Source organism: Pedobacter jamesrossensis, assembly GCF_042650905.1.
GTDB lineage: Bacteria > Bacteroidota > Bacteroidia > Sphingobacteriales > Sphingobacteriaceae > Pedobacter > Pedobacter jamesrossensis.
Map to the genome: position 1 here is coordinate 1 of NZ_JBHSBY010000146.1, position 57,671 is coordinate 57,671.

54 protein-coding genes and 1 tRNA gene (1 of these 55 running past the window's edge) are annotated in these 57,671 nt (G+C 35.1%); 35 read left to right on the plus strand and 20 right to left on the minus strand.

The features are described 5' to 3' along the window. Nucleotides 1-202: 202 nt before the first annotated feature. The gene (locus ACFOUY_RS20685) at nt 203-718 is read right to left on the minus strand and encodes a DinB family protein (protein ID WP_378963190.1); all 516 of its coding nucleotides are present in this window, start codon (nt 716-718) and stop codon (nt 203-205) included. A gap of 452 nt (nt 719-1,170) precedes the next feature. Here ACFOUY_RS20685 and ACFOUY_RS20690 point away from each other — a divergent pair, with 452 nt between their 5' ends. Next, a complete protein-coding gene (locus ACFOUY_RS20690; RefSeq protein WP_378963191.1) occupies nt 1,171-2,031 on the plus strand; it encodes an alpha/beta fold hydrolase in 861 nt (286 codons plus the stop codon). A gap of 34 nt (nt 2,032-2,065) precedes the next feature. On the opposite strand, the gene ACFOUY_RS20695 is transcribed toward ACFOUY_RS20690, so the two are convergent. Beyond that, on the minus strand, nt 2,066-2,647 hold the full coding sequence (locus ACFOUY_RS20695) for a hypothetical protein (protein WP_378963192.1): 582 nt from the start codon (nt 2,645-2,647) through the stop codon (nt 2,066-2,068). A 239-nt stretch (nt 2,648-2,886) separates the two neighbouring features. On the opposite strand from ACFOUY_RS20695, the gene ACFOUY_RS20700 reads away from it, so the two are divergent. Together ACFOUY_RS20700 and ACFOUY_RS20705 are read left to right on the plus strand one after the other, a co-directional pair. Next, a complete protein-coding gene (locus tag ACFOUY_RS20700; RefSeq protein WP_378963193.1) occupies nt 2,887-5,397 on the plus strand; it encodes a zinc-dependent metalloprotease in 2,511 nt (836 codons plus the stop codon). 146 nt (nt 5,398-5,543) lie between these two features. Continuing rightward, complete coding sequence (locus ACFOUY_RS20705) at nt 5,544-5,768, plus strand: CDGSH iron-sulfur domain-containing protein (RefSeq protein WP_056087622.1); 225 nt, start codon at nt 5,544-5,546, stop codon at nt 5,766-5,768. Nucleotides 5,769-5,813: 45 nt separating this feature from the next. Here ACFOUY_RS20705 and ACFOUY_RS20710 read toward each other — a convergent pair whose 3' ends face one another. Continuing rightward, nucleotides 5,814-6,110 carry a Dabb family protein gene (locus ACFOUY_RS20710; protein ID WP_378963194.1) on the minus strand — a complete coding sequence of 99 codons (297 nt, stop codon included), beginning with the start codon at nt 6,108-6,110 and terminating at the stop codon, nt 5,814-5,816. A 706-nt stretch (nt 6,111-6,816) separates the two neighbouring features. Between ACFOUY_RS20710 and ACFOUY_RS20715 the strand changes: the two genes are divergently transcribed. From ACFOUY_RS20715 to ACFOUY_RS20725, 3 genes are all read left to right on the plus strand, one after another. Further along, a complete protein-coding gene (locus tag ACFOUY_RS20715; RefSeq protein ID WP_378963195.1) occupies nt 6,817-7,032 on the plus strand; it encodes a hypothetical protein in 216 nt (71 codons plus the stop codon). Between the two features lie 116 nt (nt 7,033-7,148). After that, nucleotides 7,149-7,583, plus strand: a complete 435-nt coding sequence (locus ACFOUY_RS20720) for a MarR family winged helix-turn-helix transcriptional regulator (RefSeq protein WP_378963196.1) — start codon at nt 7,149-7,151, stop codon at nt 7,581-7,583. 17 nt (nt 7,584-7,600) lie between these two features. Continuing rightward, the gene (locus tag ACFOUY_RS20725; RefSeq protein ID WP_378963197.1) at nt 7,601-8,860 is read left to right on the plus strand and encodes an MFS transporter; all 1,260 of its coding nucleotides are present in this window, start codon (nt 7,601-7,603) and stop codon (nt 8,858-8,860) included. A 138-nt stretch (nt 8,861-8,998) separates the two neighbouring features. Here the strand turns inward: ACFOUY_RS20725 and ACFOUY_RS20730 are convergent, their stop codons facing one another. Next, on the minus strand, nt 8,999-9,208 hold the full coding sequence (locus tag ACFOUY_RS20730; RefSeq protein ID WP_378963198.1) for a DoxX family protein: 210 nt from the start codon (nt 9,206-9,208) through the stop codon (nt 8,999-9,001). Between the two features lie 266 nt (nt 9,209-9,474). On the opposite strand from ACFOUY_RS20730, the gene ACFOUY_RS20735 reads away from it, so the two are divergent. Together ACFOUY_RS20735 and ACFOUY_RS20740 are read left to right on the plus strand one after the other, a co-directional pair. Then, the gene (locus ACFOUY_RS20735) at nt 9,475-9,867 is read left to right on the plus strand and encodes a winged helix-turn-helix transcriptional regulator (protein ID WP_378963199.1); all 393 of its coding nucleotides are present in this window, start codon (nt 9,475-9,477) and stop codon (nt 9,865-9,867) included. 115 nt (nt 9,868-9,982) lie between these two features. After that, nucleotides 9,983-10,504: a hypothetical protein gene (locus ACFOUY_RS20740; protein ID WP_378963200.1), complete on the plus strand. Its 522-nt coding sequence runs from the start codon at nt 9,983-9,985 to the stop codon at nt 10,502-10,504. 199 nt (nt 10,505-10,703) lie between these two features. Here ACFOUY_RS20740 and ACFOUY_RS20745 read toward each other — a convergent pair whose 3' ends face one another. The 6 genes from ACFOUY_RS20745 to ACFOUY_RS20770 all read right to left on the minus strand — a co-directional run bounded on the left by ACFOUY_RS20745 (nt 10,704) and on the right by ACFOUY_RS20770 (nt 20,099). Beyond that, nucleotides 10,704-11,585 carry a glycoside hydrolase family 16 protein gene (locus ACFOUY_RS20745; protein WP_378963201.1) on the minus strand — a complete coding sequence of 294 codons (882 nt, stop codon included), beginning with the start codon at nt 11,583-11,585 and terminating at the stop codon, nt 10,704-10,706. Between the two features lie 68 nt (nt 11,586-11,653). Continuing rightward, nucleotides 11,654-13,075, minus strand: coding sequence for a PKD domain-containing protein (locus ACFOUY_RS20750; protein WP_378963202.1), 1,422 nt, complete (start codon nt 13,073-13,075; stop codon nt 11,654-11,656). Between the two features lie 11 nt (nt 13,076-13,086). Further along, nucleotides 13,087-14,595 (minus strand): RagB/SusD family nutrient uptake outer membrane protein, encoded by a 1,509-nt coding sequence (locus ACFOUY_RS20755; RefSeq protein ID WP_378963203.1) that lies wholly within the window; start codon nt 14,593-14,595, stop codon nt 13,087-13,089. Between the two features lie 12 nt (nt 14,596-14,607). After that, nucleotides 14,608-17,964 carry a TonB-dependent receptor gene (locus ACFOUY_RS20760; protein WP_378963204.1) on the minus strand — a complete coding sequence of 1,119 codons (3,357 nt, stop codon included), beginning with the start codon at nt 17,962-17,964 and terminating at the stop codon, nt 14,608-14,610. 217 nt (nt 17,965-18,181) lie between these two features. After that, a complete protein-coding gene (locus tag ACFOUY_RS20765) occupies nt 18,182-19,354 on the minus strand; it encodes a FecR family protein (protein WP_378963205.1) in 1,173 nt (390 codons plus the stop codon). A 166-nt stretch (nt 19,355-19,520) separates the two neighbouring features. Continuing rightward, the gene (locus ACFOUY_RS20770) at nt 19,521-20,099 is read right to left on the minus strand and encodes an RNA polymerase sigma factor (RefSeq protein ID WP_378963206.1); all 579 of its coding nucleotides are present in this window, start codon (nt 20,097-20,099) and stop codon (nt 19,521-19,523) included. Between the two features lie 174 nt (nt 20,100-20,273). Between ACFOUY_RS20770 and ACFOUY_RS20775 the strand changes: the two genes are divergently transcribed. The 3 genes from ACFOUY_RS20775 to ACFOUY_RS20785 all read left to right on the plus strand — a co-directional run bounded on the left by ACFOUY_RS20775 (nt 20,274) and on the right by ACFOUY_RS20785 (nt 22,705). Further along, entirely contained in the window at nt 20,274-20,576 is a 303-nt protein-coding gene (locus tag ACFOUY_RS20775) for an ArsR/SmtB family transcription factor (protein ID WP_378963207.1), read from the plus strand. Nucleotides 20,577-20,588: 12 nt separating this feature from the next. Further along, the gene (locus tag ACFOUY_RS20780; protein ID WP_378963208.1) at nt 20,589-21,689 is read left to right on the plus strand and encodes an NADH:flavin oxidoreductase; all 1,101 of its coding nucleotides are present in this window, start codon (nt 20,589-20,591) and stop codon (nt 21,687-21,689) included. 125 nt (nt 21,690-21,814) lie between these two features. Next, the gene (locus tag ACFOUY_RS20785) at nt 21,815-22,705 is read left to right on the plus strand and encodes a pirin family protein (protein WP_378963209.1); all 891 of its coding nucleotides are present in this window, start codon (nt 21,815-21,817) and stop codon (nt 22,703-22,705) included. A 3-nt stretch (nt 22,706-22,708) separates the two neighbouring features. Here the strand turns inward: ACFOUY_RS20785 and ACFOUY_RS20790 are convergent, their stop codons facing one another. Together ACFOUY_RS20790 and greA are read right to left on the minus strand one after the other, a co-directional pair. Then, nucleotides 22,709-23,110, minus strand: coding sequence for an HIT family protein (locus tag ACFOUY_RS20790; RefSeq protein WP_378963380.1), 402 nt, complete (start codon nt 23,108-23,110; stop codon nt 22,709-22,711). Between the two features lie 80 nt (nt 23,111-23,190). Further along, nucleotides 23,191-23,664: a transcription elongation factor GreA gene (greA, locus tag ACFOUY_RS20795; RefSeq protein ID WP_378963210.1), complete on the minus strand. Its 474-nt coding sequence runs from the start codon at nt 23,662-23,664 to the stop codon at nt 23,191-23,193. Nucleotides 23,665-23,920: 256 nt separating this feature from the next. On the opposite strand from greA, the gene ACFOUY_RS20800 reads away from it, so the two are divergent. Next, nucleotides 23,921-25,798, plus strand: coding sequence for a M1 family metallopeptidase (locus ACFOUY_RS20800; protein ID WP_378963211.1), 1,878 nt, complete (start codon nt 23,921-23,923; stop codon nt 25,796-25,798). 82 nt (nt 25,799-25,880) lie between these two features. Here the strand turns inward: ACFOUY_RS20800 and ACFOUY_RS20805 are convergent, their stop codons facing one another. Both ACFOUY_RS20805 and ACFOUY_RS20810 read right to left on the minus strand, forming a co-directional pair. After that, nucleotides 25,881-26,357 carry an OsmC family protein gene (locus tag ACFOUY_RS20805; protein WP_378963212.1) on the minus strand — a complete coding sequence of 159 codons (477 nt, stop codon included), beginning with the start codon at nt 26,355-26,357 and terminating at the stop codon, nt 25,881-25,883. A gap of 117 nt (nt 26,358-26,474) precedes the next feature. Then, the gene (locus ACFOUY_RS20810) at nt 26,475-27,404 is read right to left on the minus strand and encodes an NAD(P)-dependent oxidoreductase (RefSeq protein WP_378963213.1); all 930 of its coding nucleotides are present in this window, start codon (nt 27,402-27,404) and stop codon (nt 26,475-26,477) included. 220 nt (nt 27,405-27,624) lie between these two features. On the opposite strand from ACFOUY_RS20810, the gene ACFOUY_RS20815 reads away from it, so the two are divergent. The 4 genes from ACFOUY_RS20815 to ACFOUY_RS20830 all read left to right on the plus strand — a co-directional run bounded on the left by ACFOUY_RS20815 (nt 27,625) and on the right by ACFOUY_RS20830 (nt 32,376). Then, the gene (locus ACFOUY_RS20815; RefSeq protein ID WP_378963214.1) at nt 27,625-30,117 is read left to right on the plus strand and encodes a TonB-dependent receptor domain-containing protein; all 2,493 of its coding nucleotides are present in this window, start codon (nt 27,625-27,627) and stop codon (nt 30,115-30,117) included. Nucleotides 30,118-30,189: 72 nt separating this feature from the next. After that, the gene (locus tag ACFOUY_RS20820; RefSeq protein ID WP_378963215.1) at nt 30,190-30,744 is read left to right on the plus strand and encodes an NUDIX domain-containing protein; all 555 of its coding nucleotides are present in this window, start codon (nt 30,190-30,192) and stop codon (nt 30,742-30,744) included. 368 nt (nt 30,745-31,112) lie between these two features. After that, entirely contained in the window at nt 31,113-31,574 is a 462-nt protein-coding gene (gene tnpA, locus ACFOUY_RS20825) for an IS200/IS605 family transposase (protein ID WP_378963216.1), read from the plus strand. Nucleotides 31,575-31,638: 64 nt separating this feature from the next. Continuing rightward, a complete protein-coding gene (locus tag ACFOUY_RS20830; protein WP_378963217.1) occupies nt 31,639-32,376 on the plus strand; it encodes a lysophospholipid acyltransferase family protein in 738 nt (245 codons plus the stop codon). Between the two features lie 186 nt (nt 32,377-32,562). On the opposite strand, the gene ACFOUY_RS20835 is transcribed toward ACFOUY_RS20830, so the two are convergent. Together ACFOUY_RS20835 and ACFOUY_RS20840 are read right to left on the minus strand one after the other, a co-directional pair. Beyond that, the gene (locus ACFOUY_RS20835; RefSeq protein WP_378963219.1) at nt 32,563-33,312 is read right to left on the minus strand and encodes a LytR/AlgR family response regulator transcription factor; all 750 of its coding nucleotides are present in this window, start codon (nt 33,310-33,312) and stop codon (nt 32,563-32,565) included. A gap of 59 nt (nt 33,313-33,371) precedes the next feature. Beyond that, nucleotides 33,372-34,406, minus strand: a complete 1,035-nt coding sequence (locus ACFOUY_RS20840) for a sensor histidine kinase (RefSeq protein ID WP_378963220.1) — start codon at nt 34,404-34,406, stop codon at nt 33,372-33,374. A gap of 248 nt (nt 34,407-34,654) precedes the next feature. On the opposite strand from ACFOUY_RS20840, the gene ACFOUY_RS20845 reads away from it, so the two are divergent. From ACFOUY_RS20845 to ACFOUY_RS20860, 4 genes are all read left to right on the plus strand, one after another. Continuing rightward, nucleotides 34,655-34,915: a hypothetical protein gene (locus tag ACFOUY_RS20845; protein ID WP_378963221.1), complete on the plus strand. Its 261-nt coding sequence runs from the start codon at nt 34,655-34,657 to the stop codon at nt 34,913-34,915. Nucleotides 34,916-34,917: 2 nt separating this feature from the next. After that, entirely contained in the window at nt 34,918-35,826 is a 909-nt protein-coding gene (locus tag ACFOUY_RS20850) for an ABC transporter ATP-binding protein (protein ID WP_378963222.1), read from the plus strand. Between the two features lies 1 nt (nt 35,827). Next, nucleotides 35,828-36,625, plus strand: a complete 798-nt coding sequence (locus tag ACFOUY_RS20855) for an ABC transporter permease (protein WP_378963224.1) — start codon at nt 35,828-35,830, stop codon at nt 36,623-36,625. A 274-nt stretch (nt 36,626-36,899) separates the two neighbouring features. Further along, nucleotides 36,900-38,438, plus strand: a complete 1,539-nt coding sequence (locus tag ACFOUY_RS20860) for a M28 family metallopeptidase (RefSeq protein WP_378963226.1) — start codon at nt 36,900-36,902, stop codon at nt 38,436-38,438. A 133-nt stretch (nt 38,439-38,571) separates the two neighbouring features. Here the strand turns inward: ACFOUY_RS20860 and ACFOUY_RS20865 are convergent, their stop codons facing one another. Then, nucleotides 38,572-38,754 (minus strand): hypothetical protein, encoded by a 183-nt coding sequence (locus tag ACFOUY_RS20865; protein WP_378963227.1) that lies wholly within the window; start codon nt 38,752-38,754, stop codon nt 38,572-38,574. Between the two features lie 483 nt (nt 38,755-39,237). On the opposite strand from ACFOUY_RS20865, the gene ACFOUY_RS20870 reads away from it, so the two are divergent. Then, on the plus strand, nt 39,238-40,938 hold the full coding sequence (locus ACFOUY_RS20870; protein WP_378963228.1) for a glycoside hydrolase family 3 protein: 1,701 nt from the start codon (nt 39,238-39,240) through the stop codon (nt 40,936-40,938). A gap of 135 nt (nt 40,939-41,073) precedes the next feature. On the opposite strand, the gene ACFOUY_RS20875 is transcribed toward ACFOUY_RS20870, so the two are convergent. After that, nucleotides 41,074-41,601 carry a thioredoxin family protein gene (locus ACFOUY_RS20875; RefSeq protein WP_378963229.1) on the minus strand — a complete coding sequence of 176 codons (528 nt, stop codon included), beginning with the start codon at nt 41,599-41,601 and terminating at the stop codon, nt 41,074-41,076. A gap of 111 nt (nt 41,602-41,712) precedes the next feature. Here ACFOUY_RS20875 and ACFOUY_RS20880 point away from each other — a divergent pair, with 111 nt between their 5' ends. From ACFOUY_RS20880 to ACFOUY_RS20930, 11 genes are all read left to right on the plus strand, one after another. Continuing rightward, nucleotides 41,713-42,378 (plus strand): TatD family hydrolase, encoded by a 666-nt coding sequence (locus tag ACFOUY_RS20880; protein WP_378963230.1) that lies wholly within the window; start codon nt 41,713-41,715, stop codon nt 42,376-42,378. A gap of 73 nt (nt 42,379-42,451) precedes the next feature. Continuing rightward, complete coding sequence (locus ACFOUY_RS20885; protein ID WP_378963231.1) at nt 42,452-43,246, plus strand: tRNA threonylcarbamoyladenosine dehydratase; 795 nt, start codon at nt 42,452-42,454, stop codon at nt 43,244-43,246. 229 nt (nt 43,247-43,475) lie between these two features. Continuing rightward, nucleotides 43,476-46,712 carry a UvrD-helicase domain-containing protein gene (locus ACFOUY_RS20890; RefSeq protein ID WP_378963232.1) on the plus strand — a complete coding sequence of 1,079 codons (3,237 nt, stop codon included), beginning with the start codon at nt 43,476-43,478 and terminating at the stop codon, nt 46,710-46,712. Next, the gene (locus ACFOUY_RS20895; protein WP_378963233.1) at nt 46,713-49,571 is read left to right on the plus strand and encodes a PD-(D/E)XK nuclease family protein; all 2,859 of its coding nucleotides are present in this window, start codon (nt 46,713-46,715) and stop codon (nt 49,569-49,571) included. Between the two features lie 271 nt (nt 49,572-49,842). Then, nucleotides 49,843-50,301, plus strand: a complete 459-nt coding sequence (gene tnpA / locus ACFOUY_RS20900; protein ID WP_378963234.1) for an IS200/IS605 family transposase — start codon at nt 49,843-49,845, stop codon at nt 50,299-50,301. A 1-nt stretch (nt 50,302) separates the two neighbouring features. Beyond that, a complete protein-coding gene (locus ACFOUY_RS20905) occupies nt 50,303-50,860 on the plus strand; it encodes a GNAT family N-acetyltransferase (RefSeq protein WP_378963235.1) in 558 nt (185 codons plus the stop codon). Nucleotides 50,861-51,191: 331 nt separating this feature from the next. Beyond that, nucleotides 51,192-52,178: a pyruvate dehydrogenase complex E1 component subunit beta gene (locus ACFOUY_RS20910; RefSeq protein WP_378963237.1), complete on the plus strand. Its 987-nt coding sequence runs from the start codon at nt 51,192-51,194 to the stop codon at nt 52,176-52,178. Between the two features lie 111 nt (nt 52,179-52,289). Then, complete coding sequence (locus ACFOUY_RS20915; protein ID WP_378963238.1) at nt 52,290-52,718, plus strand: hypothetical protein; 429 nt, start codon at nt 52,290-52,292, stop codon at nt 52,716-52,718. 69 nt (nt 52,719-52,787) lie between these two features. Next, nucleotides 52,788-53,222, plus strand: a complete 435-nt coding sequence (locus ACFOUY_RS20920; protein WP_378963239.1) for a hypothetical protein — start codon at nt 52,788-52,790, stop codon at nt 53,220-53,222. 2 nt (nt 53,223-53,224) lie between these two features. Continuing rightward, the gene (locus ACFOUY_RS20925) at nt 53,225-53,659 is read left to right on the plus strand and encodes a low molecular weight protein-tyrosine-phosphatase (RefSeq protein ID WP_378963241.1); all 435 of its coding nucleotides are present in this window, start codon (nt 53,225-53,227) and stop codon (nt 53,657-53,659) included. Between the two features lie 47 nt (nt 53,660-53,706). Beyond that, nucleotides 53,707-54,477 carry a ThuA domain-containing protein gene (locus tag ACFOUY_RS20930; RefSeq protein WP_378963242.1) on the plus strand — a complete coding sequence of 257 codons (771 nt, stop codon included), beginning with the start codon at nt 53,707-53,709 and terminating at the stop codon, nt 54,475-54,477. Nucleotides 54,478-54,546: 69 nt separating this feature from the next. Here ACFOUY_RS20930 and ACFOUY_RS20935 read toward each other — a convergent pair whose 3' ends face one another. Both ACFOUY_RS20935 and ACFOUY_RS20940 read right to left on the minus strand, forming a co-directional pair. Then, the gene (locus ACFOUY_RS20935; RefSeq protein ID WP_378963243.1) at nt 54,547-54,951 is read right to left on the minus strand and encodes a hypothetical protein; all 405 of its coding nucleotides are present in this window, start codon (nt 54,949-54,951) and stop codon (nt 54,547-54,549) included. A 58-nt stretch (nt 54,952-55,009) separates the two neighbouring features. Continuing rightward, nucleotides 55,010-55,684, minus strand: a complete 675-nt coding sequence (locus ACFOUY_RS20940; protein WP_378963244.1) for a hypothetical protein — start codon at nt 55,682-55,684, stop codon at nt 55,010-55,012. A gap of 278 nt (nt 55,685-55,962) precedes the next feature. Between ACFOUY_RS20940 and ACFOUY_RS20945 the strand changes: the two genes are divergently transcribed. From ACFOUY_RS20945 to ACFOUY_RS20955, 3 genes are all read left to right on the plus strand, one after another. Beyond that, the gene (locus tag ACFOUY_RS20945) at nt 55,963-56,418 is read left to right on the plus strand and encodes a PA2169 family four-helix-bundle protein (protein ID WP_378963245.1); all 456 of its coding nucleotides are present in this window, start codon (nt 55,963-55,965) and stop codon (nt 56,416-56,418) included. Between the two features lie 113 nt (nt 56,419-56,531). Next, nucleotides 56,532-56,604 (plus strand) — tRNA-Thr (locus ACFOUY_RS20950). Between the two features lie 116 nt (nt 56,605-56,720). After that, nucleotides 56,721-57,671: the 5' portion of an amidohydrolase family protein gene (locus ACFOUY_RS20955; protein WP_378963246.1), read on the plus strand. 216 nt of this gene lie beyond the right edge of the window; the window shows 951 of its 1,167 coding nt (coding positions 1-951); its start codon is at nt 56,721-56,723; its stop codon lies beyond the right edge, outside the window.

Consider the following 57,671-nt stretch of genomic DNA (forward strand, 5'->3'; position numbering starts at 1 on the left):
ATTCTAAAGATAGTTCTCGGCTGAAGATGGCCTCCCTTAATTTTTCGATAATTAAAAATGAGGTTTTTTTTTGACATTAACTAATTGGTTATAAGTTAAATATAATAAAATAAACCCATAAAAACAAGTCAAATAGTTGATAATCAAATATTTAAATACTTAACTTAATGACATTGCGCGTGCGCCAGCGAAAGCAGATTACTTAAATCCCTCCGTTTTTCACTACGGCAACTGTTACCATCAACTGCCCAACATGGCGCATGGTGTGTTCAGCCGCATGAACCAGCAAACCTATAACGGTTGAAGGCAGACCTGCACGACCGATTCCACGAAAATCTGCTAATGTAGTTTCATCGGTAACTTTGAGTTGCTCTAAAGCGTTATTTACCTGATTATTAAAACGGCTAACTAAATCCTCAACGGAATATCCATCAAGCGAATCTTTGCCCTCTTCTGCTAATTGTTCAAATTGGAACTCTGAAAGCTTTTCTGACCTGGCATAGGTAAAAACTCTATCGAGCACACCACTTAAATGTTGTAGATGAAAACCTGTTGATGCCATTCCGGCAGGGCGTAACCAGAGTAATTCAACAGGAAATCCTTCCATATAATCGTTAATTTCTTCTCGGGCTTGGAGTAGCGCATGTGCAACAGGCTGTAATAAAGCTATAATTTCAGGCAATGGGCCGCGTTGCCAAACTTCTAATTTTTGCGACATATATCTTCAATTTTCTCTAAGATATAAATCATTTTAGCCAAAAATTAATGTAAGTGAGAATATCAGCAGTAACCATACAACAAGGCATAAAACAAATAAAGGTCTTGCTGTCAACTTACTTTTCTTTGCGCCCGCTATACTGGATAATCCAAATATGAATTCTAAAGCTAACTCTATCATATCAATGTTTTTAACCTAAGATATTAAAAACGAACAAGTTGTTACAAAAGCATTATCTTTTTACGATTGTCTCATTTCATCCCTTACTTTGTCTTAATCTAACCTATCTCGATTGATAAGCTTAACTTAAATTTGTTTAATATGCTGATAACCGATAATTTACGAAAAGTGTCGGGATGAACTATTAATTCAAATTGCTTAGATTATATCTTCATCAATCTAAAATTAATCATTAACTAATGAACAGATTGTTCTACCCAATAACTATTTTTATGTTAGTAGAATCGCTATTATTTTTATGGTCGACACCAGTGAATGCACAACAAAACAATAATACCGAAAAGTCGATAAAAGCTGGCTATGCCCCTATTAATGGCATTAAAATGTATTATGAAATCCATGGAGAAGGCAATATTCCGCTCGTTTTGATTCATGGCGGTGGTTCTACTATCGAAACCTCTTTTGGCAACTTATTGCCATTACTTTCAGATTATGGAAAAATCATTGCTGTTGAGCTTCAGGCACATGGACGAACAAGCGATAGAAATGCTCCGGAAACATTTGAGCAAGATGCAGATGATGTAGTCGCTTTACTAAAGTACCTTAAAATAGATTCTGCAAACATTTTGGGTTTCAGCAACGGAGGCACAACAACTATGCAAATTGCGATAAGACATCCTGAAATAGTAAATAAAATCGTTGTAATCTCAGCAAATTATAAACGAGTAGGTTTAATTGCCGGTTTTTTTGAAGGTATGCAACCTGCAAAAATAGATAACATGCCGCAGCCTTTAAAGAGCGCTTTTTTAAAATTAACACCAGATGAAGGCAAGCTTCAAACTATGTTTGAAAAGGACAAAAACCGAATGCTAAACTTTAAAGATTATACCGACAAAGATATTAGCTCAATTAAAGCTGATGCTTTGCTAATTGTTGCCCAAAATGATGTTATAACTATAGAACATACTTTGCAGATGGCTAAACTCATCCCAAGTGCACAACTGGTTGTTTTGCCTGGCAATCATGGTTCCTTTATAGGGGAGGCATGCACAATTGAAAAAAATAGTCAAACACCTAAAGCAACTGCAATTTTAATTACTGATTTTTTAAAAGATAAAGCAAAAGTACATTAACCTTCAATTTAATGCTTTTTATAGTAGAAGTTAGCTACTTTACGGTTACACTTTTCACCAAATAGCCTTTTGCCCTATTACTTGGATCGTGTATTACGGTAGCATTTATAATCACATTTGCAGCATATTGATAATCGGTTTGAAATTTTGGAATAAGCAACAACAAATCTTCAAGTTGCTTTTTCACCGCATCATTCTCTGGTCTTAATACATAATTTCCATATTCAAAAACCTGATTCCTATACGCAAAGGCAATGTTGCTTCCAAATAGACTATTATATTTTAATGAAATTGTGAAGAGCTCCGCATTATTAGATAGTGTTTTACTCAATACTTTTTCAAAAATAAACCAATTATCAGGCCCGTCTTGAGGCGGCTCTTTGGGGTAATAAGCTTTAGCGCTTACTTTATAGGTATAACCCAATTCGCGTTCACTAAATCCTTCCAAATAGGTGGTTATCTTTTCATTTTTTGGCAATAAATATATTCTTTGATTACCTGTTTCTTCATAATGATCAACAAATAACTCCACAATCTGCCCATTTTTTGGGTTTACAGCCTCTTTTGAACAACCAAAAGACAGGAGCATAAGAAATAAAATAGGTAGATAGCGCATAATTTAGTCTATATTAAGGTTTATACTTCACAAAACGATAGATATGTGAAAAATGCTACATCATAAAGCTAGAAATAAAGTTTTATTGCTTTAAAAAATCAATTGCGCCATCAAAAAGTTACGTAGTTAAGTAATTGTTAATCATGGTTTAAATTATATTTGCTTATAGCACCAACATTTGGTATCTAACACTTATGTTGCGTTCCCTATTCCTAAACCCAAACCACAAATTATTCTTTATGATTAAAAATTTTTACGCTTTAGCCATTGTTGCCATTTTATCTACCTCGGATAAATTATTGGCTCAAACTACGCCAGCCGTTAACCGAACGCAAAGCAATGCACCTGCAACAAGTATTTCGACCTTTACTAAAGATTTTAAAAAATCTGAAGGCTATTTTAATTTCTATTATGATGAAAAAACCGGAAAAGTATTTTTAGAAATTAGCCAGTTCGATAAAGATTTTCTTTATTTCAGTTCATTAACTGATGGTGCGGGCAGAAATGCTGAGCGTGGGGGTGCTTCAACAAATGTTGCTCGTTTTATCAAAGTTGGCCCGAAAGTTTTTCTTTTAGAACCCAACCTTGCGTATCGGGCTGGGAATGGCAATCCTGATGAGATTAAAACGGTTGAAGGTTCTTTTGCTAAATCTATAATTTGGGGTTTCGCTCCTGTTGCTATTGAAGGTGATAAAACCTTAATAGATCTTACTCCTTTTATTATCCGGGATAGTCAAAATATTGGCGGAACCATCGGAGCACCCGCTTCTTCTGGAGGCGCAGGAGGAAGAGGTGCCGCAACCGGAGGAAGCACTTACCGTGTAGATGAAACCAGGTCTGCTGTTTATCTTCCAAACACAAAAAACTTTCCTAAAAACTCAGAATTTGAAGCCATGCTAACTTTTACTGGCGGAGCGCCAAGTGGTAGAGGAAATATTGCTCCCGATGCAAATGCTGTTACGGTAAGAATGCATCAATCTTTTGTTGAATTACCTGATGGAAATTTCAAGCAGCGCAAATTCGATCCTCGTTCTAGTTATCAACTTTTTAGTTATACCGATTTTTCTGCTCCAATGTCTGAACCATTGGTTAAGCGTTTTACACGCAGACATCGTTTAGAGAAAAAAGACCCGAATGCTAAAATTAGCGAGGCTGTAGAACCGATTGTGTATTATATAGATCGTGGCGCTCCTGCTTCTATTAAGAAGGCTTTAATAGAAGGTGGCGCTTTCTGGAACGAAGCCTTTGAAGCTGCCGGCTATAAAAATGCCTTTCAGGTTAAAGAATTACCTGAAGGTGCAGACCCGATGGATATTCGTTACAATGTAGTTAACTGGATTACCAGAGCTGGAAGTCCGAGGGCATTTTCTTATGGTTCGTCTTATAGCGATCCGAGAACGGGCGAAATTATAAAAGGTGTAGTAACTTTAGGTTCCGATCGTCATCGTCAAGATTATTTAATTGCCGAGGGCTTATTGCAGCCTTACACAGACGGAAAGCCAGTTAGTAAAGTAATGGAAGAAATGGCCATTTCGAGAATACGGCAATTATCGGCTCATGAAATTGGGCATACGCTTGGCTTAAATCACAATTTTGCAGCTAGTATGAAAGAGCGTGCTTCGGTTATGGATTATCCCTTCCCACGCATCAAGCAAAAAGCAGATGGTAGCATCGATTTATCTGATGCTTATGCAAAAGGAATTGGAAGCTGGGATAAAAGAGCCATAATGTGGGGTTACAGCGATTTCCCTAAAGGAGTTGATGAAAGTGCTGAACTGGATAAAATCATGAATGAAACCTTAAAACAAGGCTTTCAGTATATTCCTGATATTGGCGGCTATACGCACCCTAATGCAAATCAATGGGAAGATGGCGAAAATACAATTACAGAACTTAATAGATTGATGAAAATCCGCAGACAAGTTTTGGATAACTTCTCTGAGAAAGCAATTGTAAAAGATGCACCAATGGCAACCATCGAAGAAGTTTTAGTGCCAATTTATTTATTGCATCGATACGAAATAGAAGCCGTTGCGAAAAATATAGGAGGTCTTTATTTTACCCACTCAGTAAAAAATGATGGTCAAAAACCTACAAAAATGGTTGAACCTGCACAACAATGGGCTGCATTTGATGCTTTAGTTGCTACAATTAGCCCAGATGCTTTGGCTTTGCCAGAAAGTTTAATACAAAAAATACCTCCTCGCCCATCCGGGTACCCTGCTTCCACAGAAACTTTCAGCGGTTATACCGGCCCAACTTTCGACCCAATTGCAACAGCCGAAGCTGCAGCAAATGAAACTATTTCTTCTCTTTTAAATCCAGAGCGGGCATCTCGTTTAGTAGAATATAATTCAAGAGATTCTGAACAACCAGGTTTGATGGCGGTTATTGAAAAATTGATAAGTAAAACTTGGAAAGCAGCTCCTGTTAATGGATATAAAGGCCAATTACAAGTTATGGTTAATAATTTAACCTTAAAGTACCTGCTGCAACTTGCAGCAAATGAAAAAGCTTCAGAGAGCGTTCGCGGTGAAGCGCTATTAGAAATTTCTGAACTAAAATCATGGATGAGTGGAAAACTTCGTGATTCAGAATCTAAACAAAAAGCAAACATTCTTTATGGTTTATCTCAAATAAAAGATTTTGAAGAATCGCCAGCTAAATTCCAACCCGCACCAGCACAGGTAATGCCGCCGGGTGCACCAATTGGTATGGGTGGCATGGATTTTATTGATGATTGGAAATAAAAATTAGGTACAAGCTAAAAAGCATCAATCAGTAATGGTTGATGCTTTTTTAGTTAATTACCCCAAAAGACTGTTTCTAAATTAACATTTTAAGCGCCACTTCCTTTTCAATTAGTATAAATTTGTAGAACTAACAAAACACATTTATGTCTAAAACAAAACTTACAATAAACAATAACGGGTCAGTTAAAATTGAAGGCGATTTTGAAATCGTGGATAGAAATGGCAACGAATACGGATTGCAAGGTAGAACGGTACTTTCAATCTGCAGATGTGGATTATCGAAAAACAAACCATTCTGCGATGGCGCCCACAACGGTCATTTTGAACACGAAGCGATTGCTTTTGATTTGCCTCCGAAAAAAGTTTAAAATAAAAAAACCTGCTTAACGCAGGTTTTTTTTTATGAATTCATTTTAATCGGCGTCGTAGATAACAACTTTTCCAAAGTAAATTTTAAACTCATCCAAAAATGCTTTATGCAATGGGTGAACCTGATAAACATCATGCGCAGCCATATCTTCGAAAAATAAAATCAAGCTGAAAGTATAAGTTGTATCTACAACCGCACGCTCAATTGCAGCAGGCGTACCAACATGAAATGTTTTTACAACTTCGATGTTTTCTAAGGTTTTCAATGCCTTTAAAAAAGCAGCTTTTTGCTCTATAGTGGTATCGGCTTTTAACCAGAACAATACGTGGTGTGCTATCATTTTATTAAATTTTCGCCAAATATAAAAGATTATATACTCATCACTGAATCGTTTTAAAGATAAATGATCAACTATATACGGTACTAAATAGCAAACTACGTTTATAATTAGCGATTACGGGTTCAAATTAATTTAAAAAAAGGTTTTGTAATCACAAGAGTAGCTAATAACGCTGCAATTGCATCACCTGTTGAAAGTATGTTGACTTATGATATCAGTGCCTCTTGTTAAATTATACAATGGCAAAACGTAGAACTGTTTAGCGAAAAACTGTAGTTAAAAAAAAGTTTCATTAATTCTAAACCTTTACATAGCAAGCATTAATATTTAAACTATCAAGCTTACATCAAATATGTTTAAAATATTTATCTTATAGATAGTGGCTGAAACAAAAAGCAAATAAGCTTTTCAAATAATCACAAGATGCTGTATCATAATTCGAGTCATTCGAAAAACTTGTCGCATTGATCCTGTCGAAATGCCTTAATTAAAATTAAAAGGTGCTTCGAGTACATTCAGAATAACAAATTTTAGAATTGTGATACAGCTTTTTTATGCGCTTAATTTTGTAGCCGTAATCCCCTATTTAATGAAAAACGAGAAAAATCTTTAAAACCTACTTCCATATAACCAAAAAGGTCACACATGAATTTTTATCGAACCATAAGTAATTCTTTGCTGTTATCATTAATATAATAACGAGAAAATGGCAAAAAGCAAAAAAAAATCTACCAAGAAAAAAGGAGGCAAAAAGAAAGATAATAAGAAGAAAAAAGGACTCAAGAAAAATAAGTTATGCGTAAAAAATTCTCTTGTAAATAATATTAACGCAAGGAAGAAAAAGGGAAAATCGAGATCCAAAAAGGAATCGAAGATTAGTAAAAAAGCCTATAAAAAGATGCAAAATGGTTGGAAAAAATAGCTTACTATAATTATAGAATAAAATCTTTTTAATGTCAATAAATTTCAAAGGCTAAAAACGCTTGTAATTTTATATTACCTTTGTAAGGTAAACTTATAAGTTTTACTTACATTAATATGAGTACAGAAATTAGTAATGCAATTGCTTCAGAACTTCGTCCGGTTTTAGCGAGACTAAACCGTAAAATGCGTAAGTTATCGCCATCTAATACAGTTTTGTCTCAAACAGAGCGCTCTATTTTGGTTTTACTAGAGCAGCATGATTATTTGCTTTCTGCAGAACTTGCTGTGTTAGAAAAAATCACGCCTCAATCTATGGGTGCTTTGTTAAATCACCTCGATGAACTCAAACTAATTTCAAAAACAGCATCACACAGCGATAAAAGAAAAATTCATATTTCGCTCTCTCTTAGTGGAAAAGAAATGCTTGAACAAGTAAGGCTTGAACGTGATGAATGGTTAAGTAAAGCCATCGCAGAAGTTTGCACAGAACAAGAACAGTTAATCTTAAAAAAAGCTTTAGGTCCTTTAACAAAACTGGTTAATTTTTAGTCAGATGGCCTTCAATTATGAACATCAGTACATTTAATGCATTTAAAAGTCGCAATTACCGCCTTTACTTTGGCGGTCAATCCGTTTCCTTAATTGGAACCTGGATGCAAAAAACTGCAGTAAGCTGGGTTGTTTACGAGCAAACCCATTCTAATTTTATGCTCGGGCTAACGCTTTTCGCAAGCTTATTTCCATCCTTTATCTTTTCATTTATTGGTGGCGTGGCATCAGATAGGTATGATAAATATAAGCTGTTATTGATTACGCAAATTGCCTCAATGGTTCAAGCCATTTTGATGACTATTCTAATTTTTTCTAAACATTACGAAATGTGGCAAATTATTGCCCTAAGTGCTTTGCTTGGATTGATAAATGCTTTCGATGTTCCAGCTAGGCAATCGCTGGTTTACGAAATGGTTGATAATAAGGAAGATTTGCCTAATGCATTGGCACTAAATTCTTCGATGGTAAACCTCTCGAGATTAATTGGCCCTGGATTGGCTGGTTTAGCCTTAGAAAAATTAGGAGATGATGTTTGTTTTGGCTTAAATGCAGTTAGCTTTATTGCAGTAATAGGTTCTTTACTAATGATGAAATTACCAAGATACATTTCAAAACCGCATACTAAAAATGTAATTGGAGAACTTAAAGAAGGTTTTGCATATATAAGAGCTACACCTTCAATTGCATACATTTTAATTATGCTTGCGCTAATAAGTTTGTTCGTTTTACCTTTCAGCACATTAATACCCGTTTATGCGAAGGATATTTTTAAGGGAACCGCATCTACATTCGGGGTAATAGATAGCGTAATTGGTCTAGGTGCTTTTTCGGGTGCGATATTTCTAGCTTCGTTAAAACCGGGTAAAAATCTTCGAAAAATATTGGCGATAAACACTCTAATATTTGGTGTAGGTTTAGCTTTGTTTTCGCATACAACATTTTACCCTGCTGCTTTAGTTTTCGCAACAATATCTGGTTTCGGCATGATGTCGCAGATTACAATAAGTAATACTTTAATTCAAACAACAGTCGACCCAAATATGCGTGGGCGAGTAATCAGTTTTTATGCCATGGCATTCTTCGGCATGCAGCCATTAGGAGGTCTTGTTATTGGAAGTATTTCTCAACTTATTGGCACAGAAAACACGGTGTTATTTCAAGGTGCCATAGCAGTTTTAATTGGCTGTTTATCTTACAGAAGATTATACAAAGGAGAAATTAAAAATAACGCCGCAATAAAACCTGTTGAAGAACTTGTATTGGAAAAAATATAGGAAGGCAGTATCAAGGGTTTTTCGCGTTAGGGATTGCAAGGGTTTAGTATCGATTTTTATCGGTAGCATAGTGAAGCGCTGAAAAGCACGGCACCAATACCGATGAAAAATCGGTATTGGTGAAAAGCCCAAAAAATTTTAAACCTTATAAATTGCTTTCGCTTTATGGTAAGTGATATACGATAAAGCTAAAATAAATAAAAACACAACCGGACCAACACGGTTGGCTATAGGATCGGCGGAGACTGTGTGAGCTATAAATGCAGAAACAAAAGTAATAGTAAAACCTGCATAAGCCCATTCTTTAACTTGTTCTCTAACTGGAATCAATAACAAAATTGCTCCCATATTTTTGCAACGGCCAATTCAATTCTAAAATAATTGGGAAAGCCTAAATGCAAAAAACCTTGTTTAACAATTGGATTTGTAAAATAGGAATAAGCTGAAAAAACCATCATAAGGGAAACTAAAGCTGTTGATATCCAGTAAATAATTTTAATTGTTTTTGTGTTCATGTTCTTTTTTGATGCAAATTTATTCACTTATGCTATTAAAAAGATACTACTTTCCAAAAGGATAGCGATATCCTTTTGGAAAGCTTATATATTTGTAACATGGCTTTTAGAAGAGAAAATCATACTAAAGAAACTTGTAACGCTAGTTTAAACGCAGTAAAGGATGCACTTTATGTGTTAAATGGAAAGTGGAAACTCCCGCTGATAATCAGTTTACAGAATGGTCCTAAGCGTTTTAATGAAATTCAAAAATCAATAGGCGATATAACTCCAAAAATTTTATCCAAAGAGCTAAAAGATTTAGAGCTAAATGAATTCGTAATACGCAAAGTATTTTCGACTACGCCTGTTACTGTAACTTATGAGTTAACTGAATATAGTGGCTCTTTAAATAAGGTTATTGATGAGTTAAGAAATTGGGGTCTACAACATCGAGAACGCTTGGTAACGCATAGAAAAACAGAAAACGTTTTAGAAGAGGTTGTGATTTAACGGCTAATTATTTGACTGAGATTTGTAAAGTGGTAGTCAAACCATCAAAAAAGTTTAAACTTTAATATTTAGATGATTATCTGTATTATCAGCTATCTTTGCAAAAAATAGATCGATGGCGGTATTACATAAAAAAGAAGAAAAAATTCAGGCAGTGCTGGGTAGGTTGCCTAAAAAATATACAGATGAACAGTTTGTTGAAATGTTTATCAGACTTTATTCTAAAGATTGGGGCAAAATTAAATCGGCTTACATTAAACAATCTCAAGATAAAGAACCCGGCACAATTATAAATATGCCAAAACCAGAGGTTTATTTAAGGCAGGTTTTAGCAAATTATTTACAACAGGCAGATGCACCGAAGGTAGCTGAAGTTATAACTGAAACTCCTGTTGAAGAAGTAAAAAAGGTTAAAGCACCAGCTAAGAAAAAAGAAACTGAAGCTAAAGAAACTTTAACTGAGCCCAAAAAAGCTAAAGCGACTGCTAAAAAGAAAGTAGAAGTTGTTGAAGAAACAGTTGAAGAGGTAAAAGAAGTTAAAGCACCAGCTAAGAAAAAAACAGAAGTTTCAGCTGAGGCTGCAACGGATGAAAAGAAACCAAAAGCGGCAGCAAAAAAACCAGCTGTAAAAAAATAAAAATATTTTTAATCTGATATAATAAATCACCATTTTGGTTGTTTATATATATGAGAGCGTTAATTTAGATGACGGGGATAGGTCGGTATGATTTATCCCCGTTCTTTTTTAAGTTTTTCTAACGCCTGTTTTCCATCATTTTATTTTAAGAAAAAAGCCATCAATTTCTTGGCGACTTACAATTAACCCAAACTAAAATTTATTTTTCTATCATTTTGTAGTAGCGAACATAGTCGACTTCCATTTTTTGTGGCCAGATGGAATCATCTATACCTTGTGCCCCACCCCAATCGCCACCAACTGCAATATTTAAAAGAAGGTGAAATTTTTTATCAAAAGGCCAGACTTTATACCCTGTACCTTCATTTGTAAATTCGAAAACTTTTACATCATCGTAGTATCCTCTTACAGCATAAGGTGTCCAATCCACCCTGTAAACATGAAAAGTAGTACTTGCACCTTCAATCTTTTTCGTAATGGTTTTTTGTGTGTTTATTTTGAAATTATAAGCCTCCGTATGTGTACTGAAATGAACATTATCCTGGTCGTAACCTACATGCTCCATAATATCTATTTCACCCGATTTAGGCCAATCGCCATAAGCTCTGTCAGTTGGTAACATCCAAATAGCGGGCCAAGTACCTTTCCCATAAGGAAGTTTCGCTTTTATTTCAAAACGGCCATATAATGCGTCTAATTTACCTCTTGTTACCATTCTAGATGAAGTATATGCCATTCCACCCATGCTCTCTTTTTTAGCCGTTATAGTTAAAACTCCATTGGCTACATTTGCATTGTTAGTTGTATTAGTATAATATTCCAACTCATTATTGCCCCAGCCGCTGCCACCAGTATCGTAATCCCAATTCGAGGCTAAAGGTGCTCCGGAATTTGTAAATTCGTCGCTCCAGGTTGGTGTCGTATCAAATGTCCAAGCCTTATCAACTGGTGTAACCGTTACAGGAGGCACATAAACTGGTCCATCTTCTGGCATTTTTTTTGAACAAGAGGAGAATCCGATTGTAAAAATCGTTAAAACTGCAAAAATCGCTCTCTTGAAATAAATTACTAAATCTATCATGTTTTAATTTTTAATAAGAGCAGCTTGAAGGGTTATTTTCAAGCTGCTTGTATCTTCGAAAGCGTATTTTATTTAAATTCAAAATCGTCGATGTAGAAAATACCCGGATTTGGATGACCTTCACCACCTAACTGAACAACAATTTTATCATACAAAGTTTGCGCAGAGGCTCCTGAATAATCGAATTCTAACTGAATCCAAGTATTATATTGTGCAGCTGTAATCGTTTTGACAATTTCTGTCTGAGTTTGCCAGGCATTACCACCTAATAGAGAGTTTTGCAATTTAACTGAAACCGTTGGTGCAACTTTTGTAAAATCGTTTCCTCCAGGAATGAAAACTTTCAGTCTAATTTTATTCTTGGTAGACAAATCAAAACGATAAGGAAGCGTAATATTCAAGTTTCCGTACTGACCATCATTACCAGCTCTTTTTTCGTAATAAGCAACTTTTGTTGAAGTGTTTGCAGGGAATTTAAACGGATTATCATAGCTATGATTATAATCCAAATTCTCAGCCAACCATGCCATTCCTGTAGCAGCCTGAAAATCATCAGACAAATTAGCGACCTGAATAGGTTTTAGAACTGGTGGCACAACAGGCCTAACATATCCCTTTCTGATTAATTTTAAATACCATGCGTTACCTGCATTAGATTTATCAAGACATCTTAACCACATTTCATCTTCTGTAAGCGATAGAATTTGATAAGACGATACACCTAAATAGTAAGAAATAAAACCATTATTACTGATATTAATGTATTTCACGCCTGCAACGTCATTCAAAATCCATGTTAAGTTAGTTGGAGGTGTGTAATTTACAGTTGGGTCATCACTACCTACAGGCCCGCCAATACCTGGAGCATTTGATGCATTTGCAAACGTCGTTCCATTATTAGCATAGGTATATTTAAGTGAAGTTGAGCCCATTGCAAAAGTCATTTCATCATCGTAAAAACCTTGTCCGGCTTTTTCATTTGGCCCAGCCTGATACCAATCTGGAGCCTGTGAAGTTATTGGCCCAACACCTAAATGACCAGGCTGAGTTTGATCAATTACCCAAACTTTGCCTGCAGCATTAGCAACACCGCCAGATAATAATGTATAGGCTGGATCGCTTAACATGCTCGTATTTGTAGATGCAATGGTAATTGTTTTGGTGGTAGAAACCGAACCACCATCGGCAAGTACCGTTAGCTTAACCGTATATGTACCAGCGATTGGATAGGATGACTGAACATCATTTCCATCTGCAGAAGCGCCGTTTCCAAAATCCCAATGGGCATTAATACCATTATATATGCTTTTAAAGGCTATAATATTCGGATTAGCTGTAGTGGGTGTTGCATTAAACTGAATTTGTGCTTCTGTTGGCGGAATACCAATATCCTTGGTGGTTTCGCTCTTTTTGCAAGAAACGATAAGGCTAAATATCAAACCCAAACCAAGGAAGATTGATACTTTTATTTTGTTTTTAAATAATTTCATTTCAATACTGATTAGTTATAACCTGGATTTTGTTTAATACCACCTTTGGTAACTTCTATTTCATTTAATGGAATTGGCAAATACTCACTTTTACCAGCCTTATATCCCGATGGACCTAAAACAGTAGCGGCTTTACCTGTTCTCACTAAATCAAAGAAACGGTGACCTTCTGTAGCCAATTCTAACCTACGCTCTGCATAAATATTATCAAGCGTTGCCGGGATTGAGGCTAAACCAACTCTTGCTCTAACTGCATCTAATAATTCTTTAGCTCTGGCAGCGCTACCACCACCTCTTAACAAAGCTTCAGCTTGCATTAAATAAGTATCGGCTAAACGAATCTCAATTTCATTAATTGGCCAGTTTTGTTCTGCAACACCACTAGCAGAGCGAAATGCTTTTAATGGCGCATATTTTTTGATGAAATAATCGGTATTTTGATAACGGCCATTATAAGTTGCACCAGCAGCTTTCAACGCCGTACCATCGATAATTGTAGTTGCAAAACGAGGATCGTTTTTCATCACGTTAACCAAATCTAACGTTACAGGACAAAATCCCCATCCACTAGAATATGTATCGCCATTATAGCTATCCATTCCAATAAATTGCGTTCCAACGTTTCCTTCACCACCATTAATGTAACCCCAATCAGACCAAGCCGCATTGTTCGAGTGCGGAATTTCTAAAATCGATTCTGCATTAAATTTATTTGCAGGGTTAAAGATATCAGCATAGTTTGGCAATAATGAGTAGCCATAAGCATTGCCAACTTTATTTACATCTTCAAATAAAGTTGCGGCTTCAGTCATTTTCGCATTATCATTTTGGTAAAGCAAAACTTTACCTAATTGCGCTTTTGCAGCTCCCTGAGATATCCTTCCCTTTTCTGCAGTAGAAATTGTTAAAGGCAAACCAGGTATTGCATCTCTTAAATCTTTCTCAATTTGCGCGTAAATTTGAGCTGGTGTAGACTGAACCTGAGCGTATAGTTCGCTCGTTTCTAAAACTTTTGTAATTAGTGGCACATTTCCAAACCATCTTACCAAATCAAAATAGAAGTAAGCTCTTAAAAATTTAGTCTCTGCGGTGACACGTGTTTTAAAAGCAGCACTTAATGTTGTTGCCTTATCAATTTTACTTAAAATAACGTTTGCACGATTAATACCTGTGAAATTTTTATTCCATAAACCTACTTGTGGGCCAAGACTTGAGTTCATGTTAAAATTATCGTAAGCAACCCAGTTTGGTTGGTCGGATGCATTACTGCCGCCAGCAAAGCAATCATCAGATGCAGCACTTAGCAATGGCATTTTCATGGTGTAGCCACCAGTAGTGCCCCATTGTGTTACATCATAAACGGCAATAACGCCCTGCATAACCTCGGTTTCATTTTGATAAAAGTTATCTTCCAGAGCTGTACCTCTCGGCGTTAGCTCTAAATAATCTTTCTTGCACGATACAAAAACTAACATAACGGCAACTATTGCCATTAGCTTTTTAAAATTTTTATTGTTCATTTTTTACAATAATTAAAAACCAACATTTAAACCAGCAAAAAAGGTTCTTGCCTGTGGATAAAAACCACGATCAACACCATAGCTTCCGCCTCCAATTTCCGGGTCGTAACCAGTATATTTTGTAAATGTTACCAGGTTATTTGCCATTACGTAAAACCTTAATTTATCTAAACCTGCCTTTCTTACCAGATTTTTAGGAAGCGTATAGCCAACCTGTAAAGTTTTTATTCTGAAGTAAGAACCGCTTTCTAAGAATATACTAGAAACTCGACTGTAGTTTTGGTTGGTATCATCCAATGTTACTCTCGGAATGGTGTTACTTGTTCCTTCTCCAGTCCATCTGTTTAAAATGTCTGTAGTGTAATTTGCAGTTGGTAAATCGAACCTTCTTAAAGCATTAAAAATCTGATTACCCGCAACACCCTGGCCGAGCACAACTAAATCGAAACCCTTATAGGCTAAATTTACCGTCATACCATAAGTAAAATCAGGAGTTGGGTTGCCAATCACCTCTCTATCATCGTTGTTGATTTGGCCATCGCCATTTAAATCAATAAACTTAATATCACCAGGTTTAGCATTAGGCTGGATAAGTGCACCCGACTGGCCCTTGTAGTTATTAATTTGTGACTGATTTTGAAATAATCCATCGCTTCTATAGCCATAAAATGAGCCAATTGCGTAACCAACTTTTGTACGTGTAATTTCTAAAGCTTGTGGCGTAACGGTTTGTCCACCAAGATATTCTTTATCATCGCCTAAGAAATCGATGTTATTTTTAACAAAAGCACCATTTGCATTAACTTTTAAAGAGAATTCTCCAAATCTTTTATTATAGCCCAACTCTAATTCAAAACCTTTATTAGATAAATCAGCTACGTTACCAATTGGCCCTGCGTTACCAACATAGCCTGGTACTGCGATTTGCAAAAGCATACCTGTAGTTTTTTTCTTATACCAGTCTGCCGTCAAAGTGAAATTGCCAAAAAGACTCATATCAACACCAATATCTGTTGATGATGTTTGCTCCCATTTCAAATCAGGATTTGATAAAGCATCCGGACTTACTCCATTATTTAATCCTGCAGAAGTACCAAGCGTGTAATTTCTACCACCACTAACTGTAGATAAATACCTAAAATCTCCAATGTTATCGTTACCAACAACACCGTAAGAACCTCTAAATTTAACGAAGGTTACATAAGGGTTTTTAGGAAAGAAATCTTCTTTACTGGCTACCCAACCCACAGAGCCTGAAGGGAAATAACCAAACTTATTATTTGGTCCGAAACGTGAAGAACCATCTCTACGGATAATACCGGTTAGAAGATATTTTTCATCGTAGTTATAAGTTAAACGGGCAAAAGCAGAGTTTAAAGTATTTAAGTATTCTCCGCCATAAAATACGTCATTAGCTCTAGAAACCGGGAATTGCAATGAAGCATCTTTAATATTGGTAACCGGGATTCCGTCTTTAGTTCCGCCTTGTGTTTCACCTCTGTTTTTTTGAAATGAATAACCAACTAAACCTGTAATATTATGCTTTTCTATTTGTTTATTGTAGCTGATTGTATTTTCTAACGAATAGAAAAGCCCTCTGTTAGCACTTCTATTATAAGATGTTATGGTGGTTTGGTTAATAGAATTTAGATAATAGATTGGGGTAAAACTCTCGCTTCCCCAAAAAGCTAAATCAACACCACCTTGCGACCTAACTTTTAAACCTTTAATAATTTCTGCTTCGAGGTAAGCATTTGCCACAACCTTATCAGACCAACCTTTACCTTGTGCAACTTGCAATGCAGCAACAGGATTTAAAATTTCTGATTGTGCATATTGCGAAATTCCGTAAGGAAATCCAGCTTCGTTTCTAACCACCGGGTTACCGATATAAGGCGCAGCACCATATTTGGCTGGGTCTGTTTCTACAATTGGCGTAATAGGATCAATATTAATGGCCCTGTTTAGTGGTGAACCGTATTCTGTATTAGTACCTACACCAACGGAATTGGTACGGGTATAACCGATAGTCTGCCCGAATTTAATTGCTTTAGTTATCTGATGATCTGAATTAAAACGTGCTGTAAATCTTTTGTACTGAGAATTGCTCGTTGCTACAATTCCATCCTGATCGAAATAACCAAAAGATGAATAATAAACAGATTTTTCATTCCCTCCGCTAATGCTTAATTCATGATTTTGAATTCTTGCATCATTATTAAAAACAGCAGCCTGCCAATCTGTTCCAACACCTAACTGCGCAGGATTTGGAAATCTTGGTGTAGTTAAACCTGGTGTTTTTGCATATTCTGCCTCATTGTAAATGGTTGCATATTGTGTAGCATTTAACAAATCTAACTTTCTTGATGGAGCTTGTGTACCCAAATAAGTATTGTAATTAACGGCCATTCTGCCATTTCTACTTCCTTTTTTTGTAGTGATGAGAATTACACCATTCGCTGCTCTAGCTCCATAAATCGCTCCAGATGCTGCATCTTTTAAAACCTCAATCGATTCGATGTCGGCTTGATTTAAGTAATCTATACCTCCACCAACTTGCACACCATCAACAATATACAAAGCCTCGCTATTGTTAATTGAAGTTGTACCACGAATACGTAGAGTAGCACCTTCACCTGGCTGACCAGAAGAAGTTGTTATTGTTAAACCGGATGTACGACCTTGAAGCGATTGCTCGATACGCACAACTGGCATATTTTCTAAATCGGTTCCTTTAACCTGTGATATTGCACCAGTAACCACGCTTTTCTTTTGCGTACCATAACCAATTACAACAGCATCGGCAAGAACGCCTGCCTGTGGTGCCATTTGAATTGTTAAATCTCCAGCAGATGTTGCACTAACTTCTTTATTTTCATAACCAATGAAGGAAACAACAAGAATTGCATTATTTTCAACCGTTTTTAATATAAAAGAACCTGCTGCATCAGTCATTGTACCCTGATTGGTTCCTTTTACTTTTACGCTGGCTCCTACCATTGGCGCTCCGGTTTCATCTACAACTTTACCTTTTATATCAACATATGCTCTTAATAATAAAAGAGAGCCATCCAAAGATTTTTTATGGATAATAATTGTATTATTTTTAATAGTATAGCCTAAAGGTTGTTCATTAAAAATCTGCCTTAAAACCTCTCTGATATCGGTATTTTTAATATCGATCGTTACTGGTCTGGCTTCTTTTAAAAGCTCGGTATTATATAAAAAACTATAACCAACACTCTTATTCAGTTTACGAAAAACCTTAAGCAATGTTGTGTTTTTTTCTGAAAGCGTTACGTTTTGTGCTTTAGCCGCGTAACTGATTTGAAGAAACGTAGTGATTAATAAGACAAAAGTCAATTTCATAATCAACAAAAATTTAGATAGTCGACCCTTAGGGTTGGGCAACCATTCAGTATAAAAATTCATATATTTGGTTATTAGGTTTATTAATAGTTGTATCTCACAATTTTACGATTAGAATAAAGCCTTAATTATATTCCGGGAGCGTTGCCGCGCTTCCGGTTTTTTTTAGTTATGCGATATTCTAAAATCATCATCAAAGACGAAGAAAAGTATACGTTTAAGGCATAACTAAAATCCTCCTTTCTTCTATTTTGAAATGAACATCTCCGGTTGCTTGTAGTGTTTCTAAAACTTCATTTACACTATTAAATCTGGAGATTCTACCGCCAAAAAGTTTATCCATTTTGGCTCCTCGATAAGCGATATCTACATTATACCATCTCGAAATTTTATTCATGATGGTTTGCAGGTTCTCATCATTAAAACTAAAGAAGCCATCTTTCCAGGCTACCGCATCTTCGGCATCAACATTTCTAACCAAAATGGATGGCGAAGATGCTGTAATTACCGATTGCTGACCAGGCTTTAATATATCTGATGCCGAAGAGCTAAGATTTATAATTCTAACGCTCCCCTCTAGTAACGTGGTTTTATTGTTTGGTTCATTGTTGTAGGCATTAATATTGAAATGGGTTCCCAAAACTTCTACCTGCTGATTTCTACCTTCGCCGATTTCACTGTTCACTTTAAAAGGAACGCGTGTACCTTTTTTGCTGGTTAGCTTGGCAACTTCGAAATAAGCTTCGCCTTTTAGTTCGACAATACGTTCTCCGTTGTAAAAAGTTGTTGGGTATTTTAGTGTCGATTCTGCATTTAACCAAACCTTTGTACCATCTGGTAAATTGATTTGATATTGGCCTCCACGAGGCGTTTCTATCGTATTAAATAAATTTTTGGGGGCTGCTGCATCATTAGAAACAACAGTATAAATTAACTCGCCATGATTAGTTTTAGTAATTTTTATACCAGCCTGTTTTGCAATAACACCGTTAGTAGCATCTGTTAACGAAATTTTAGAACCATCCGCTAAAGTCAAAGTTGCCTTATTACTACCTGGCTTAATTGCTTCTTGCTTATTACTAACTACAACTTGTTCTCGAATATTCGTTTTGAGTTGATTATTAATTATAAAACCGATGAAAAATAAAACAATTGCGGCCGCAGCAACTTTAAACCAAAGCTTATAATTATAAGTTCTTCTTAATTCCGTTTGTTCTTCAATTGATTGCCAAATCTTATTTTTGGCTTCGATAATATCATGGTGCTCCAATTCAGATTTTTTCTCCGATAGTTGCAAAAGATGCCAGGATTCTACCCAAGCCTTTTCTTGCCCGGTACAAAGTCCATCCCTGTATTTTTCTAAAAGTTTTTCAACTTCAGCTTTATTCATCACTTAAATATATTTGGCTATTAAATACATGTAGGTTAAGTGATGCCCAGGTAGTAGATGAAAAGAAAATATTTTAACTTTCTTTTAAATTAGTTTACAGATTGCAAAAGCAAGATATCTATTTCAAAAAAAATGATACCACCCCAAGAGGGAATTAGCGCAAAAATTATCTTAAGAGCAAGATAACTGCTAAAGAAATAAAAGATGTAAGTTTCAAACGCAAAACTTTTAAAGCATTACTCATTTGTTTTTTTACGGTCTTATCAGATAGATGTAGTATTTCGGCTATTTCTTTTTGTGAAAGATGTTGCTGACGGCTCATTTCAAAAATTTGCCTCATTTTAGCTGGCAACAAACTAACCTCTTTTTCAATTATCGAAGCAAACTCTCTTTCGCGGATATAATCTTCGGTTATGCAATTTCCTTGCTCAATAAAGTTCCCTAAAGAAAGCAGATAATTTGATTTCGACTTATTCTTATCCAGCCAATCGAAAACCTTATAACGAACGGCGGTATATAAATAAGAAGACAGTTGAGATTTAATTTTAATGTTTGGATTGCTCCACAGATAAACAAAAATTTCTTGCACTATATCTCGTGCATCTTCCCTATCAGAAACCAATTTACAGGCGTAAATATATAGCAAACCATTAAAACGATCGTATATTTCTTCGAAGGCATACTTATCCCCAGACTGAATGAGACTGAATAATTCGTTGTCAGTTAGTGCTTTATAGTTATACATTTGGTTAGAATGATTACACGAATGTAAGGATTAGTTTAACTTAAATCCTAACAAAATTTTTAATACGTCTTTTTATTTAAAACGTTTTATTAACGTTTATTACCCTTTTACATAGTATTGTAATCTTCTAAATTAATATTGGCATATCGGGAAAAGTCGATATACATTTGCAGTATGGAACATGTTGAAATTTTCAAAGCGCTTTCTAATAATACCCGATTACAAATTTTAAACTGGTTAAAAGATCCTGCTCAAAATTTTCCGGAACAGCCAAATGCCGATTTCGAAAATGTTGGTGTTTGTGTTGGTCAAATTCAAATAAAGGCTGGTTTATCTCAAAGTACCATTTCCGAATACCTTTCTATTTTACAACGTGCAGATTTAATTTCTTCGACCCGAGTTGGCCAGTGGACTTACTATAAACGAAATAAAGAGGGTATCGAAAAATTAAGTAAAATCATTAATTCAGAATTATAAATTACCGATAATATGAACACAGATAGTTTATTTAGGCCGTTTAGCCTTAAAACATTAAATACAAAAAATAGAATTGTAATGGCTCCGATGACGAGGTCATTTTCACCTGATGGTATCCCAACTGAAGATGTTGCCAAGTATTATGCAAAAAGAGCTGCTGGCGAAGTTGGTTTAATTTTATCAGAAGGAACCGTAATTAATCGTCCTTCATCATCAGCTGACCCGAACATTCCTCATTTTTATGGAGAACAAGCTTTAGCAGCATGGCAAAAAGTAATTGACGATGTTCATGCAGAAGGTGGACAAATGGGGCCACAAATTTGGCATCAGGGCATTCATGCAAACCATGCATCCGGCTGGTTACCAAAAACTCCATTCGAAGGCCCATCAACTTTTAATAGCCCAGGTTTTGAAAACGGCGTAGCAATGACAGATTCGGCAATTGCTGATACAATTGCAGCTTTCGGCCAAGCTGCTGCAGATGCAAAAGCTTTAGGTTTTGATACCGTAGAAATTCATGGTGCGCACCAATATTTAATCGATCAGTTTTTCTGGGATGCTACAAATAACAGAACTGATATTTACGGTGGTAAAACTTTAGCCGAACGTACCCGTTTTGGTGTCGAAGTGATTAAAGAAGTGCGCAAACGTGTTGGCGAAGATTTCGCCTTAATTATTCGTTTATCGCAATTTAAGCCTGCTGCTTACGATTTCAAATTAGCTAAAAATGAAAGCGAAATGGAACAATGGTTAACACCAATGGCCGAAGCAGGAATTGATATCTTTCACTGTTCACAACGCCGTTTCTGGGAGCCTGAATTTGAAGGTTCTGATTTAAACTTTGCTGGCTGGGCTAAAAAAATCACTGGAAAAGCAACTATTTCGGTTGGCTCTGTTGGCTTAGATGGCGATTTCTTTGGGGCTTTTGCAGGTCAAAGTTCGCAGCCAAGCTCGCTTGATGAATTAGTTCGCAGAATGGATAGAGGCGATTTTGATTTGGTTGCAGTTGGTCGTCCGCTTTTGGCAGATGCACAATGGGTAGAAAAAATTAAAAATAATCGTACCGAAGAACTTAAAGGTTTCAGCAAAGAAGCTTTAATGCAATTGGTATAATTTTTCTTTCTAATTAAGGTTAAAATGCTCCGAAATTCGGGGCATTTTTTTTGCCGAAAAGAATTTTAATAAATGGTTTCCACTCTTTTTCTTTAAATTCACATCATCAAATAATCAATATAATCATGTCGAATATCAAACTCATTATCGATGAACGCCCAGCCAATATTGGAAACTTTATGGTTGGCAGGCTATTACCTTTCAGAGAAAAGCGGATGGTTGGCCCATTTTCTTTTATCGATCACATGGGACCGGCAGCAATGAGTGACCACGAAAACCTTGATGTTCCTCCACACCCACATATTGGCTTATCTACACTTACTTTTCTTTTCGAAGGGGAAATTACACATAGAGATAGCCTGGGCAATGATGTTGTTATAAAACCCGGACAGGTTAATTGGATGACTTCAGGAAGTGGGATAGTGCACTCTGAAAGAACCCCTGAGTATTTAAGAACAACAGATAAAATGCTTCATGGTTTGCAGATTTGGGTTGCTTTACCAAAGGCATTAGAACAAATGGAGCCAGAGTTTTTTCATGTAGAAGGAAAAGACATTCCTGAATGGCAGGAAAACGGCGTTAATTTTAAATTAATTGCAGGCGAGGCTTTTGGCAAAAAATCTCCAGTTCCGGTTTACAGTCCATTATATTTTATTGAGATAAGAAGTACATCGAGGCAAAAAATTAATATTGGAAATGATTTATTTGGTGAAAGTGCCTTGTACATCCTAGAAGGCGCAATAGAAAGCGAAGGAAATATTTTTGAGCCTAAGCATATATTAATTGCTAATAATGCTAAACTTTGTGAATTTGAAATGCACGAAAATACTTCTGTATATATTTTTGGTGGAGAACCTTTCCCAGAAGAACGCTTTATCTACTGGAATTTTGTTTCGTCGGATAAAGAATTAATTGAAGAAGCAAAAATAAAATGGCTAAATCAAAGTTACCAGCCAGTACCTGGCGAAACGGATTTTGTGCGACTGCCAGATCCAAGCAAATTTATTAAACGCTAAAGCTTAAACATCTAACAAAGCCTGCTTAATTTTTTCTGCGGCTTCTGCGAGTTCTTCTTCAGTTGGACTCAATTTTTCTTTGCTGAAATTCATATCACTAACACTAGTCATAGGTATTAAATGAATGTGCGCATGAGGCACTTCTAAACCGATAACAGATACCCCAACCTTTTTGCATGGAAAAGCAATCTTAACGCCTTTGGCTACAATTTTTGCAAACATCCAAAGACCAACATATAAGTCTTCATCCATATCGAAAATATAATCAACTTCGATTTTTGGAATTACCAAAACGTGACCAGCAGTTAATGGCGAAACGTCTAAAAAAGCAAGATATTCTACAGTTTCAGCCACAACATGTGCACTAATTTCTCCTGCAACAATTTTCGAAAAGATAGTCATAATGGTGGAAGGTTAAAGGGTTAAAAGTATAGGGCTTGAAAGTGGAAAGTCAGCCTTACGCAATCGACTTTCCACCCTCTACCTTATCTTGAGATTTCTAAAACTTCAAATTGCATTTTACCTGCAGGCACTTCAATCTCGGCAAATTCGCCTACCGATTTACCTAGCAAACCTTGAGCAATTGGCGATTTAACAGAAATTTTTCCTGTTTTTAAATCTGCTTCCGTTTCGGCAACCAACTGATAAGTCATTGTAGCGCCGTTTTTAATGTTTTTAATTTTAACTATTGATAATGCAAGTACTTTAGATAAATCCATTTTCGATTCATCAATTAAGCGGGCATTTGCTAATGTATTTTTTAGCTTCGAGATTTTCGCCTCATGCAAGCCCTGCGCTTCTTTAGCCGCATCGTATTCTGCATTCTCCGATAAATCACCTTTATCTCTCGCCTCAGCAATTGCTTTAGATATTAGCTGACGGCCAGTGGTAGTTAAATAATGAACTTCCTCTCTTAATTTATCTAACCCTTCTTGGGTGTAATATGTTACCTCTGTCATTGCTCTATTAATTTATTCAAATGCTATAAAAAACAAACAAGACTACATAGTTGGTTTGCTACATAGTCTTGCTTCAATTATAACGAAGATAAAATGCTTAAATTACAAAAGCAAATAAATGCATACGATTTTTATCATTTAAGGAGTAACTTGATTACGGCGTGATAAAGATTCATATTAAGAATGGAATAAGGAATTACTTTGCTTCATTCTAAATTCATTCATTATTTTTAGATTAGCCGAAATTATTATACAAATGAGAAAACTATTTTATATAGCTTTAGTTGCCTTTCTAGGGAATCAGACGGCATCTGCACAAGAACTTTATATGCCCAGAAATATTAAGGCAGCCTATGGAAAAGGAACACGTTCTATTGACGGCAAGCCTGGAAAAAATTACTGGCAAAATCACGGCAAATACAACATGGACATTGCCGTTAACGCTGAAACAAAAGTTGTTAGTGGTAAAGAAGAAATCGTTTACAGCAACAACAGTACTGATACCTTAAAAACATTAGCCATACGTTTTGTAAACAATTTACATAAACCAACTTCACCGAGAGGCGGAGCTGTAAGTGCAGATTTTCTAAGTACAGGCTTAAATATTATTGCTTTTTCTGTTGATGGAGAAACTTACAATTTAGATAGCAAAAACTGGGCAACGGTTGGAAATGTAAAGTTGAAAAAACCGCTTGCTCCAAAATCAAAAATTACGGTTAAAATCGATTGGGATTACCCTTTATCAAAAGAAAGTGGAAGAGAAGGACAGGTTGACCCGAATTCTTTCTTTGTCGCCTATAGCTATCCGAGAATTTCTGTATATGATGATTATAATGGCTGGGACCGCATTCCGCACACAGATAGAGCTGAGTTTTATAATGATTTTAATGATTATACTTTTTCAGTTAAAGCACCTAAAAACTATGTGGTTTATGCCACCGGCGATTTTTTAAATCCTGATGAGGTTTTACAACCAGAGTTTTCTTCACGCTTAAAAAAATCTTACCAAAGCGATGAAGTAATGCATATTGCTAACGAGCAGGAAATGAAAGGTGGTAAGGTAACGCAACAAAAAGATAACGTTTGGAAATATAAAGCCGACCATATTACAGATGTTACTTTTGCCCTAAGTAACCATTATGTTTGGGATGCAGCAAGTGTTATTGTAGACAAAAAAACCAATCGCAGAGCTAGCGCACAGGCTGCATATAACCCTACAACAGGCAAAGACTTTGTAAATTCTGTAAAATATAATCTCTATGCTTTAGATTGGTTTTCGAACAACTGGCCTGGCATTCCTTATCCTTTCTCTAAAACCATTGCTTTTCAAGGGTTTGCAGATATGGAATATCCAATGATGGTAAATGATTCGAATATGGGCGACCCGATTTTTGCACAGCTAGTACAAGATCATGAAGTGGCACACACATACTTCCCATTTTACATGGGAATTAACGAAACCCGTTATGCTTACATGGACGAAGGCTGGGCAACAACTTTCGAATATTTAATTGGCATTAGCCAACGAGGTAAAGAAGCTGCCGACAAATTTTATAAGAGTTTTAGAGTGGCAAAATACATTAACGATAAATCGGCAGAAGAAGATCAACCAGTAATTTCTATGTCCGACCAGGTTTCTGGCGCCGGTTATGGCAACAACTCGTATGGTAAAGCTTCATTATCTTATTTAGCTTTAAAAGATATGCTTGGCGATGATTTGTTTAAAAAAGCACTGCACAATTATATGAGCAACTGGAATGGGAAACACCCAATTCCTTGGGATTATTTTAATTCGATGAATACAGGTGCTGGCCAAAATTTAAATTGGTTTTTCCAAAACTGGTTCTTTACCAATAATTATATAGATATAGCTCTGCAAAACGTTCAATTGAGCAATAATAAAGCTGTATTTGTTATTAAAAATGAAGGTGGTTTTGCAATTCCCTTCGAAATTAAAATTACTGATCTAGAAGGTAAAACCGAAACGATTCATAAAACCCCTGCAGTTTGGAAGGTTAATCAGAAAGAAGTAACCATGACGATTAATACCAACAGGAAAATAAAATCGATTACTTTAGATGGTGGCATTTTTATGGATGCAACACCTACCGATAATACATGGGAAGCAAAATAATTTTTTCCCAGTTACCAATTTTCGGTTGCCAGTTATGGGGTTTGGATGTCCAAACTACGGGTTAACTGGCAACCGATAACGGCTAACTATTCTCTGCCTTGCAACTCGATTGATGCTTTACAGGAAAGTTTAACGAATTTGCAATGAAGCACATTTTATTGGCTTCTTTATGTAGCGATTCTGCAAGTTCGATATGCCCTTTATCGGCAATTAGAACTTGAGGATATAAAGTAACTTCCTTAAATCGCCCACTTCCATCTGCAGATTCTTCCATTGTTCCAACAGCATCATCTTTATAATCGATAACTACGATTTCATTTTCAGAGCACAAATGCAAGTACCAAAGCATGTGGCAACTCGAAATAGATGATAAAAGTAAATCTTCGGGATTGTGTTTAGATTTATCGCCTAAAAAAGCAGAATCTGATGAACCAGAGATATCGGCTTTGCCATTTACAGAAATTAAATAATCGCGATCGTAGGAGCGGTAATCCATTGTACCCGAACCTTTATTACCTGTCCAGGTTACAGTGGTTTTGTATAAGTGATCTTTCGGCATGATATAATTAGTTAGAATTTGTAATCCAATTTAGGAAATTAAGATTGATAAAGGAGACATTTTTGGTTAAAAACATTCTTTAAAATTCTAATCAAATCGATGTTGATACACAAAAAACTAAAGCGCCAACGCTTTCAACTTCTCAGCCAATACCTCAGATATTTTACGATAAGAATCGAAGGTCCAGCCGCCAACATGCGGTGTCAAGATAACCTTATCATTTGTTTTCAAATCATTATACCAGCTTTGCTCTCCTAAAACAGGGAATTTTTCAGCTTGCAAAACATCTAAACCTGCACCTAATATTTTCCCGCTTTTAATTGCGTTTAAAACGGCATTAATTTTAACTATTTCACCACGGGCGGTATTAAGAAAGAAAATTGGTTTCTTAAAGTGGAAGAAATACTCCTCATCTACCATCAACTTAGTTTCGGCAGTTAAGGGTATATGCAAACTTAAAACATCACTATGCTTTACAATTTCTTCCATACTTACCTCACGTGCAAAAGCATCCCTAAAACCTGTTTTGTATTTGTCGTAAGCCATTACATCAACCTCAAACCCCGCAAGTTTTTTAGCGAAACTTTGGCCCATAAAGCCGTAACCTATTATACCAACTTTTTTACCTTTCAACTCGTAACCACGATTGCCCTCTCTATCCCAAATGCCATTTCTAATTTCTGTATCCGCCATGCGGAAATTATTCATTAATGATAAAAGTAAACCTGTGGCGTGTTCGCCCACGGCATCACAATTCCCTTCTGGCGCATTAATTAATGCAATATTACGTTCGAATGCAATTTTATCATCAATATTATCTAGCCCAGCTCCTGCCCTTGCAACGAACTTTAAATTCGGTGCTGCTTCAAAAATTTCAGCGTCTATTCTAAACTTCGTTCTAACCGCAATACCTATATAGTCTTTAATTTTATCTAAAGTTTGCTGACGGGTAATTTGTGGCTCATCATCAACTTCGTAACCCATTAAAACGGCCTGCTCCTTAAATGCGGGATGCAAATCATCAACAATTAATATTTTTTTACTCATGATGCAACAAAAGTAACATTTTAAGATTTGTGAAGTGTGTTTGTAAACTCAATTTTGAAATAGTTACGACTTCAAATTAAAGTGGACAATAAAAACCTTGATGACAACAAAAATATTACCCTAAAATGGCTGTAATAAAATAGTTACGGCACTTAAATTAAACTTCCTTGCCGTTTCTTTGTCACTCTTTATGAAAACTAATAAAAACTTTTAAAATTTAATGAGACTTATACATTCCAAAACAATAAAAATTACGCTATTTTTCCTTTGCTCATCCTTTAGTTTATTTGCTCAAACCGGCGGTAAAGCCAAAATAACTGGCATTCTTAAAGATGCCCAAACTCAAGAAACAATTCCTTTTGCAACTGCTGTTTTAACTGATAAAGCAACTAAAGCAAATGTAAAGCTTGCCCAAACAGATATGAATGGCGCTTTTACTTTACCAGATTTACCAGCAGGAACTTTTACCTTCAGAATTAGCTTTGTTGGTTATCAAAGTATGGTTAGAGATAATGTGGTTATTACATCAACAACCGGAACCTTAAATTTTGGTGAAATTAAAATGAAAACCGCAGCTGGTAATGCGCTGAAGGATGTTACGGTAACCGCTCAGAAAGCAACTATGCAATTGGGTATTGATAAGAAAGTATTTTCTGTAGATCAGAGTTTAGTTAGTGAAGGTGGCTCAGCTACCGATTTATTAGCGAACGTACCTTCAGTTCAAACGGATATTGATGGAAATGTTAGTTTACGCGGTTCGGCTGGTGTTAGGGTATTAATTGATGGAAAGCCATCTTTGATTGCGGGTGGTAACGTTGCGCAAATCTTAGCTTCGATTCCTGCAAGTTCTATCGAAAGTGTTGAATTGATTACCAATCCATCTGCTAAATATGATGCAGAAGGTCAATCGGGTATTATCAATATTGTTTTAAAGAAAAACACAAAATTAGGCTTTAATGGCTCAGTAGCATTGACAGCAGGAAATAGAGATAATTATAATGGGAATACTAATTTAAGTTTCCAAAATAGTAAAATTAACTTATACGGAAATTATAGCCATCGGTATGGAAATCGATTGGGTGGTGGTTATCAGGATATCACTTATTTTAATAGTTTAAGTTCTATTGCGTTTGCAAACCAAAATACAAATTCTACTTCGTTAGATAAAGGCCATAACGTTAAGGCTGGTTTAGATTACTATCTTTCGCCTAAAAGTATTATCAGTTTGTCTGGCGGTTTTAACAGTCGATTAAACGATCGCAATGAGCTTATCAATATTAATCAATTAAACAATGCTTTAAATCCGGTTTCTCTAAGTAATCGAAACAACACTAATAATGGTGATGGAAGTAGTTATGATATAAATTTGGATTACAGTCAGAAATTTAAGAAACCCAAAGAGGAATTAACCTTCAACTTTGGTTATTCTCATGGAGATAATAACAACTACCAGACTTACAATACGCAGGTTTATAACCAAAATGGTAATTCTGTAAATTTAGATCCAAGTATTTTACACACAAATAATCTAGGCAATAATACCAATTATAATATTCAAACAGATTATAGTTTACCAGTTGGTAAAGCAGGGAAAATTGAAGCAGGTTACCGTAGTCAAATTCGTTTGGGAGATAACAACCAGTCAGCAGATTCATTACTTGCAAGCACAAACGTTTATGTAAGCAACAACAAATTGAACAACAATTTTAGCAGTAAGGATCAGGTTCATGCCCTGTATTTAAACTACCAAAACCAGATTAAAGATTTCGGTTATCAATTAGGTTTAAGGGCTGAAAACGCTTCATTAACTACCGAATTAGAAGGTTACAATGGTAATGTTTTATACACAACTCCAGGAAGAATCAAGTACAACAGATTATACCCAAGTGTATTTTTAACTCAAAAATTAAAAGGCGACCAACAGGTTCAGGCAAGTTACACACGCCGTGTAAATCGCCCAAGACCATGGGATACGAACCCATTTCTTGATGTTTCTGACCCTTTAAATTATAGAGCTGGTAACCCAAATTTATTACCAGAGGATGTACATTCGTTTGAATTGGGTTACAGCAAATACTTCAAAAAAGTAACTTTTACTTCGAGCATTTATTTCCGCCAAACAAACGATGTGATTCAACGTGTGAGAACAGAGCCAGATGCTGCCGGTATTATTACCTCAACACCTCAAAATTTAACAAAGTCAATTAACAGTGGTGTTGAATTAATTGGTCGTTTCGATTTGATTAAAGCATTAAATTTCACAACCAATGTTAACTTATATCAAAGTAAAATTGATGGCGTACCAGCTTTCGGAATTGTTGACAACAGTGGTTTCAGTTGGAATGCAAATTTAACAGCTAATATTTCAGCAATTAAAAATTTATCGTTTCAGTTCCGCGGAGATTACAGAGCTGCCGAAGTTATGGCACAAGGCAAGCGTAACGCAATGTACGGTATAGATGGCGGTGCTAAATATGATTTCCCGAATAAAAAAGCTTCCTTGAGCTTAAATATCCGCGATATTTTTAATACTCGTGCATGGAGCATGACAACTGAAGGAAATAACACTTACATAGATTTTCAACGTAGAATGCAAGGCACTATGGGTAATTTAACCTTCTCTTACCGCTTCGGAAAAACATTATTTAATAGCACTAAAAAACCTAAGAAAGAAGAGCAGCAGGAAAGCAGACCTGATGAAGGCACATTTTAATAAAAGCTTATCAAGGCGTTCTGAAAATACTCGGAACGCCTTTTTTCTTGTAACGAATTTCTATCTTGCAACATGGAAGAAATCAATCCTTGGAAAACCCTAGAAAGCGAAATAAAATACGATAATAACTGGATTAAACTTACCGAACATCAGGTTTTAAATCCATCAGGCGGAAAAGGAATTTATGGTGAGGTTCATTTTAAAAATCTAGCAATCGGAATTTTACCACTAGATGATGAGTATAATACTTGGCTAGTTGGTCAGTATCGTTATCCTCTAAAAGCATACAGTTGGGAAATTCCTGAAGGTGGCGGCCCATTAGATGAGGACCCGATTGATAGCGCAAGGCGAGAACTACTTGAAGAAACGGGTATGAGTGCAAAAAATTGGGTCGAAATCCAACGCATGCATTTATCTAATTCTGTGAGTGATGAATTAAGCATAATTTACATCGCAACCGATTTAATTCAAGGCATTGCCATGCCAGAAGAGACAGAGCAACTGGTTGTAAAAAAAATCCATTTTGAAGAGGTTTACCAAATGGTGTTAGATGGAGAAATTACCGATTCGATGAGCGTTGCCGCAATTTTAAAAGCAAAATTGATGATGCTAAATGGTGAAATTTAATTTGAAATTCGCCAAATAAACAAATCACCGTAAGGTTTAAATATCTATAAAGCCTAAATCGCCTTATTCTAAATCACCAAATGAGCTTTAATTTTAAATTCACCAAATGTTCCTAACGGAACATAAAAAAATACATTTTTTCTACCAACGGAATATCCCTAAGGGATATAAAAACGCAGTCTTTTTTTCTACATACGGGATAAAAAGCGTTGTCCAAAAAAAACATATTTCAAAATATCAACTTGTGAAATCTAAAATGTTCTGTAGGAACATATCATGGGTAGAAAAAAATATTAATTATTTTTTCGTTCCGTTTGGAGCGTTTCGTGATTTAATAATGATTTTAGGTCTCTTGAAATAAAAAGCCTATGCCAAATACGTATACTAAATTGCATATTCAATTTGTTTTTGCAGTTAAACATAGAGCTTGTTTAATTAGTAACGAATGGAAAGAAAGGCTTTTAAAATATATTACAGGCATCTTTCAGGCAAACAATCATAAAATGATTCAAATAAATTGTATGCCAGACCACATTCATATTCTTATCGGTTTAAGACCACACCAAGCAATTTCTGATTTAATAAAAAATGTTAAAACTGAAAGCACAAAATGGATTAATGAGCAAGGCTTTTGCAAACAAAAATTTGCCTGTCAGGAAGGCTACGGAGCATTCTCCTATTCAAAAAGTCATGTAAACGACGTTATAAAATACATCCAAAACCAAGAAAAGCATCACCAGAAAAAATCTTTCGAACAAGAATATCTTGACTTTTTAAAAACTTTTGAAATTGAATATGATGACAAGCATCTTTTCAAAATTCCTGAATAATCTAAATATTATAGATATTTATTGCAGCACAATATTTCTATCTTTGCGCAATTAAATCAGCCAAATGAGTAAGTTTTTCGGTTACCTATTAACCCCAATATTTTATTTCTTCTTCGGATTAACGCTCTGCATTTTCCACCCTATTCAATGGATTTGCTATAAACTTTTTGGATATAAAGCACATAAAATCTCTGTTGATGCTTTAAATTTTTTCTTAACCTACTGCCAGATATTTTTATTTAATTCAATCAGCTTTAAAAATGAATTTAATTTACCAACCGATAGGCCAATAATATTCGCTGCGAACCATCAAAGCATGTACGATATACCATCATTAATTTGGTTTCTAAGAAAACATCATGCAAAATTTATTTCTAAAATTGAGCTTACAAAAGGCATTCCCTCAATCTCCATAAACCTTCGTTTGGGTGGCGGCGCAAACATCAATAGAAAAGATAATAAGCAGGCAATTTCTGAAATTATTAAACTTGGTCGCAGGATGAAGGAAAATAATTGGAGCACGGTAATTTTTCCTGAAGGTACAAGAGCTAAAGACGGTAAACTGAAACAATTCCAGTTTGGCGGCGTAGCGACCTTATTAAAAGTTGTACCGAATGCCTTGGTTGTACCTGTTGCAATCGAAAATTCATGGAAAATTGTTCGCTATGGTATGTTTCCACTTACTGCTGGCAACGCATTAAAATGGACTGTTTTAAAGCCCATTGAACCAACAGGAAAAACTGCCGAAGAAATTACTTTGGAAATTGAAACTGAAATTAGAAAAGTGTTAGGGCAAAACTAGTATCAAGATAAAAGCATCAGGTATCAAGCCAAAAGGTAATTTATACTTCTATCAAGAGACTATTTTAATTATAACAAAAACTAATAAATCGTCTCGCTGAGCAGAGTCGAAGCGCATTTAGAAAGCATTAGATTCCCGCTTGTGGGTACATGTCTAAATAAAGAGTAAATTTTAAAATTTCTAAACCTAAATATTTTTATTTCCAATCACTTTAAAGAATTCATCGCGGTAAGTATCGCCCACTGGAATTATCTTTTTATTAATTGTAATTCGGCTACGCTCTATACTTTCAATTTTATCAACCGCAACAATATAAGATTTGTGCACCCTGATAAACTGATTTTGAGGTAAAGCTTCTTCCATTTTTTTCATGCTCTGCAAAGTGATAATACGTTCCTCTTTTGTAAAAATGGAAATGTAATCTTTCAATCCTTCAATGTATAGAATATCGTGTAGGTAAATTTTCTGAATTTTATGTTCCGTTTTAACGAAAATAAAATCCTGAACCGGATTTGGAGAACCTGAAAATGGCGCAGGTGTAATTAAAGGTTGAATTTGCGGTGGCGCAACATCAGCAGGTTTTTGCTGATTATGAACTTTCTCAACTGCTTTGTAAAAACGGTCAAAAGCGATCGGCTTTAACAAATAATCAGATACATTTAAATCATAACTTTCTAATGCATATTCTGGATAAGCTGTAGTAAGAATATAATGGCATTTATTTCCTGCAATTTTTAAAAACTGTATTCCGGTAAGTTCAGGCATTTGAATATCCAAAAACACCAAATCAATACCTCCGCCCTGAACAATTTGTAAAGCTTCAATCGGGTTTTCGCATCGTTTAACCAAAGTTAAAAAAGGTACTTTGGAAATATAATCTTCCAAAATATCGAGTGCTAAAGGCTCGTCATCAACAATAATACAGTTTAAGTTCATTTTAGGTAGCTATTAATTTTAATATAATCTGATAAAGAATTGGGTAATTGGTTCGCCGTTTAAATATCAATCATCAACTCGCAAGTATAATGAGTAGCCGAATTTACAACATTTAATTTATATCTATCGGGATAAATAAGTTGCAATCTGCGTTCTACATTTGGCAAACCAACACCTCCCTGCGCATCTTTATTCTGGTTATTCTTCTTATTAATAACGCTGAAGTGAAGAATTTTCTGATTAGCAATAATATCTATTTTAACTGGTTCGGCAGGGTCATTAACCACACCGTGTTTAAAGGCATTTTCTACAAATGAAATTAACATTAATGGCACAATTTTCTGATTATCAATCTCTCCGTTTAAAGTCATCTCTATAAAGGCACCATCTTTAAACCGTATTTTTTGTAATTCTATGTAGTTTTTTAAATAATCAACCTCTTTACTTAAAGCTACCGTTGGCGTATTGCTTTCATAAATCATATAGCGCATAATTTCCGAAAGTTTCATTATCGCATCAGCAGTTTTATCAGATTTCTGATAAGCCAAGGAATAGATATTATTTAATGAATTGAAAAGAAAATGTGGGTTTAACTGAGATTTTAGAAACTGTAATTCCATTTCTTTACGCTCACTTTCGAGGTTACGTTGAATGCGTTCATTTGCAAACCAATCAACAGCAAACTTTATTATACAACTACAGATTAAGAAAAAGCCTGAAAGAAATGAAACTATTATAACAAATTGGTGAACGGGTTGCTCAATTCTTTTTCCTTTCGAAGTAACAATAGTTAAAACATCTTCTGGATATAATACCGCAATTGCAGTTTTTAAAACCACAGCTACAGCAATTGTTAATAAAAAAGCGATTACATAAAGCCAATATTTCTTGCGCTTTTTTATTAATTCAGGAATTAAAAAAATGTAATTAATATAAAAAATTGATACATTAATAATTCCATATACAACATAGCTGATTAAGTAATCTTTAGTTGTATGTTTTGTTGTATCAAAAATATGACCTGCTATTACGAGCATTAATATTATCCCCCAAAAAATACAATTCAGAATTAACGGCCCTCTACTTTTTTTCATATTAACTTTTATAGGAATGCAAGCTGCAAAGCTCACAATTTAATCATGCATCCAAAATAAATAAAGAAACTTGTAATTAACTATACAATCTACCAACTGGCTTTTTTTTTCTACGAACGGCCCAATGGGCAAAATTTATCGACAAACGCCAAAAATACCCGTTTATCTATAATCTTGAACACTTGGTATAATAGATTTTAGCAGGATTATTTTCTTCTGTTTCTTTGAACTATCAAAACGAAACAAACATGAAAACATCATCAACAAACTTATCGATAAATCAAAAATTAAATGTTGATGATAGCTTCATAGCCATCAAAATAAATGAACCTATTATGAAAAAATTAGCTAACACCTCGCCATTTTTACTTTTATTATTACCTGTTTTTATGATGATTGTATTAACGCTTACTATAAATACCAACCAAAACGATAATGGAGAAATAGTAGTTAAACCTGCTAAAGCATCTACCTCTATTGTAAAACAAGCTACAGCCATTTTTAAATAGGCATGGGCAATTTCGCAATCGAAACTGTTGGCCTTAACTTTAACTTTGGCAACCAAGCCATTGTGAAAGATTTATCGCTACAAGTACCAAAAGGTAGTATATATGGGTTTTTAGGTCCGAACGGAGCTGGTAAAACCACCACAATAAAAATTCTACTAAACCTGCTTCAGTCTCCAGCCGATCAGGTTTTTATTTTTGGCAAAGAAATTAACCGCAACCGCATCGCTACACTTAAACGTGTTGGGGCACTAGTAGAGCAACCTGCTATTTACGGGCATTTAAGCGGAAAAGAAAACTTAATAAACCGTTGCATTTTATTAGGCATAAAGAAAAGCAAGGCCGATGAAATGCTTGCATTAGTAGGCTTAACCGAAGCCGCAAATAAAAAATCGAGCAAATATTCGTTAGGCATGAAACAAAGATTAGGCATTGCACTAGCTTTGGTTTCAGACCCAGAACTTTTACTCTTAGACGAACCAACTAACGGTTTAGACCCAAATGGAATTATAGAAATTCGTAACCTGATGTTAGATTTGGCTACAAAGCATAATAAAACCATATTAGTATCCAGCCATCTTTTAGCCGAAATAGAACGTACAGCAACCCACGTTGGCATCATAAATAAAGGACAATTATTGTTTCAGGGCACTATAGACGAACTTCATCAGCTCAGCAAACCTATGCTCGAAATTGATGTAGATAAAATCGAAGAAGCTGCCACATTTTTAAGCCAATCTGGCTACGAAATTACCGAACAAACAGCTAAAAAAATTACCATTCCTTTTACCGGCACCAAAGAAAGCGGAACAGTAAATACGCTATTAATTCAGAATGGCTTTACGGTTTCGAGTTTGTACCAACAAAGAAAAGATTTAGAAAACCTGTTCTTAGATATTACCAAAAACAACTAATATGCGCTCTTTATATATTTCTTTAGTTTCCGAGTTTTACAAATCAAGAAAAACATTAGCATTCTGGGCCGCAATTTTGCTTCCGGTTGTAATTTGTTCGTTGGTTTCATTTGGTTTTTACTCAAGTTCAGATAAAATTTTACCATTAAACTATCCGGGTTTAATGCTTTGGGTACGATATAGTGGTGCTACTTTAAACGTTATGGGCATGTTAATTATGCCCTTCTACGTAATTTTCATGGCCTTTTCAGTCAACAATATTGAACATAAAAACGACACATGGAAAACACTTTTTGCTCAACCGTTAAATAAGTTTTCTATTTACGCTGCAAAATATATTTATGCCGTTTTACTCATATTTCTTTGCCTATTTCTGTTTGCAGCGCTAACATTTGGTTTCGGTTATTTATTGCAAGCATTGGTTCCAAAATATACCTTCAGTCAATATAATCCATCAACATTTTTAATAAATTCTTACAGCAAGTTATTCCTTTCATCATTGGGTATTTTATCTCTCCAATTTATTTTAAGCTTAATTTGGGCCGATTTTCTTAAACCAATGGGTATAGGTTTCGTTGGAACAATTATGGGTATCGTTACCGCAGGCCTAAATTGGCAATATGCATATTTAATTCCCTACAGTTTGCCGGCATTAGCTTTACGAATTACTAAAATTAAAAAAGGTGGCGACCCGTTAGCGTTCGAAGTGTTTACGCAAGAAATATATACAAGCTTAATTTATGCCGCCGTTCTTTTCATCATTGGTTACTTCATCGTATCTAAAAAAAGTATTAAATAGCATAGATGTATTTTTCGAAAAGCAATTTCGGCATTTCAATTAATGTTAGCCCTTCTTTTCTCTCCAAGTCCGCACCGAAAAAAATCGGGATTGCGGGCTTTTCGCTTCAATAAGGTTTATTTAAATCAGGTTTTTGCAAAAAAATTAATTTCTTCTAGCAAGATCTCACAAAATTAGCCTAAATGCAACTTTGTAACGATGTAAAAATCTCATTGTAAATAATTTAAAAGCTATATAAAACTTATTTTTAGCCTAAAACCAACCTAACTTAAGAATGATAAAAAGATTTACAACAACCGCATTAGTCTTAGGCTTTTGCGTTTCTGTTTTTGCTCAAGATGCTCCAGATGCAGCAATTGTTCAAAAACTTAGAAAAGAAGGCCTTGAAAACTCCAAGGTAATGGATATTGCATTTAATCTTACAGATGTAAATGGCCCACGTTTATCCAACTCACCGGGTTTAAAAAGAGCTCAAGACTGGGCAGTTAAACAACTTACCGATTGGGGATTAAAAAATGCGCACCTTGAATCTTGGGGAACCTTTGGTAAAGGCTGGCAAGTAGATAAATATTATGCAGCAACAACTTTACCCTATTATCATGCAATTATTGCTTCGCCTAAAGCCTGGACACCAGGCACAAATGGTCCTATTAAATCATCAGTAGTTTTAATAAAAGCAGATAGCGTTGCCGATTTAGCAAAATACAAAGGAAAATTAGCTGGTAAAATTGTAATGATGGATGCTGGAGCACCACTTCAAAGCGGCTTGAAACCAGATTTTACCCGTTATGCAGATACAACTTTAGCTAAAATGGCCGAAGCAAAACCAATGGCTCCGGGTGCGAGAGGTGGTCAACGCCCTGGTGGTGCAAACAACATGATGGCACAAATGATGAAGATGCGTGAAGTTCGTGCAGCAATGAGCGCAATGCTTGTTGAAGAAAAAGTGGCATTAATTTTAACTTATGCTCGCGGTGGTCAAGGTACTTTTTTTACCAGTAACGGCGCTTCTTATGCTTTAGATGCAAAACCAGTTTCACCAGAATTAGAAGTTGTAGCCGAAGATTATTTACATATCCTTCGCCTATTACGTGCAGGCAAGACTGTAGAACTCGAAGCAGATATTAAAACTTCGTTTTACGACCAAGACCCACAAGGTTATAATGTAATCGCTGAAATTCCTGGAACAGATAAAAAATTAAAAGAAGAGTTGGTTATGATTGGTGGTCACTTTGATTCGTGGCATGCAGGAACTGGCGCAACAGACAATGCTGCAGGTTCTGCTGTAATGATGGAAGCCGTACGTATTTTAAAAGCAATCGATTTTAAACCAAAACGTACGATTCGTATTGCGCTTTGGAGTTCGGAAGAACAAGGTTTATTTGGTTCGAGAGGTTATGTTGCTAAACATTTCGGCGATCCAAAGACTATGGTTTTAACGCCTGATCAGAAAAAAATATCTGCTTATTATAACTTAGATAATGGAACAGGAAAAATTCGTGGTGTTTATTTACAAGGTAATGCGGCAGCTGGTCCGATTTTCCAAAGCTGGTTAACGCCATTCGCAGATTTAGGTGCAAAAACAATTACGGTAAGCAACACTGGTGGAACCGACCACCAGGCATTTGATGCTGTTGGCATTCCAGGTTTTCAATTTATACAAGACCCAGCAGATTACAATACGCGTACACACCACAGTAATATGGATACTTACGATAGATTAGTTGAGGATGACCTAAAACAAGCATCAACAATTGTTGCTTCCTTTGTCTATAACACTTCGCAACGCGATGCACAAATTCCAAGAAAATAATTGCCAACCGTTCCAGCTGCTGCTGCAACGGCAACCGCAACTCCAGTACGCAATTAAGATTTTAGAATAACTCGATAAAAAACCTTGGCAGAAAGAAACTGCCAAGGTTTTTCTATTTTAAGAATCAAAGAAACTACTTATTCTTATTGTCGTACTTTCTTTGATTATCCTTATTCGAAGTTTGATCAGAACGCTGTCCTCCACCATTTGTTATTCCCTGAATTTTCTTATCGGTTTTAACATCGTGATTTGCTCTGTCTGCAATTGAACTTCCCTGAACTGTCGAATTGTTTTTTGGTGTGCTCGTATTTTTCATAGCTATAAAATTTAGTGAATAATAATTTACTGAGCGTTATATTATTAACTAATAATAAAGTAAATGGTTTTAATTTTTTAAATAGATAAAACGTTTTTATGAAGAAACTTTCCTAAATAAACCTAGATGGCAGAGATATGGGGACACGCACCTTGGCTATTGCCATGGAACGTATCTCCACTTTCTATAAAGTAATTGGAGTTGAAATTGAAACAGTTTCTAAGGGAATTAATGATAATGTTCGGTGAAGACACAGATCATGGAGTGGCATAGATTTCCTTAGATGGTTAAAATAAATGACTAGCGTCATTAGTAGCATGGTAAAAGAACAGCCTAAGAATTTAACGAGCAGGACAAATTTTTATTTGCAATTACATTTACATTATCTACAACTTCAGGTATTAATTTGATTATTTGGATTTGTTTTTGTTTTATTCGGCATTTGATTATTAATTTAGCAAGATTATACAACAAAATAAATACGTGAAAAAAAACATATTCCTGGCTATTGCGCTTTGCATTGCCACTTTTTCTGTGAGCGCACAGAAACAAACTTACCTCGAAATGTTAGCCAATCAACCAAAATGGGTTGATTCTGTTTTTAATAAATTAAATCGTAGAGAACGTATTGCACAAATGTTTTTCGTTCGTGCTCATACTAACTTAGGGCAAAAGTATACAGATTCAGTTGGCTTGGTAATTAAAAAAGAGCAACTAGGTGGGGTTATTTTTTTTCAAGGCGGCCCAGTTAGGCAGGCAGTAGCTACAAATGCCTATCAGAAAGTGAGCCGTGTACCCTTAATTGTGGCAAATGATGGCGAATGGGGCTTGGGAATGCGGCTGGATAGTACAATTTCTTTTCCATACCAAATGACATTAGGAGCTATACAAAATAAAGAGTTGCTGTATAAAATGGGTTTAGAAGTTGCAAAAGACTTTAAACGTATGGGTATGCAAATGAATTTGGCACCAGATGCTGATATTAATAACAACCCAAAAAATCCGGTAATTAATTACCGTTCTTTCGGTGAAAACAAATATAATGTTGCTACAAAAACTGGCGCATATATGAAAGGTATGCAAGATGGCGGATTGTTAACTACACTAAAACATTTCCCTGGGCATGGCGATACGGATGTAGATTCGCACTACGATTTACCTCAGCTGACTTTTAGCGCAACACGTTTAGATACGCTAGAAATGTATCCTTTTAAAGAATTGATTAAGCAAGGTGCATCGGGTATTATGATTGCACACATGAATATCCCATCTTTAGACAAAACACCCAATTTGCCTTCTACCCTATCGAAACCGATTGTTACAGGCATTTTAAAAGACAAATTAGGCTTTAAAGGTTTAATTATTTCTGATGCGATGGACATGAAAGGTGTGGTAAAATACTTTAAGGATGGAGAGGCCGATTTACTTGGGATTATTGCCGGAAATGATATTTTAGAGCTTTCTGAAAATAGTGACAGAGCAAATAAACTGATTCGTAAAGCGGTGAGACAGGGCAGAATAGAAATGAAAACTATTGATGAAAGTGTTCGAAAAATTTTAACAGCTAAATATTGGGCTGGTTTAAACAAACGAGATACAATTATTACTCAAGGAATTGTTGCTGGTGTAAACCGTAATACCAGTAATGCTTTGGTACAAGAATTAGCAAATGCATCTGTTACTTTATTAAAAGGAAAAGAATATATTAAAAATATGATTCCGATTAGAAGAACGGCTATTATAAGTATTGGTGTCCCTTCAGTTACGAGATTCCAAAAAGAGATTTCGAAAGGTTTTTACAATTCGGTTTATTACGTTTTAGATAAAGATGCAAGTGCAGCACAAATTTCAAATATTGCCCGAGAAATTGGTGCATTCGACCAAGTAATTGTGGGTATTCACGATGCTCGTTCCAGACCGGCAAACAACATCCCGTTAAATGCTGGTGTTAAAAACTTTATTAAAGAATTATCTGGCAAGAATGCTGTTTTCGCATTATTTGCTAATCCTTATAACCTATCAGCCTTACCTGGTTTAGAGAATAGTAAAGGTTTGGTTATTGGATATCAGAAAGAAGATTATATGCAGATTTCTGCCGCTGCTGTAATTAATAATCGTTTGGTTCCTTCAGGTAAATTACCTGTTAGTATATTGCCAAATTATAAATTCGGAGATGGTTTGTAAGTTTCTGTAACAACAAAGACGATGAGAACACAAATAATAAACGCCAACTGTAAAAGCTGGCGTTTATTATATAAAATTAATTCCACTACAAAAGCACGGAAATCAAGGGATTTAATTTTCTGTAGAACAAACTACTTATTTGGCTTTGTACGTTTCCGGACTCACCGCGGCAACCGTCCATCCCTTTAAAAACGAAATTGTTTTTTTCACATCGTGACCAACTTTTCGTTTGCCATTTGCTCCAATTTCTTCGCTTTCTAAGTAAGAAGAATTTTCGATATGTAGAACCTTCCCTTTTCCATCTAAAACAACAAAAACCGGATAACCAAAACGATTTGGGAAACCTAAATATTTCATAGCCTCATCGTTATGATGGTCTTTATCCCAGTTTACCAAAACATATTCGTAATTGTCATTTATGGTTTGTTTTAAAATTGCCGTTGTATCTACAAGATTGTGGAAAGCAATACACCAAGAACACCAATTACCACCAACCTGAACTAAAACATGCTTATTTGCCTTCGCAGCTTTTTCTGTTGCTGCTTTTAAATCTGCCATTGCATTTGCATCAGGGTTGTAAATATGTACACCTTCTGTTTTTGCCTGACTGAAAGCCACCGTAGAAATAAATACCGCAGCCAATAAAATGAATATTCTTTTCATAATTTTTAGATTGAAGATACAAAATTAATAAAGTCTACTGGGTTTATAGATTATGAGTAAGTTCTTTACAGAACAAATACATTTTTACAAAAGCTTATCTTTGTGCTGTTGATGAATTTTTTAGACATACATACGCATAAAGCCGCTCAGGAAAATGGCACAACTAGCATTCAAAGTTTATCACTTACGAGTGATGTTTTTTTAGCGATGCCTAAAACTAAACCGATTTCAATTGGTCTTCATCCATGGTATGCTAGGTTGGATAAACTGGAATTACAAATGAAATACCTGAGTGTTCTTGCAAATCAAACAAATGTGAAATTGATTGGCGAATGTGGTTTAGATAAACTTAAAGGTGAACACCTCGAAAATCAAATCGCTATACTGGAAAAACAAATTGCACTTGCCGAAAAGTTAAACAAACCGTTGATTCTACATTGCGTTAAAGCTTTTTCCGAATTAATTGAAATTAAAGATAGATTGAAAGTTAAAGTCCCAATGATTATTCATGGTTTTAATAAAAATGAAGCACTTGGAAAACAGCTTTTGAACAAAGGATTTCTGCTTTCCTTCGGAAAAACTATTTTGAATAAAAATTCTGGCGCAGCAAAGCTGATTCAAAATCACGATAATTTCTTTTTAGAGACCGATGATTCGGAAACATCAATTGAAGAAATCTATCAGGCTGTATCAAATTTAAAAAACTGTAGCATTGATGAATTAAAAGCACTTATTTTTGCCAACTGGAAAAAGTTAAATTTAACCCCATACACCTAAGGGGGCTAATGAAGGTCTAAAATTAAATATTTTTAAACTTAAAAAAACTCCCCTTTAGGAGTTGGGGGTAATTATGTCAGATGTTTCTTGGCTGTCGCGGTCAGCTTTACTTATAGGCAATGATGGAATTGATAAACTTCAATCAAAACATGTTTTAGTTATCGGTTTAGGTGGCGTTGGTTCTTTTGCTGCAGAATTTATTTGTCGCTCTGGAATTGGCGAACTGACTATTGTGGATGGCGATGTGGTCGATCCAACAAACAGGAACAGACAATTACCAGCCTTAGCTACAAATCACGGAGTGGGAAAAGCTAAAATTATGCAGGAACGTTTGTTAGCAATTAATCCTGATCTAAAACTACATGTAGTTGATACTTTTCTAACGCCAGAAAAATGTAGAGAAATTTTAGAATCGAAATTCGATTATATAATGGATTGCATAGATAGTGTAATGCCAAAAATTACTTTATTGGGAACAGCACTGGAAAAAAATATTCCGATTGTAAGTTCGATGGGTGCTGGTGGCAAAATGGACCCAACGCGATTAAGAATTGCGATGTTACCAGATACTTATCAATGTGTTTTTGCAAGCTATGTTCGTAAGCGCTTAAATAAATTAGAAAATGCATCTAAAATAAAAGCTGTTTTTTCTACCGAAGAAATGGACAAAAACTCTATGATAATGACTGATGGAAGCAACTTTAAACGTTCTGCATACGGAACTGCCTCTTACTTACCCGCAGCATTTGGTGGTGCTTGTGCATCAATAGTTATTCGCGATTTACTTGGCTTAAAAATTGAAATGGCCGAACGACCATTAAGGATTAGTCATAAAACCTTGGCTAAAAGAAAAAGTAAAAAGAAATAATTTTCTATCAATTGTTAATATTCTGATTTCGGGAAAATTTTAAATTGTTGTAAGTTTAAAAAGCAAGTGACCAAAAGTGAAATTATAAGGTGCAGAAAATGATGTAATGCAAAAGAAACTAACCCGACTAATTTAGACGCCCAGCATTCCCCTTTTCCAGATGGGTATTAAAAGAACAAATAATGATGATACAATACTGAGAACATTTAGAATCTGAACAAAAAACAATATGCCCCAACCACTCAAAATTCTTCAAGCCTCTGCAGGTTCTGGTAAAACATTTAGTCTTACGGCACATTACCTTACTTTGCTATTTTCTGGCGAGAATAAATATCGGGAAATTTTAGCTGTAACCTTTACCAATAAGGCAACAGAAGAAATGAAAACCCGAATTTTAGAGGTTTTGCATGGTTTGGCAAAAGGTAATCCTTCAAAAAAAATCGATGATTATCGAAAACTGGTTTTGATTGCTTATCCGCTATTAACTCCACAAGAACTTCAGTTTAAAGCCGATAAAATTTACCGCAAAATTCTTCATGATTATAGCCGCTTTTCGGTAAGCACAATTGATGGTTTTGTGCAAAAAGTAATTAGGGGTTTTGCTTTTGAACTGGGCTTAAACGCCGATTATAATTTAGAAATGAATTATGATAAGGTAAAAGATGATTTGGTAAACAAACTTGATGAAGCTTTAAACACCAATAAACAACTTTTACAGTGGATTATAGATTTGGCAATCGAACGTATAAGCGATAACAAAAGCTGGAATTACAAATTCGAACTATACAATTTAATCGGCGAAATATTTTCCGAACGCTTTCAGATTTTTGAAGATGCAGTTACAGCCTTAGGCCTAGAAAACATTGATGAACTTTTCAAAAAATATATTAGTGTAACCAAGGCAGAGATTAAAAATTTTGAAGAAGAAATTAGCAATCTTGCAACCGAGGCAAATGAAGCTTTAAATGTTTTGGGCGTAGAAAACGAACATCTTAAAGGAAAATCGAGAAGTGCTTTAGCTAAAATTATTTTAGTGGCTCGTGGCGATTTTTCTAAAATAGAACCACTTTTCAATTACATTGATGAACCTGATGAATGGTTTCAGAAAAACGCAAGCTTTCCCGAGGCTTTTGACCTTGTAAATCCTATTCTTCAAAAGATAAAAACACATTACTTAACACATTTGCCAAACTACAGTTTGGCAATCGCTTTCAACAAAAACCTGTATTACTTAAGGTTAATGCAGGAAATTGCCGTTTTACTTAAAGAATATAGGGCAGAAAATGACAATCTTTTAATCAGCGATGCGCAAAAACTAATTTCAGGAATTACAGAAGATGCTGGCGACAATCCTTCATTTATATGGGAGAAAGTAGGCAACAGATACCGTAATTTTCTTTTTGATGAATTTCAGGATACTTCCACCAGTCAATGGGGAAGTTTTAAATCTTTACTTACCAATGCAATGGCTACGCCAAGTGAAGATTTAATCGACCATTTAATAGTTGGTGATACGAAACAATCTATTTATCGCTGGCGAAATGGCGATTGGAATATTCTACACAAGCATGCTAAACGCGATGTTGGTGCAGCAAATGTATTAGAAGATAGTTTAGCCGAAAATTACCGAAGCACAGAAAACATCATCACTTTCAACAATTTCCTTTATCGATCCATTCCGATAACCCTCCAAAACGAGTTAAATGCAAATTTAGCCAATAAACCGGATAGCATTTCAAATTGGTGGGCTGAGGAAAATTACACACAGATTATTACTGATATTTATGCAGGCTCGACGCAAAAATTTGCTGCAAATACCTTAAAAGGCGGAACGATAAAAATTAAAAAATTTAGTAAGGAAAGCGCACCAGATGAAGCTCGTTTTACAGAAACTATTTTTAGAGATATTGCCTTAAACGATGTCATCGAAGAAATTAAAATTTTAAAGGATGAGCAGAATTATGCACTGAAAGACATTGCCATTTTAGTACGATCTAATAGCGAAGCCTTACTTACCGTGCGCAAACTAATGGAGCATAATCTACCTGTTTTATCTGGCGATGCACTGTTAATTTCAAATAATTCGGCAATACAATTAATCATTAACACCTTAAAAGTATTAATAGGTTTAGAGTCTCAAAGCGCACTTTATAAGGCAAATTGTATTGCGCTCTATCATTCGCTCCGAGATAAAGAACCTGATGCAAATCATTATATAAATCTTACAAATAAACCGCTTAACCAACTTGCAGAAGTTTTACCTTCAGCACTATGCGAAAACTGGCAGAGCTGGTTGCAACTTCCACTTCCAGAATTGGTCGAAATATTAATTGAAAGTTATGGTTTAAAAACATTAACCGCCCATCTTCCGTATCTTTTGGCTTTTAGAGATTTAACCGCATCAGCCTCCAAACTTGGAGAAAAAGGAATTATAGCATTTTTAACCTGGTGGGAAGAAGATGGAATTAAAAAATCTTTGCCTTCTCCAGAAGGTGCCGACGCCATTCAAATTATAACCATCCACAAATCGAAAGGATTGGCTTTCAGAGCGGTTTTTGTACCTTTCTGTAATTGGGAAATTAAAGGAAAAGCCAATAGTACTTTCTGGGTATCATCAGAAGAAACAGTTTATAAAGAATTAAAGGGAATTCCGTTGAAATACAACGAGGCTTTAGCCGATTCGGCAATAGCAAAAGCATATTATGAAGAACTGTTGTACAACAATATGGATGCATTAAATATGCTTTACGTAGCCACAACTCGCTCTAAAGATTATCTCTACATCTCTACTATGGGAAAGGCAGAGCCCAAAGGAAATAAAGAAGTTAATTTATCGAACATGGGCGATGTAATTAACTTAACATTTAAAGATAATTTTGATGAAAATGGAGTTTACGAAATTGTGGATTATATTTCATCAGAAAGCAAAAACAACAAAACTAACCTTATAGATTTAAAGCATTATCCAACCACAACAAGGCTATCAGAATTGTATATTTCATCAGAAGAGAAACATTTAAAGCATTTAGTAAACATCGAAAAATCTGGCAGAAAAGGTTCATTATTACATGATATTTTGGCAAATGCCAGCTCCAAAAAAGACGTTGACAAATACATTACAACCTTAATTTTAGATGGAATTGTGCAGGAAGAGGAAAAGCAAAAACTAATAGAATCAGCCTTAGAAGTTCTGAATAATGTAGAATTAAAAACTTTACTAAATAAGGCAACCGAAAATATTGTGGAAAAAAGCATCATCGATTCAAATGGTAAGCTTCATCGTCCTGATAGAGTTTTAATTAATGCGGACGAAGTAATTATTCTTGATTATAAGTTTACGCTTACCGAAAGCGATAAGCATATCGAGCAGGTAGAAAATTATAAAAACCTGCTTATAGAAATGGGACATAAAAATGTTAAAACCTATTTGTTTTACGCCGTTAGCGGTAAATTAAAGCTAGTGTAAATGATCAAGCCATTTTTACAAGAAGTTGCCGAAGATTTAATTGAAAAATTTGGAGCCAATCTCCAACATTGCGCTATCGTTTTCAACAATAAGCGACCATCTGCCTATATGCAGAAATATTTAGCCAATATTATTAAGAAACCATTTTTTAGTCCTTCTTTTTATACCATACAAGAGTTTTTCGCTACTGCTACGAAATTTAAAATCGCCGATTTTTATCTGCAGTTTTTCACACTTCATAAAATCTACAATGAATTGTTAGCAGAAGAAAAGCTTGAACCGATTTCGAGTCACAAATTCTTTCCGTTAGCTAAAATTATTTTAAGCGATTTTACCCAGATTGATAATGATTTGGTTGATGCAGGAAAACTGTATCGCGACTTGGAAGATATTTCTGTTATCAATAAAGATTTCGACTATTTAAGCCCTGAACAGTACCAATTTTTAGCACAATTCTGGACTTCCTATTCTGAAGGCAAACATAAAAAGCAGCAAGAACTTTTTATTAAAATGTGGCGGAGAATGCCAAAGCTTTACCATAAATTTCATGCTGCACTTAAACAACAAGATTATTTAACAAACGGCTATGTTTATCGCCATTTGGCCGAAGAAACAGAAAGTCAAAATGATTTACCAGTTAATTTTGACAAAGGAAAAATCATTTTTGTTGGTTTTAATGCACTAACAAGTGCAGAGGCGAAAATATTTAAGCAGCTACAAGAGACTGACAAAGCCCTGTTTTATTTCGATGCCGATGAATACTATTTAAATGACCCCTTACAGGAGGCCGGATTATTTTTAAGGAAAAACCTGAACCTTTTGGGCTTGAAAAATGTATTTGAAAATAAACCGAGCTTAATGAAAACAGAAAAGCATAAGGTTAATGTTTTCAAAGTTCAGGGGCAATCTGCTCAGGCAAAAATTCTAAATAATATTTTAGAAGAAGATTATTTAAATACCGACGCAATTGGCTCTACAGTTGTGGTTTTGGCCGATGAAAGTTTGTTGTTGCCAGCTTTGCAAACCATTCCTACAAATTATAATGGCAACACAATCGACCTAAATGTAACAATGGGCTTTGCTTTGTCTACATCGAGTATTTTTGGTTTAGCCGATTTGTGGTTTTCATCTCAAATTGAAATTTCGCGTACCGGAAAGGTTTCCTATAAAAACGTAGAGGCTTTTTTAACACATCCGTTAACCGGATTGACTCAAAAGATGCGTGAAAAAATTCTTACGGCACTATTAGCAGAAAACGAAGTAGAAATTGGGCACGAGAGGTTGTTGAGACAAAGCGGACTATTTGAAGTTTTTTATAAAAAAATCGATAGTCCTAAAGATGTTGTACCATACTTACTAGAAGTTTTAGACTTTATTTTAACTCGATTATCAAATGCGAAAACGCTTAAAAAAATCGATGCAGAACTTTTTGTAAAAACTATCCAAGAATTAAACCGTTTGCATGATACTTTTGGAAAACACATTGGCGATGAAGAAATCCAATTTGTAATTTATCTGGTTCAAAAATCATTACAAGCTATTGCAGTTCCGCTTTCAGGCGACCCTTTAAATGGAATTCAGCTGATGGGATTACTCGAAACCAGAAATTTGAATTTTGATAAAGTAGTAATTTTGGGTTTTAATGAAGGTATTATTCCAAAATCTTCTATCGGAAATAGTTTTATTCCAGATTCTATCCGAAGGGTTTATGGTTTGCCAGTTTTAGAAAATCTTGATGCCATTTCATCATATATGGTTTACCGCTTAATGCAAAGGGCAAAAAACATCAACTTTGTTTACAACAGCTTAACCGACGAAAGTACCTCAGGTGAAGCCAGCAGAATTTTAAAGCAACTGGAGTACGAAAGTGGATTTGATTTTACTTACAATGAACTTAATCTGGATGTAAAAACTGAACCTTTTAGAGAAGTTCGTATTGAGAAAAGTAATAATGTTTTTATTCAGGAAACGCTTCAAAAATATCTTGATAAAAAGAAAGTGCTTTCACCTTCGGCTTTAACCCAGTATATCTCCAATCCAATAGATTTTTTCTTCAACTACATTGCAGGAATTAAAGAACCTAAAGAAGTGAGTGCCGTTGTAGAGGCGAATGAAATTGGCTCAATTTTACACAAGGTAATGGAATATTTTTATCAGGATTTGATGAAAGCTGAAATTACCACCGACCGAATTACAGAGAAAAGAAAACAGATTCCAGTGCTTATTCAAAAGGCTTTTAATGCAGTTATGTTTAATCATCCAGATAAGGTGATGGAATATAAGGGTATGCAAAAAGTAATTTTATCGATTGTTGATGCTTATGTTAATATTATTGTAAATCAGGATATTTCTCAAACACCATTTAATATCATAAGCTTAGAACAAAAGGTTGAAGCGGAGATTAGTTTTCCATTAAATGGGAAAGATGCAAGTGTTAAAATCTTCGGATATATTGATCGGGTTGATGTAAAAGATGGCGTAACTAAAATCATCGACTATAAAACAGGAAGTGACAAGTTAACTTTTAAAGATATTACAGCGCTTTTCAATTCTGATGGAAAAAATATCAACAAAGCTTTAGTTCAAACTTTACTTTATACCTATGCATATGAGCAATTCTCGGGTAAAGCTTTTGTAGAGCCAAATTTATACGTTGTTAAAACAATGGCTGTTGACGGTGTTTGGTTTAAATCGGGCAGGCAAACTCTATCAGGAGCATATCTCGAAGAAATTAAACCTGAGTTTTTGGCTGAGCTAAGGAAAAAGCTTACCGAACTATTCGAATCACCATATTTTGTAGCAAGTGCAGTTGAAGATAATTACAAGTACTCTATTTACAAAACTTTGTTTGGGAAATAATTCGGCTAAAGCCGATATATCAAATTTTTATCCCTTGGTTGAAACCAAGGGCAAAGAATGAAAGCGAATCGTCCTAATCAAACTGAAGCAATTATCTGCTTTATTCATCACAGCTTGATAAGCTAACTGTTTACAAAAAAGGCATTTACTGGCTTTAGCAAAAGATTTACACAATAATTTATTTATAGAGATTTGCCATAACCAAATCGCTCTATACTCCATCCATTTCATTGCAGTCTGCTTTAGCTGACTGTCATAAAAAATCCTTATATTGGCTTTAGCCAAAAACTTAGCTATGTCGTATACAAAAATTTGGGTGCACTTAGTGTTCTCAACCAAAAACCGACATCCCTATCTAACTAAAAACATCCGTTACAAGCTGCAAAATCACATCATAGAAAACTGCAAAGAAAAATCAATTTTTCTAACTGCTATTAATGGTTACACCGAACATCTTCATTGCATAATATCATTAGGAAAAGAACAAACTATTGCAAAAATCGCTCAACTAATTAAAGGAGAATCTGCATATTGGATGAATAAAAATATGCTTACAGATGAGACTTTTATGTGGCAAGATGATTATTTTGCCGTTTCTGTTAGCGAGTCGAATTTGGAAATAGTAACTCGTTACATTAAAAATCAAGAAGAGCATCATCGTAAGAAATCATTTCACAATGAAGCAAAAGAATTCGTCAGTAAATTTAAGTTTGAATTACAAAAAGAATAAAATGCTAACCCTAAACTTTACGAAATTTCCAGCACTCGAAACCGAAAGATTAATTTTAAGAGAACATAGCCCTTCTGATGCCGAAACCTTGTTTGCCATGCGCACCAACGAAACAGTAATGAAATATATCGATCGTGAGCGACCAAAAGATTTACTAGAAATTGAAACATTCATTACCGCATTTAACAGGGGTTTCGAAAATGGCGACAACCTCGCCTGGGTAATCGCTTTAAAAGAAAATCCTGACAAAATGATTGGTTCGATAGGATATTGGCGGACAGATTATGGAAACCATAGAGCAGAAATTGGTTACATGCTCCACCCAGATTACTGGAGAAAAGGAATTATATCGGAAGCATTAAAAAGAACGATAGCTTTTGGATTTGAAGAAATTAACCTGCATACCATCAAAGCAAATATTAATATTGAAAATGATGCATCAAGAAAAATGCTAATTAAACATGGTTTTGTTAAGGAAGCGCATTTCAAACAAGATTATTATTTCCGTGGCCAATTTTTAGATAGTGAGATATACGGATTATTAAATCCGAATCATTAGCGCATAAATCTTTATATTATGTATTGTTTAGACAGAATAACAGAGCAAACCATCAAGGCTGATGCCCGGCTTTATAAAAATTTGACTTGACAAGAGTGATTAAAATAAAAACGATATATTCCGATAAAACACCTGTCTTTAATACAATCAACCTCTATTCTGTAGCATTACGAAATAATATTTCATCTTCTTGCCAATTATTGAAAAATACAACAACATTATGCTAAAAAAACAAGCATAATCAACCATAATTATTACAAAATACAGGCATTATAGCCTTTGGTTTCAATGGTTTTAATAATTATATTTGCCACCGTTATTAAAATTTACAATGAGAGAAATCCAATTTAGAGAAGCACTACGCGAAGCCATGCAAGAAGAAATGCGTAAAGATGACCGCGTTTTTTTATTAGGTGAAGAAGTAGCAGAATATAACGGTGCATACAAAGTAAGTCAGGGTATGCTTGATGAATTTGGTGCTAAACGTATTATTGATACCCCAATTGCCGAATTAGGTTTCGCTGGGATTGCAACTGGTGCAGCAACAGCTGGCCTTATTCCAATTGTAGAGTTTATGACATTTAACTTCTCATTGGTAGCAATCGACCAAATCATCAACGGCGCTGCAAAAATTTTATCAATGAGTGGTGGTCAGTTCTCATGCCCTATGGTATTCCGCGGACCAACAGGTAACGCTGGTCAATTAGGTGCCCAACACTCACAAAACTTCGAAAACTGGTTTGCTAATACTCCAGGTTTAAAAGTAGTTGTTCCATCAACTCCTTACGAGGCTAAAGGTTTATTAAAGCAAGCTATTATCGATCCGGATCCAGTTATTTTCATGGAATCGGAAGTAATGTATGGCGATAAAGGCGATGTTCCTGCAGAAGAATATTACATTGAATTTGGTAAAGCAAACGTAACTAAACAAGGTACTGATGTAACTATTGTAACTTTCGGTAAAATGTTAACTCGCGTGGTAAATCCAGCGGTTGAAGAATTAACCAAAGAGGGAATCAACGTAGAAGTTATTGATTTACGTACTGTTCGTCCTATCGATTACGATACAATTATCGAGTCTGTTAAGAAAACAAACCGTTTAGTTGTTGTAGAAGAAGCTTGGCCTTTAGCATCGCTTTCAGGTGAAATTGCTTTCATGGTACAGAAAAAAGCTTTCGATTACTTAGACGCTCCGGTTTTACGTATCACTTGTGCAGATGTTCCACTTCCATATTCACCAACTTTAATTGCTGCCAGCTTACCAAACGCAGAAAAAGTAATTAAAGCGGTTAAAGATGTAATGTACGCTACAAAATAAACCAATAGGTTTTACAAAATACAAATCCTTTAAGCAATGCTTAGGGGATTTTTTTTGCCTTTTTGTCGCATATCAATCATTTGCCACGTTTACCTTAATAAAACTAATCTGATGAAGAAACTACTATTATTGCTCGTAATCTGTACAGCTCTTTCCTGTAAAAAAGATGCCGATAAAACCCTAATTAACACAAACTGGGTAATAGAATCGACTACAGTTACACCAGCCATGACAAGTGGTGGTAAAACAAGTACCAATTATCTAGAATTAATGGGGCCAAGTAGTTGTGATGCAACATGGATACTTTCCTTTGCGAAAGATGGCACTTTTACTGCTGGCGCTAATGGAGCATTATGTGATCTCTTTGTTGATAAAAGCATTAAAACATGGAAAAAAAATGGCGATCAGATATTTCTATCTACAGACCCAAATTTTCCATTTATCCTTAAGAATGGTAAGCTTACACAAACCAAAACTATTTCCTCACAAAACGGTATAGTTTATACTTTTGTTTACGTTTATATAAGCAAATTAATGTAACCATGCATTAGGTCTTTGTTATTTTTAGCTATAGCAATAACTTCAATATCATCCTTTAAATTAGAAGCTATGAAAAAATTAATATTACTTGCAATTACTATCATTTTGTTTGGATGCAAAAAGAAAGACAAGGAAGCAGATCAAATAACTAAGCAAAAGTGGGTGTTAGAAACCGCAACAGTTACACCGGGGTTTAATATTAATGGAAAACTTATAACAGATTACAAAAGTATAGAGGGGGTTAATGGTTGTTTGTCTAACAACTATACATTAACTTTTCTTGCAAATGGAACTTATCAAATCTCCTCTACTGGTTTGTTATGCGATATGCTACCAAATAGTCCTGAACAAAGGTGGAAAAGATCGGGTTCACAAATAATTTTAACTCGAAAATCTGCTCCAGAAATATTTTGTAACCTAAATGGAAATACCTTAAATTATACAATAGTTAATACACCGGGAGTAGCTTACTACTCTGTTTTATATTCTTTTAAAGCACAATAATTTTGAAAATTTTAATGGTTTGCTTAGGTAATATTTGTCGATCGCCATTGGCAGAAGGCATTATGCGCCACTTATCTGATGAGCAAAACCTAAATTGGGAGATTGCTTCGGCGGGTACAGGAAACTGGCATATTGGAAGTGCTCCAGACCATAGAAGTATCGCTGCAGCTAAATCCTTCGGGTACGATATTAGTAAACAAAAAGCACAGCAATTTAACCACGCTATGTTTGCAGAATACGATTTGATTTTGGTAATGGATAAGAACAATTTAAAGGATGTTCTTAGTTTAGCAAAAACGCAAGAAGAGTGTAAAAAGGTTAAACTTTTTTTAGATAACGACGAAGTTACAGACCCATATTGGGATAATAGCCTTTTCAGCACGGTTTGCCGACAAGTTGAAGAAAGATGTAAAGAAATTATCAAACAACTTTCTTAATTTAGTTTGCAGTTTAACTGTATTCAAATCTCTAACCATTTATAATTATGAAAAAGATTCTTTCGTTTTGCTTCTTAATCTGTGCTGTAATTTTCCTTCAGAGCTACATTTCAGCTAAAAAAATACCTAGGATTTTAGTGTTTTCCAAAACGAAAGGATTTCGTCATGCATCTATTGGGGCTGGAAAAACCGCTATTCAGAAGTTAGGTGTGGAACATAATTTCTCTGTTGATACCACAGAAAATGCAGCGCTGTTTACCGAAGCTAATCTGAAAAATTATGCTGCAGTTATTTTTTTAAGTACAACAGGTGATGTTTTAGATAACGCAGAACAAGCGGCATTTGAACGTTATATTCAGGCAGGCGGAGGTTATGTTGGCGTTCATGCAGCAACAGATACAGAATACGATTGGCCTTGGTATGGAAAGCTTGCAGGTGCTTATTTTACAAGCCATCCCGCACAACAAGAAGCCAGATTTGTAATAAAAGACAGGAAACATCCATCAACAAAGTTTATGACAGATTCAATCTGGATGCACCGGGATGAGTTATACAACTTTAAAGATATTAATCCGCATATTAAGGTGTTAATTACAATTGATGAATCTTCTTACAAAGGTGGTACCAATGGAAAGTTTCATCCTTTTAGCTGGTATCACAACTTCGATGGCGGAAGATCGTTCTACACCTCAATGGGGCATACAGATGAAGCCTGGAAAGATGATAAGTTTTTAAAACATTTATATGGTGGGATTGAATACGCCATTGGTGGGCAAAAGAAACTCGATTATTCTAAAGCACGCACTAAATTGCCTTAATAACATGTTCAAGAGCAAAATAATCCAAAAAGTTTATCTTGGATTATTTTGATTAATGTCATTCAAATTTTAATAAAATAGTTGTGAAAGTACGTTTGTTGCCGATGGGGCTGCTGGTTTTAAAGAACTGAACTTCGTTAATTGAGCAACTGTTAAAGCAGTACCTAATTTTGATTTTAAACCTGAAAAAAGTTTTCCAAATTTACTTTGATAAGCGGCTGGGTCAGTTTTTTGTGTGGTCATAATTGTGGCTTTTTGAACTAAAAAGTCTTTAACAGCCGATGTAACAGTAGGTTTTTGAGCCGCTGTTAAATTTAAGCTAGGTGTTAATTTACCCATGATGCCAGATGTTAATGTGTTGACATCAAAGCCTGCAGACGATGCAATAGCTGTTGCTTTACTTAAAATGCTTTGTGCATTTGACGCAAAATTTAACCCAATTACCAGGGCAGATAGAATTATCAATTTCTTCATTTTGTAATCATTTTAAACGAAGATAATAGATTTACACCTTTTAAGAATGAATATTTTATTATGATTTTATTTTTCTTTCATTAACCAGGTATATGAAATTAAGCATGCAAAATGAGGCAATGGCTCCGAAAGTATGCCATAAAAAGTGCGTGCCAATTGATAATATTCCCCATTTATCTGCTATGCGAAAGGTTAAGGCAAATACAAACGATATTAAAGCAAACCCTACCCATTTGCCATTCTTCCAGTCTGTTTTAATTAAATAGCCAAAAACAGGAAAAAGAACTAACGCAGCCATTAAAGCGTAATTAATATTTATAAATATCTGAAAATCACCACCGGTAAATTGTCCTCTTAAAAAAAACTGAAACATAGTATAAATGAATACAATGGTAACGGCAAAGTACCACTTAGTAATTTTTGCAAGAAAATAAACACCTGCTGAAAGACAGAGCAACATAATTGGCACCCAGTCCATCATAATAAAAATTGGCCATCGCCTAAAACCATGGTAAGTTGTTCCGCCAATTCCACCGATGTAGAGCAGCGCTAAAGCGAGGCTTAAAAATTGATGTTGTTTAAAATTCCCCCAAAGTTTGAAGGTAAAGAAAACTGCAATTACCAAAAAGAAGCAGCTTGTAATTGTATTTAAGGGTTCAGGAAATAATTGAGTGAGGTTTGTTTCGGTGTACATTGTACCACCATCAGGGGGATTTTGAATAAAAGCGCTCATAATTTTACAGCGTATGATGTATTTTAATATTTGCAATCTGCATTTATAAAATCAATATTTTGGTCTTTTTGATTGGTATTTTAAGTAAAAAAAATGCGACTATAATTTAATTGGATGCTAACATAAATATTCATCATTTAAATGTGTTTGTTTTTAAAGCATAAGACTGTTTAAGTATAGCCGCTATAGCTAAGCGTTGTAGGTATAAAAAAAAAATGACAAACTTTTTTTTAATTGATCGTGTTGAATTAATACATCGAAACTATTATAAAAAAAACATGAAAACTACAATAGCAACAGCAGAGGTATTAAATGACCTAGTTCAAATTAATAACGACCGTATAGAAGGTTATGAAAAAGCTCGTCAGGAATTAAAAGATGGCGATGCAGATTTAAAATCTTTATTCTTAAATATGATTGAAGAAAGTCAGAAATATAGAATGGCTTTAGCAACTGAAATTGCAGCTTCAGGTGAAGATATTGAAACCGGAACAACAACATCAGGAAAGATTTACAGAGGCTGGATGGACGTTAAGGCATTATTTACTGGTCACGACCGCCAAACAGTTTTAAATAACTGCGAATTTGGAGAAGATGCAGCTCAAAATGCTTATAAAATGGCCCTTGAAGATGAGGATTTACCATCAAATATCAGAGAATTAATTTCTGATCAAAAAGCATCATTAAGAATAGCGCACGATGAGATTAAGAGATTACGCGATTCTCAAGCGTAAAATTTAGCTTTAGTTAACATAGAAAATCCTTTGCAGAAAAATTATTTGCAAGGGATTTTTTATTTTTTTTGAGGAAAAGAAGATTTTTTTCTATCATTGCATCCCCATTAAAAGCCTCCTTAGCTCAGCTGGTAGAGCAACTGACTTGTAATCAGTAGGTCATTGGTTCGATTCCGATAGGAGGCTCTTCTTAATTTCTAGCTATTAGAATTTAAGATTTTATATTGTATTCCAAATATACAAATCTCCAAAGCGTTTGCTCTTCATTACATATCGTAAATCCAAAATCGTAAATTTGCTTCATGCTAAAATATTTTTCAGCCAATTGGATTTTTCCAGTAAATACTAATCCAATAAAAAACGGAATAGTTGCAGTTCATCCAAATGGAGAAATAGCAGACATTTTAACCGCAGAGCAAGCTCTTAGTCGTAATGTTGAGTTTGAGAAATATGCAGGGGTAATTGTTCCGGGATTTATTAATACCCATTGTCATCTCGAATTATCGTATATGTTAGGTAAAATCCCAAAACATACAGGTTTAGTAGAATTTGTACAAAGCATTATTAAAAGCAGACACACCGATATTGTGCAGGATAAATTGGCCATGCAGGAAGCCGACAAAATGATGTTTGATAATGGAATTATTGCCGTTGGTGATATTTCCAATCAAATAGCTTCTAAGACTATCAAAGCAAATAGCAAACTGTATTACCACACTTTTGTTGAGGTAATGGGGTTTAATCCAGATCGTGCAAGTGCAATAATGGATAGTGCTAACTGCATAAAGAAGGAGTTTTTACCTTTAGCAGCCAGCATTGTCCCTCATGCGCCTTATTCTGTTTCTTCTGAACTTTTTAACCTAATTAATGAAGAAGCAGAACAGCACAATACTTTTATTACAGTTCATAATCAGGAAACTCAGAACGAAAATTCTTTCTTTAAAGACAAAACAGGAGGCTTTTTAGAACTCTATAAATTTTTAGGTTTGGACATTTCATTTTTTCAACCATCAGGAAAAACTTCTCTGCAAAGCTGGCTCCCATACATAAAAAAGCAAAAAACACTATTAGTTCATAATACCGTTTCTAGTAAGGCAGATATAAAATTCGCCAGGCAAAAACATGCTAATTTATATTGGTGCCTTTGCCCCCAGGCAAATTTATATATCGAAAATTCTTTGCCTGATGTAGATTTATTTATCGACGAAAACGTTAAAGTAACTTTAGGAACCGATAGTTTAGCAAGTAATCAG

What these genes read in the sequence shown, in the direction of transcription:
- ACFOUY_RS20685 (WP_378963190.1), bottom strand. Translation starts at nt 718, where the DNA reads ATGTCGCAAAAATTAGAAGTTTGGCAACGCGGCCCATTGCCTGAAATT.
- ACFOUY_RS20690 (WP_378963191.1), top strand. Translation starts at nt 1,171, where the DNA reads ATGTTAGTAGAATCGCTATTATTTTTATGGTCGACACCAGTGAATGCA.
- ACFOUY_RS20695 (WP_378963192.1), bottom strand. Translation starts at nt 2,647, where the DNA reads ATGCGCTATCTACCTATTTTATTTCTTATGCTCCTGTCTTTTGGTTGT.
- ACFOUY_RS20700 (WP_378963193.1), top strand. Translation starts at nt 2,887, where the DNA reads ATGATTAAAAATTTTTACGCTTTAGCCATTGTTGCCATTTTATCTACC.
- ACFOUY_RS20705 (WP_056087622.1), top strand. Translation starts at nt 5,544, where the DNA reads ATGTCTAAAACAAAACTTACAATAAACAATAACGGGTCAGTTAAAATT.
- ACFOUY_RS20710 (WP_378963194.1), bottom strand. Translation starts at nt 6,110, where the DNA reads ATGATAGCACACCACGTATTGTTCTGGTTAAAAGCCGATACCACTATA.
- ACFOUY_RS20715 (WP_378963195.1), top strand. Translation starts at nt 6,817, where the DNA reads ATGGCAAAAAGCAAAAAAAAATCTACCAAGAAAAAAGGAGGCAAAAAG.
- ACFOUY_RS20720 (WP_378963196.1), top strand. Translation starts at nt 7,149, where the DNA reads ATGAGTACAGAAATTAGTAATGCAATTGCTTCAGAACTTCGTCCGGTT.
- ACFOUY_RS20725 (WP_378963197.1), top strand. Translation starts at nt 7,601, where the DNA reads ATGAACATCAGTACATTTAATGCATTTAAAAGTCGCAATTACCGCCTT.
- ACFOUY_RS20730 (WP_378963198.1), bottom strand. Translation starts at nt 9,208, where the DNA reads ATGGGAGCAATTTTGTTATTGATTCCAGTTAGAGAACAAGTTAAAGAA.
- ACFOUY_RS20735 (WP_378963199.1), top strand. Translation starts at nt 9,475, where the DNA reads ATGGCTTTTAGAAGAGAAAATCATACTAAAGAAACTTGTAACGCTAGT.
- ACFOUY_RS20740 (WP_378963200.1), top strand. Translation starts at nt 9,983, where the DNA reads ATGGCGGTATTACATAAAAAAGAAGAAAAAATTCAGGCAGTGCTGGGT.
- ACFOUY_RS20745 (WP_378963201.1), bottom strand. Translation starts at nt 11,585, where the DNA reads ATGATAGATTTAGTAATTTATTTCAAGAGAGCGATTTTTGCAGTTTTA.
- ACFOUY_RS20750 (WP_378963202.1), bottom strand. Translation starts at nt 13,075, where the DNA reads ATGAAATTATTTAAAAACAAAATAAAAGTATCAATCTTCCTTGGTTTG.
- ACFOUY_RS20755 (WP_378963203.1), bottom strand. Translation starts at nt 14,595, where the DNA reads ATGAACAATAAAAATTTTAAAAAGCTAATGGCAATAGTTGCCGTTATG.
- ACFOUY_RS20760 (WP_378963204.1), bottom strand. Translation starts at nt 17,964, where the DNA reads ATGAAATTGACTTTTGTCTTATTAATCACTACGTTTCTTCAAATCAGT.
- ACFOUY_RS20765 (WP_378963205.1), bottom strand. Translation starts at nt 19,354, where the DNA reads ATGAATAAAGCTGAAGTTGAAAAACTTTTAGAAAAATACAGGGATGGA.
- ACFOUY_RS20770 (WP_378963206.1), bottom strand. Translation starts at nt 20,099, where the DNA reads ATGTATAACTATAAAGCACTAACTGACAACGAATTATTCAGTCTCATT.
- ACFOUY_RS20775 (WP_378963207.1), top strand. Translation starts at nt 20,274, where the DNA reads ATGGAACATGTTGAAATTTTCAAAGCGCTTTCTAATAATACCCGATTA.
- ACFOUY_RS20780 (WP_378963208.1), top strand. Translation starts at nt 20,589, where the DNA reads ATGAACACAGATAGTTTATTTAGGCCGTTTAGCCTTAAAACATTAAAT.
- ACFOUY_RS20785 (WP_378963209.1), top strand. Translation starts at nt 21,815, where the DNA reads ATGTCGAATATCAAACTCATTATCGATGAACGCCCAGCCAATATTGGA.
- greA (WP_378963210.1), bottom strand. Translation starts at nt 23,664, where the DNA reads ATGACAGAGGTAACATATTACACCCAAGAAGGGTTAGATAAATTAAGA.
- ACFOUY_RS20800 (WP_378963211.1), top strand. Translation starts at nt 23,921, where the DNA reads ATGAGAAAACTATTTTATATAGCTTTAGTTGCCTTTCTAGGGAATCAG.
- ACFOUY_RS20805 (WP_378963212.1), bottom strand. Translation starts at nt 26,357, where the DNA reads ATGCCGAAAGATCACTTATACAAAACCACTGTAACCTGGACAGGTAAT.
- ACFOUY_RS20810 (WP_378963213.1), bottom strand. Translation starts at nt 27,404, where the DNA reads ATGAGTAAAAAAATATTAATTGTTGATGATTTGCATCCCGCATTTAAG.
- ACFOUY_RS20815 (WP_378963214.1), top strand. Translation starts at nt 27,625, where the DNA reads ATGAGACTTATACATTCCAAAACAATAAAAATTACGCTATTTTTCCTT.
- ACFOUY_RS20820 (WP_378963215.1), top strand. Translation starts at nt 30,190, where the DNA reads ATGGAAGAAATCAATCCTTGGAAAACCCTAGAAAGCGAAATAAAATAC.
- tnpA (WP_378963216.1), top strand. Translation starts at nt 31,113, where the DNA reads ATGCCAAATACGTATACTAAATTGCATATTCAATTTGTTTTTGCAGTT.
- ACFOUY_RS20830 (WP_378963217.1), top strand. Translation starts at nt 31,639, where the DNA reads ATGAGTAAGTTTTTCGGTTACCTATTAACCCCAATATTTTATTTCTTC.
- ACFOUY_RS20835 (WP_378963219.1), bottom strand. Translation starts at nt 33,312, where the DNA reads ATGAACTTAAACTGTATTATTGTTGATGACGAGCCTTTAGCACTCGAT.
- ACFOUY_RS20840 (WP_378963220.1), bottom strand. Translation starts at nt 34,406, where the DNA reads ATGAAAAAAAGTAGAGGGCCGTTAATTCTGAATTGTATTTTTTGGGGG.
- ACFOUY_RS20845 (WP_378963221.1), top strand. Translation starts at nt 34,655, where the DNA reads ATGAAAACATCATCAACAAACTTATCGATAAATCAAAAATTAAATGTT.
- ACFOUY_RS20850 (WP_378963222.1), top strand. Translation starts at nt 34,918, where the DNA reads ATGGGCAATTTCGCAATCGAAACTGTTGGCCTTAACTTTAACTTTGGC.
- ACFOUY_RS20855 (WP_378963224.1), top strand. Translation starts at nt 35,828, where the DNA reads ATGCGCTCTTTATATATTTCTTTAGTTTCCGAGTTTTACAAATCAAGA.
- ACFOUY_RS20860 (WP_378963226.1), top strand. Translation starts at nt 36,900, where the DNA reads ATGATAAAAAGATTTACAACAACCGCATTAGTCTTAGGCTTTTGCGTT.
- ACFOUY_RS20865 (WP_378963227.1), bottom strand. Translation starts at nt 38,754, where the DNA reads ATGAAAAATACGAGCACACCAAAAAACAATTCGACAGTTCAGGGAAGT.
- ACFOUY_RS20875 (WP_378963229.1), bottom strand. Translation starts at nt 41,601, where the DNA reads ATGAAAAGAATATTCATTTTATTGGCTGCGGTATTTATTTCTACGGTG.
- ACFOUY_RS20880 (WP_378963230.1), top strand. Translation starts at nt 41,713, where the DNA reads ATGAATTTTTTAGACATACATACGCATAAAGCCGCTCAGGAAAATGGC.
- ACFOUY_RS20885 (WP_378963231.1), top strand. Translation starts at nt 42,452, where the DNA reads ATGTCAGATGTTTCTTGGCTGTCGCGGTCAGCTTTACTTATAGGCAAT.
- ACFOUY_RS20890 (WP_378963232.1), top strand. Translation starts at nt 43,476, where the DNA reads ATGCCCCAACCACTCAAAATTCTTCAAGCCTCTGCAGGTTCTGGTAAA.
- ACFOUY_RS20895 (WP_378963233.1), top strand. Translation starts at nt 46,713, where the DNA reads ATGATCAAGCCATTTTTACAAGAAGTTGCCGAAGATTTAATTGAAAAA.
- ACFOUY_RS20905 (WP_378963235.1), top strand. Translation starts at nt 50,303, where the DNA reads ATGCTAACCCTAAACTTTACGAAATTTCCAGCACTCGAAACCGAAAGA.
- ACFOUY_RS20910 (WP_378963237.1), top strand. Translation starts at nt 51,192, where the DNA reads ATGAGAGAAATCCAATTTAGAGAAGCACTACGCGAAGCCATGCAAGAA.
- ACFOUY_RS20915 (WP_378963238.1), top strand. Translation starts at nt 52,290, where the DNA reads ATGAAGAAACTACTATTATTGCTCGTAATCTGTACAGCTCTTTCCTGT.
- ACFOUY_RS20920 (WP_378963239.1), top strand. Translation starts at nt 52,788, where the DNA reads ATGAAAAAATTAATATTACTTGCAATTACTATCATTTTGTTTGGATGC.
- ACFOUY_RS20930 (WP_378963242.1), top strand. Translation starts at nt 53,707, where the DNA reads ATGAAAAAGATTCTTTCGTTTTGCTTCTTAATCTGTGCTGTAATTTTC.
- ACFOUY_RS20935 (WP_378963243.1), bottom strand. Translation starts at nt 54,951, where the DNA reads ATGAAGAAATTGATAATTCTATCTGCCCTGGTAATTGGGTTAAATTTT.
- ACFOUY_RS20940 (WP_378963244.1), bottom strand. Translation starts at nt 55,684, where the DNA reads ATGAGCGCTTTTATTCAAAATCCCCCTGATGGTGGTACAATGTACACC.
- ACFOUY_RS20945 (WP_378963245.1), top strand. Translation starts at nt 55,963, where the DNA reads ATGAAAACTACAATAGCAACAGCAGAGGTATTAAATGACCTAGTTCAA.